This is a genomic window from Streptomyces sp. NPDC053367 (assembly GCF_044545925.1).
Classification (GTDB): domain Bacteria; phylum Actinomycetota; class Actinomycetes; order Streptomycetales; family Streptomycetaceae; genus Streptomyces.
Genome location: NZ_JBITYN010000003.1, coordinates 431,282 through 487,127, shown reverse-complemented (window position 1 = coordinate 487,127; position 55,846 = coordinate 431,282). Strand labels below are relative to the sequence as shown.

Below are 55,846 nucleotides of genomic sequence, written 5' to 3'. Positions count from 1 at the left end.
GAAGGGTCCGGCGCATCAGCATCAGGTGTCACGCGAGCGCCGTCACATCACGCAGCGTGATCAGTAGGGAGTGCCGGGTGGGTCAGCCGGAGATGCAGCCCGAGGGGCCGCCGCAGGACGGGCGCGGCGACGGTGCGGCGGCACTGCGGCCGGGCGATCTGACGGGGCGGGCGTTCCCGCACGGCGACTGGGCGGAGCCCGCCGAGCGGCTGGACGAGCTGTACCGGTGGGTGGAGGAGGGGGCGCTGCAGACGGCCGCCTGGTATCTCGCCGACCGGGTGTGGAAGCGGCGGGGGGCGCGGGCGCTGCGCACGGGTGCGGCGGCCGGCGTGGTCGGCGGTGCGGCCCTGCCCCTGCTCGACCTCACCGAGGTGATGGGCGGCGTGGCCCCCTGGGGCTATCTGGCCCTCCTGCTGTCCGTCGCCTGCGTGGCCGTCGACCGCTTCCTCGGCGTCACCTCCGGCTGGATAAGGGACGTCGCCACCGCCCAGGCCGTGCAGCGGCGCCTGCAGGTCCTCCAGTTCGACTGGGCCTCCGAGAGCGTCAGGGAGGTCCTGGGCCCGACGGAGGGCACGGCGGGTGAGGCCGCCGAGCGCTGCCTCGCCGTCCTGCGCCGCTTCTGCGAGGACGTCACCGACCTGGTCCGCGCCGAGACCGCCGACTGGATGGTCGAGTTCCGCACCGGCCCGGCCCCCCTCGGCCTCCAGTCCGCCGTCCCCACCGCCGTACGCCCCTCCGACCCCGGCACGGTCAACGGCCGCTTCCCCCTGCCCCCGGGCGGCACGACCCGCCCGAACATGCCCCGCCAGCGGCCACCGGAGCCGCGGTGAGCCTGGGCGGCGGTGGGACGCCGGGTCACTCCCGCGTGTAAGTCAGCTCCTCGCCGGTGGACGTGTTCACGCGGCGCAGGGTGCCGTCGGGCTCCAGGGTGACGCGGGTGGGGGCGCCGGGGGAGCAGGAGGTGGCCGGTTCGCCGGTGGTGACCGTGGAGGGGCCGATCTCCAGGGGGCCCTGCTCGCCGGGGTCTTCGGAGAGTTCGGCCTCGAACTCGCAGTGGTACGTGCCGCTTCCCGCCGGGCCGTCCGCGACGAGGGACAGGACCGTGTCGCCCACCTCGCCCTGTCTGATCGTCAGCACCCTGCTGTCGGTACCGTCGTCGCCGTCGATCGTCGCCGTCCAGGTGCCGACGTAGCCCTGCGGGACCACTCCGTCCTCGGCAGGGGACGGGCTCGGGTCGTCGCCGGTCGTGGTCGTGGTCGGGCCGGGCGTCGTGGGGGCGGCCGTGACCGGGGACTTCGTGCGGTCGTCGGCGCCCGCCTTGCCGTCGTCGCCGCTGCCGGCGTTCATCAGGGCGTACACCGACCCGCCCGCCGCGAGCGCGACGACCAGCGCCACGGCGACCAGGGCCGCGGTGGCCCGGCCGTTGCGGCGCGGGGGTTCCGGGAGGGGGGACCGCGGGCCGTAGAGGGTCGGGCCGAGGCTCGGGGCGCCGTAGGCCGGGGGCTGAGCGCCGTACGAGGGTGGGTGAGCTCCGTGGGGCGGGGTGTGGCCGCCGTGGATCTGGCCCTGGCCGCCGTAGGCCGGTGGCCCCTGCTGCGGGTAGCCGTACGCGTGGCCGCCGTGGCCGTACGACGGTGGCGTGCCGTACGCCGGATGGGGCGGGGGCAGCTCCGGCCGGGGCGCGGGGGGTGCGGCCACGGTCGGCAGGTGGTTCACCGGCGCGCCCGGCGGGGGATACCCCGCGGGAGCCGGTGCGGCGTCGGCGGCGGGCGCGTGTTCCGGTGAGGACCCGGTCTCCGTGCCCTCCGGGTCCTCCACCTCCAGCAACCCCACGGCGTGGCGGCCGAGTTGGGCGACCAGGGCGCCCGGCAGCCAGGGGTCGCGGGAGCGGCCGCCCATGACGGTGTCCTCCGCGCCGGTGCGCTCCAGGATGCCGTCGAGGGTGGGGCGGGCGCCGGGGTCCTTCCTGAGGCAGTCGCGGACGAGGTCGGCGATGCCCTCGGGGACCCCGCCGAGGTCGGGCTCCTCCTGGGCGATGCGGAACATCAGGGCGTGCACCCCGCTGTCGGCGTCGCCGAAGGGGAGGGTGCCGGTGGCGGCGTAGGCGAGGACCGAGCCCAGGCAGAAGACGTCGCAGGCGGGCGTGATGCGGTCGCCGCGGACCTGCTCGGGCGCCATGAAGCCGGGCGAGCCGATGAGCGCGCCGGTGCGGGTCAGGCCCCCGGCGTCGGCCGCGCCGGTCACCGTCTCCAGCGCCCGTGCGATGCCGAAGTCGATGACCCGCGGCCCGTCGATGGTCACGAGGACGTTGGAGGGCTTCAGGTCGCGGTGGACGATGCCCGCGGCGTGGATGTCCTTCAGGGCGTGCGCGAGGCCGGCCGCGAGGATGCGGACCGAGCGTTCCGGCAGCGCCCCGTGGTCATGGCCCACCACCTGCTGCAGGCTCGGCCCGGCGACGTACCCCGTCGCCACCCACGGCACGTCCGCCTCGGTGTCGGCGTCCAGCACGGGCGCGGTCCAGTGGCCGCCGACGCGCTGTGCGGCCCGTACCTCCTGGCGGAACCGCTCGCGGAACTCCTCCTGCGCGGCCAGTTCCCGCCGGACCAGCTTCACGGCGACCGTGCGCCCGCGGTCGGACCGGGCGAGATACACGTGTCCCATCCCGCCGGCACCCAGCCGCGCCAGCAGCCGGTACGCCCCGATACGCGGCGGATCCCCCGCCCCGAGCTTCTCCACCGCAGGCCCTCCCCCGGCACCCCGCCTGTGCGACAGCCCCACGATAGTGCGGCGTCGTGCGGGGCGAGCCGGCCCGCGTCTACGGTTCCGTAACAGCCGGTCCGGTCTGGTCGAGGATCTTCGACAGCCGCTCCAGCACCTCGACGGCCTGTGCGAGTTCCGCCTCCCCGAACGCCTCCGCGAGCCGCGCCGCGAACGCCGCGTGCCCCGGGTCGATCCGGCGTACGGCGGCCAGCCCCGCCTGCGTCGGCGCGAGCAGTTTGGCGCGGCGGTGGGCCGGGTTGGGCCGGTACTCGGCGAGCCCCCGCTCGACCAGCAGGTCGGCGATGCGCTGGACGCTCTGCCGCGTGATGCCCATGGCCCGCGCGATGCCGGACACGGGCAGCGGCTCGCGCAGCACCGCGCCGAGCACCTGCCACCAGGCGGCGGTGAGCCCTGCGGGCCGGGCCAGTTCCTCGGCGACCGCGAGGAACTGCCCGTTGAGCCGGAAGACACCCAGCGCGCTGCGGCTGAGCAGGTCCTGCTGCTCCCGGCTCACCGCGCGCCCGCCTGCTCGCCGGCCTTCTCCAGCACGGCGTACGCCTCCGGGTCGGAGTCGTGGAACAGCCGGTACCAGGCGTCCAGCACCTCACCCTCGTACACCCCGAGCAGTCCGAGGATCTCCCGGGCGAAGGCGACGGGCTCGGTGGGGCCGGCCGTGATCAGCCGCCCGTCGGTCACCGCGTCGGCCTCCACGTAGCGCGCGCCGCCCGCGTACCCGGTCGCCGCCAGGTAGAAGGACACCGCGCTGGTGTGGGAGCGGTCGTCGAGCAGACCCTCGCGGGCGAGGCCGGCGGTGGCGCCGCAGATCGCCGCGACGGGCACGCCGGCGTCGAGGAACTCGCGGGCCTTGCGGGCGAAGGGCGCCAGGTCGTCCGACGTGTCCCAGAGGTCGGCGCCCGGCAGGATCAGCAGGCTGCTGTCCTGCGGCCGAACGTCGTCCAGGGCGAGGTCGGGGGTGACGCGCAGTCCGCCGATGCTGCGGACGGGCCGCCCGGCCGCCGGGCCGACCGTGCGGATCTCGTGGCCGGCGCGGGCGAGGTGGGCGGTGGCGTGGCCCGTCTCCCAGTCGGCGTAGGTGTCGTAGACGGCGTGGTGCACGGGCTTGCGGACGGTGGTGCTCATGGGTCCTCCTCCGGGCCGTACCTCGGGCTTTCCCCATTCCCTTATGACAGAATGCTGTCACTTAGACAGCCTCCTGTCAATTGGCTCGATGCCTCCACGGCCTCGACAACGTGTCGTGGAAAGCCCCCGTCCACAGACAGGACGCCGATACCGATTCCGCATCGCGGACATCTACGCTCGCCCGCATGACCCCTCAGCCCCATCCCGAAGCCGGCGCCGCAGTGAAGGCCGCGGACCGCGCGCACGTCTTCCACTCCTGGTCGGCGCAGGAACTCATCGACCCGCTCGCCGTCGCCGGCGCGGAGGGCTCGTACTTCTGGGACTACGACGGCAAGCGGTACCTCGACTTCACCAGCGGGCTCGTCTACACGAACGTCGGCTACCAGCACCCCAAGGTCGTCGCCGCGATCCAGGAGCAGGCCGCGCGGATGACCACCTTCGCGCCGGCCTTCGCGATCGAGGCCCGTTCGGAGGCCGCGCGGCTGATCGCCGAGCGGACCCCCGGCGACCTGGACAAGATCTTCTTCACCAACGGCGGCGCCGACGCCGTCGAGCACGCGGTGCGCATGGCCCGGCTGCACACGGGCCGCCCGAAGGTGCTCTCGGCCTACCGCTCCTACCACGGCGGCACCCAGCAGGCCGTCAACATCACCGGCGACCCGCGCCGCTGGGCCAGCGACAGCGGCTCCCAGGGCGTCGTGCACTTCTGGGCGCCCTTCCTCTACCGCTCCCGCTTCTACGCCGAGAGCGAGGAGCAGGAGTGCGCGCGGGCCCTGGAGCACCTGGAGACGACGATCGCCTTCGAGGGGCCGCAGACCGTCGCCGCGATCATCCTGGAGACCGTCCCCGGCACGGCCGGGATCATGGTGCCGCCGCCCGGCTACCTCGCCGGCGTGCGCGAGATCTGCGACAAGTACGGCATCGTCTTCGTCCTGGACGAGGTCATGGCCGGCTTCGGCCGCACCGGCGAGTGGTTCGCCGCCGACCACTTCGGCGTCGTACCGGACCTGATGACCTTCGCCAAGGGCGTGAACTCCGGCTACGTCCCCCTCGGCGGCGTCGCCATCTCCGCGAAGATCGCCGACACCTTCGGCAAGCGCCCCTACCCGGGCGGCCTGACCTACTCCGGGCACCCGCTGGCCTGCGCTGCCGCCGTCGCGACGATCCAGGTCATGGCCGAGGAGGGCGTCGTCGAGAACGCCGCCACGCTCGGTACGACGGTCCTGGAGCCGGCGCTGCGCGAGCTGGCCGAGCGGCACCCGAGCGTGGGCGAGGTCCGCGGCCTCGGCATGTTCTGGGCGATCGAGCTGGTGCGGAGCAAGGAGACGCGCGAGCCGCTGGTGCCCTACAACGCGGCCGGTGCGGCGAACGCCCCGATGGCCGCGTTCGCCGCCGCCATGAAGGCCGGCGGGGTGTGGCCCTTCGTGAACATGAACCGCACCCATGTCGTGCCCCCGTGCAACGTCACCGAGGCCGAGCTGAAGGAGGGTCTGGCCGTGCTGGACACCGCGCTGAGCGTGGCCGACGAGCACACCGAGCAGGACTGAGTCTCTTCTCGCCCCCAACGCGTAAGGTGGCGTGCTCGTGGACGTACTTCTGTACGGACACCGTGAGCACGCCACCTTCTCGTGACGAGGACGAGGGAGACAGTCAGCACCATGCCCGGCAGCAGCGGCAGCACGGCCGTGACGCGCAGCACCCTGCGGCAGCAGATCGCGGACGCGCTTCGGGACGAGGTGCTGGCGGGGCGGCTGCAGCCGGGACAGGCCTTCACGGTCAAGGAGATCGCCGACCAGTACGGCGTCTCCGCGACCCCGGTGCGCGAGGCGCTGGTCGACCTCACCGCGCAGGGTCTGCTGGAGGCCGACCAGCACCGCGGCTTCAAGGTCCGGGAGTACTCGGTCGCCGACTTCCGCGGACTCGTCGAGGCCCGCACCCTCGTCACCGACGGCATGTTCCACGCCCTCGGCAAGGGCCACCAGAACTTCAGCGACCCCGACGACCCGCGCACCGCCGCCGCCCTCGCCGGGGTACGGCGCCGCGGCGAGGAGGCCCAGCGCGCCGCCACCGCCGGCGACCTCACCGTGCTGATCGGCTACGACCTGCGCTTCTGGCGGGAGTTGAGCTCCCTCTACGGCAACGTCTACCTCTCCGACTTCCTCCACCGGCTGCGCGTGCAGTCCTGGGTGTGCGCGGTGCAGCGGCTGCGGCTCCTGCCCGATCTGCGCGGCCGGCTGTGGGCGGGGCACACCGACCTCGTCGACGCGCTCGCCCGCCGCGACACCGACACCGCGCGCGCGATCGTCGCCGCGTACAACGACCACTCCCTCGGCCTGATCGGGAAACCGGCCGAGGAGTGAGAGCCGCCGGGCCTCCCGCGGACTGAGCCGCCCCACGCGGGGGAACCATCCGTGGACCGCACCGATTACGCTGCCCTGACCGCTGTCCTGCCGAGCGCCGACCCTTCCCTCCGAGGAGCCCTCCTTTGGCCTGTGACCTGTGGCTGGTACCTCTCGTCGACGTGTTGTGCCACACCCCCGACAACCCGTTCGCCGAGGAACTCGCGCAATACGACCGGGTGCTCGCCGAGGCGGGGCTCCCGCCGGTGCCGGTGTACCAGTACATGCCCGGGCTGTCCGGCGAGGTCGGCCCGGTCGCCGGCTTCGACTACGACGCGCTGCACTTCCTGCGCCGCGTCTACCTGCTGCAGATGTGCGGGCTGCCGGTGACGCCGGTGGACGAACTCGGCGGCGACTACGAGCAGTTGCTGGAGATGTTCGAGACGACGGCCCAGCAGTCGCACCTGGTGTGGCACTACGACCACGCCGGCGCGTACGTCCCCGTCGACTTCCCCCACCCGCTCTCCGACGACGAGATGCTGGCCGGCGGCGGCCCGTTGGGCTCCTCCCAGGCCCTGCTGCGCGAGCTGGAGCTGATCGCCCCGGCCATCGGCATCGACCCGGCCAACCCCCCGGCGGCCCCCCAACCACCGCCCTGGCCCACCGACCTGGAGGAGCCGGCCGCACCCGCGCCCTACGACGCGAGTCCCTTCGCCCGTGAGCGGCATGTGTGGCTGGGGCTGCACGCGGCGGCCACCCGGAGCCTGGCGCAGGGGTCGATGATCGTCTTCAGCTGACGGTCACTGCATCTGCGACAGGCCCTTCTGCAGCTCCTCCAGGTTCATGACCGGCGTGACCTCGACATAGGCGTTGAGGTCGGTGAAGAAGGCGTCGAGGGTCGGCGGGATCTGCGAGCTGTCCGCGAGATCGACGACCATCAGCATGGTCCGGTGCCCGTCCATCGGCCCGAAGTAGACCGCCTCCGGCTTGACGCGCTCCAGGGTCGACTTGATCATCTCCGGCATCTTCCCGCTCCGGATCGCCTCGTTGCCGCGTTCCGTGTCCACGTTCGCCTTGACGAGCAGACGCATCGCACTCACCTTCTCACGGCCGACGCACCTACCACCTCAGCGTAGGCCCGCCCTGCCGGGGGTGCCTCTCAGCCGATGAGACGGATGTCCGGGGGCCACAGCACCCCGTCGGCCAGCAGAAGAGCGGGGCCGAGGTGGACGGGACACACATGCAGGGGGCCGCGCCGGTGGCGGAGCACCTCGAAGCGGGCCGGCTCACCGCACTCGGTCGCGTCGACCTCTCCGCCGTACGGTCCCCTGCACCGCAGCCCGCGTTGGGTCATACTTCGATTCCAACGCCGAACGGGCGCCTCCGCTTGCTGGAGGCGCCCGTTTTTCCGGGGTTCCCGAATCCGGCCGGTCCGGTCTACAGGTCCGGTCTACAGGTCCGGTCTACAGGTCCGGTCTACAGGTCCGGTCTACAGGTCCGGTCTACAGGTCCGGTCTACAGGTCCGGTCTACAGGAACGAGTTGATCTCGATCGTCTCGTCCCGGCCCGGGCCCACGCCGATCGCGGAGATCGGGGCGCCGGACATCTCCTCCAGGGCCTTGACGTACGCCTGCGCGTTCTTCGGCAGGTCGGAGAACGACTTCGCCTTGCTGATGTCCTCCGACCAGCCCGGCAGCATCTCGTAGACCGGCTTCGCGTGGTGGAAGTCGGTCTGCGAGTACGGCAGTTCCTCGACCCGCTTGCCGTCGATCTCGTACGCCACGCAGACCGGGATCTGCTCCCAGCCGGTGAGGACGTCGAGCTTGGTGAGGAAGAAGTCGGTGAGGCCGTTGACGCGGGTGGCGTACCGGGCGATCACCGCGTCGAACCAGCCGCAGCGACGGTCACGGCCGGTGGTGACACCGCGCTCACCACCGATGCGGCGCAGCGCCTCGCCGTCCTCGTCGAACAGCTCCGTCGGGAACGGACCGGCGCCGACACGCGTCGTGTACGCCTTGAGGATGCCGATGACCCGGCTGATCTTCGTCGGGCCCACACCGGCGCCGGTGCAGGCGCCGCCGGCGGTCGGGTTGCTGGACGTGACGAAGGGGTACGTGCCGTGGTCGATGTCCAGCAGCGTGCCCTGGCCGCCCTCGAAGAGCACGACCTTGTCGTCCTCCAGGGCCTGGTTCAGGATCAGCACCGTGTCGGCGACGTACGGCTTGATCTGCTCGGCGTAGCCCAGCAGCTCCTCGACGACCTGGTCCACGGCGATGGCGCGCCGGTTGTACAGCTTGGTCAGCAGCTGGTTCTTGACGTCGAGCGCCGCCTCGACCTTCTGCTGCAGGATCGACTCGTCGTACAGGTCCTGGACCCGGATGCCCACGCGGTTGATCTTGTCCGCGTAGGTGGGTCCGATACCGCGCCCGGTCGTGCCGATCTTCCGCTTGCCGAGGAAGCGTTCCGTCACCTTGTCGACAGTGACGTTGTACGGCGTGATGATGTGCGCGTTACCGCTGATGAGGAGCTTGGACGTGTCGACACCGCGGTCGTTCAGCCCGCTCAGCTCGGAGAGCAGGACAGAGGGATCGACGACGACGCCGTTGCCGATGACCGGGGTGCACCCCGGGGACAGGATTCCGGAGGGGAGAAGGTGAAGGGCGTACTTCTGGTCGCCCACGACGACCGTGTGGCCGGCGTTGTTGCCGCCCTGATAGCGGACCACGTAGTCGACGGATCCGCCGAGCAGGTCGGTGGCCTTCCCTTTACCCTCGTCACCCCACTGAGCACCGAGCAGCACAAGTGCGGGCACGCGCGTACACCCCTTCCGGGCGGGGCATGTCCAAGGTCAGGGGCGTACGCCACACGGCTCGTGCGTGCACACCGGCGACCTTCGTCGGCCGCAACCCGTCGGACCGGATGCCCCGGAATAGACGAAGCCCCTGGCGCAATAGCGCAAGGGGCTCTTGCACAAAGATGCTACCCGAGGAAGCGAGGCATGGCCGAGGTGGCGACTTTCGCGACATCCGATCAGCTGCTCGTGGTGATCGATCCAGCCGCTCGGAGGATGGACGGAGAGGCCGTACGGATCGCGAAAGACGTGCTCAGCGCGGGTGCCGCGACCAAGGTGTGCCTGCCGGACGGCCCGGACGAATTCGCCCGCGCGCTGGCGCGCCGCGGGTCGCGCCGGCCGGTGGTGGTCGGGGACGACCGGGCGCTCGTGCGGGCCGTGTCGCTTCTGCACCGGCAGCGGGAGCTGGCCGAGTGCGCCCTGTCGGTGGTGCCGGTCGGGACGATGCTGGGCCTGGCCGGGTCCCTGGGAGTGCCCACGGGGGCCGTCGCCGCGGCGCGCGCGGCGCTGGACGGCGTGGAGCGGCGTCTGGACCTGCTCGTCGACGACAGCGACGGGGTGGTGGTCGGCGCGCTGCGGATCCCGCCCGTGCCGGCGATGGGCGTGCCCGCCGCGGTCGGGGAGGCCGGGCCCGAGAGCGCCGGGCGGGTGCCCTGGCTGCGGTCCGCCCGGTCCCTGGTCCGCACTCTGGGCGCCGCACGGCCGTCCCGGCTGTCGGAGGTCGTCGTCCCTCCCGGCGGGCCCTCACGGCTGCGCGTCGAGGTCGACGGGGTCACGCTGGTCGACCTCGACCAGCCCGTCCGCGAGCTCTCCGTCACCCCCTGCGCGGGCTCCGCCGAGGTGGAGGTCCGCCCGGTCTCCGTCGGCGCGGAGGCCGCACCCCTGCGGGCGGCCGGCCGGCACGTGACCGTCTCCGGCGCCGACTTCCGCTACCGGGCGGACTCGGTGGTCTCGGGACCGGTCCGCAGGCGGACGTGGACGGTGTGGGAGGGGGCACTGGGGTTGCGGCTGCCGGGCTGAGGCGGGCGGTTCCTGACCGGTGGGTTGCGGCTGGTGTGGGGTGGGGGCGGTTTCTGCCGGTGGGTGGGGGCGGTTTCTGCCGGTGGGTGGGGCCGGCTTCTCCCGGTGGGGGGGCGCGGCGGGTCGGGCCGGCTTTTCCCGGTGGATCGGGTTGGCTGCTGCCGGTGAAGGGTTGCCGCGGGTCGGGTCGGCTGCTGCCGGTGAAGGGCCGCCGCGGGTCGGGCCGGCTGCCCGCGGGTGGGCGTCGTGTGTGCTGAACGGTTGCGGGCGGTCGGCGGGCGAGCCCGCGGCTCACGCGATCTCGACGCTCAGTCCCTCCAGACCCCGGATGACGAAGTTCGGCTTGCGCCGCGGCTCCGCCGCCAGCCGCAGGGTCGGGGCGCGCTCCAGCAGGGCCCGCATGGACGCGGCCAGCTCGATACGGGCCAGCGGGGCGCCGATGCAGTAGTGGATGCCCGCGCTGAAGGAGATGTGCGGGTTGTCCCCGCGGGTGAGGTCGAGCCGCTCGGGGTCGCTGAAGACGGCCGGGTCGTGGTTGGCGGACCCGAAGAGCAGGGCCAGCTCGGCGCCGCGCGGCACGACGACGCCGTCGATCTCGATGTCGTCCAGCACCCAGCGCTCGAACAGCTGCAGCGGGGTGTCGTAGCGCATCAGCTCCTCGATCGCCGCGGGGACGAGGGAGTGGTCGCCGCGCAGGATTGCGAGCTGCCCGGGGTTGCGGAACAGCGCGTACCAGCCGTTGACCGTCGCGTTCACCGTCGCCTCGTGCCCGGCGTTCAGCAGCAGCACGCAGGTCGAGATCATCTCCTGCTCGGTGAGCCGGTCCCCCTCGTCGTGCGCCGCGATGAGCCCTGAGATCAGGTCGTCACCGGGCTCCTTGCGGCGTTGGGCGATCAGCTCGCGCAGGTAGTCGGAGAACTCCACGGAGGCCCGCACGGCCTTGTCGGCGGCCTCCTGCGACGGGTTCAGCTCGTACATCCCGCAGATGTCCGCCGACCAGGGCCGCAACGGCGCCCGGTCCGCCTCGGGCACGCCCAGCATCTCCGCGATCACCGCCACCGGCAGCGGCTCGGCGACGTCCGCGAGCAGATCGCCGCCGCCCCGCCGCACCAGCCGGTCCACCAGCTCACCGGCCAGCCGCTCCACGTACGGCCTGAGCCCCTCCACCGTGCGCGGCGTGAACGCCTTCGACACCAGCCGCCTGATCCGCGTGTGGTCCGGCGGCTCCAGATCCAGCATCCCGTGGTCGTTCAGCGTGTGGAACGGCTCGTGCTCCGGCGCCGGCGCCGGCCGCCCGAACTCCTCGTGCGTGAAGCGGTGCTGGTACGTCCGCCCCAAGCGCCTGTCCCGTAGCAACGCCGACACATCCGCGTGCCGCGGCACGAGCCACTGCCCCGTCGGCGCGTACTCCAGCACCCGCCCCCTCTCCCTCAGCTCGGCGTAAGCGGGGTACGGGTCCGCGAGAAACGCGGCGTCCCAGGGGTCGAAGGCGAGCTCAGTACGGGCTGACATGCTCGGACGCTAACGCGCGGGGGTCGGGTTCGCCAGGGGTGGGGCGCCGCGGCGGAGCCCGCCCCTCATCCCGGCGTCACCAGACGCGCCTCGTAGGCGAACACCGCCGCCTGGGTGCGGTCGCGCAGTCCCAGTTTCACCAGGATGCGGCTGACGTGGGTCTTGATCGTGGACTCGGCCACCACCAGCCGCTCGGCGATCTCGGCGTTCGACAGGCCCTGGGCGATGAGGACCAGGACCTCCGTCTCGCGCTCGGTCAGGTCCCCGTAGGGCGTCGTGTGGGCCGCGGTGCCCGGTGCCGGGGCCGGGCGGTGGGTTTCCGAGAGCTTGGAGAACTCGCTGATCAGGCGCTTGGTCACCGAGGGTGCCAGGAGGGCTTCGCCGGCCGCCACGACGCGGACCCCGTCGGCCAGTTGGCGTGCCGAGGCGTCCTTGAGGAGGAAGCCGGAGGCTCCCGCGCGCAGTGCCTGGTAGACGTACTCGTCCAGGTCGAAGGTCGTCAGCACCAGGACCTTCGCCGTGCTGTCCGCCGCGACGATCTCCCGGGTCGCCTCGATGCCGTTCAGTTCCGGCATGCGGATGTCCATGAGGACGACGTCCGGGGCGAGTTCGCGGACCTTCGTCACCGCCTCGCGGCCGTTGACCGCCTCGCCCACGACCTCGATGCCGGGCATCGCGTTCAGCAGGACGGAGAAGCCCTCGCGCACCATCATCTGGTCGTCGGCGATCAGGACGCGGATGGTCATGCCTGGTCCTCGCTCGCCGTGGCCACCGGCAGGAAGACCGCCACCTCGTAACCGCCGTCGTCCGTGGGGCCCGTCGTCATCTCGCCGCCCAGCATCGTCACCCGCTCCCGCATGCCGGTGATGCCGTGGCCGGCTCCCGGGGAGGGCTTCACCGAACCGGGCTCCGGCGGCGGGCCGTTGACTATCCGCAGGCCCAGGCCGCCGAGGACGTAGCCGATCTCGACGCGGGCGGCCGCGCCCGGCGCATGGCGCAGGACGTTGCTCAGGGCCTCCTGGACCATGCGGTACGCCGACAGCTCGACGCCCTGCGGCAGTTCGCGTATCGCTCCGGTGACGGCCTTGTCGACCTCCAGGCCCGCGTCGCGCACATTGCGCAGCAGGGCGTCCAGGTCGGCGAGGGTCGGCTGCGGGGCGTCCGGTGCCTCGTAGTCCTCGGCCCGGACCACGCCCAGGACGCGGCGCAGTTCGGTGAGGGCGGCGACCGCGTTCTCCCGGATGGTCGCGAAGGCGCGCTCCAGCTCCGGTGGCGGGTTCTCCACGCGGTAGGGGGCGGCTTCGGCCTGGATGGCGACGACCGACATGTGGTGGGCGACCACGTCGTGCAGCTCGCGGGCGATGGTGGTGCGCTCCTCCAGCAGGGTCCGCCGGGAGCGCTCCTGCTGGGTCACCGTCTGCTGGGCGGTGACCTCCTGGGCCGCCTCGCGCCGCACGTGCAGCACGGTCACCAGGAGCAGCGCGACCGCCGACAGGAACAGCATGGCCGCCGTGTCGGAGTCGTAGTAGTACTGCTGCCGGGCGACTTCGGCGGAGAAGCCGTACGCCGCGGTCAGCAGCCACATCCAGGTGGCGGTGCGCGGCCGGGTGCGTATCGCGACGATCGTCATCACGAACAGGTGCGCGGCGAAGCTGCCCGGCTGCCAGGGCCAGCCCTCCCCGCTCAGGCCGATCACCGCGATGAACGGGGTCGACGCCAGCGACAGCCAGAACGCGGCGACCGGCCGGACCAGGGTCAGCAGCACCGCCACCGCGGGGATCAGACTGCCCAGGACCGAGAAGGGCGAGCCGAGGTCCCGGCCCGTCGAGACCCCAGCGGTCAGGGCGATCCAGGCGAGCACACCCACCACCGCGTGCGGTGTCCACACCGCGTGACGGCGTACCCGCGGCGGGAGTTTCCGCAACTGCCGGCCGTCCTCGGCGAGGCGGGGCAGCGGGCGGTAGGCGAACGCGTCCTGGAGCAGGTCCTGCCGCATGCCGCGCAGGGCGTCCATCGCGGCCCGCGCCTCGGGGCTGCGCGGGGTGTAGGGCTCGTAGGGATTCTCCGGCGCGGTCCCCCGCGTCCCGTCGCCGCTGGTGTGGGTCGTCTCGGTCACATACGGAACGGTAGGGCTGGGCGGGTGTCGTCGTCGTCACCAGTGAGGGGGGTCCTTCGGTATCCCTCTCAGGTACTACGGGTGCCGGCCGCGGGTTCAGTAGCCGGTCGGCCGCACCAGCCCCGACTCGTAGGCGAACACCGCGGCCTGCGTGCGGTCCCGCAGGCCCAGCTTCACCAGGATGCGGCCCACGTGCGTCTTGACGGTCTGCTCGGCCACGACGAGCTTCTCCGCGATCTCGGCGTTCGACAGGCCTCGGGCGATCAGGGCCAGCACCTCCGTCTCCCGCTCGGTGAGGTCGCCGACCCGCTGCTTCAGCGGGGCGCGCGGGGCGCCGTCCAGCCGGGAGAACTCGGCGATCAGACGGCGGGTGATGCCGGGCGCGAGCAGGGCGTCGCCGGCCGCGACGACGCGGACCGCCTCGGCGAGCTGGTCCGCGGAGGCGTCCTTGAGCAGGAAGCCGGACGCGCCGGCGCGCAGCGCCTCGTAGACGTACTCGTCGAGGTCGAAGGTGGTCAGCACCAGCACTCTGGTGTCCGAGGTCGCGCCGGTGACGCGGCGGGTGGCCTCGATGCCGCCGAGCTCGGGCATGCGGATGTCCATGAGGACGACGTCCGGGGCGAGTTCGGCGACCTTGGCGACCGCGTCCAGGCCGTCGACCGCCTGGCCGACGACCTCGATGTCGGGCTGGGTGTTGAGCAGCACGGTGAAGCCCTGGCGGACCATCTGCTGGTCGTCGGCGATGAGGACGCGGATCGCACCGCTCTTCATGGGGTCTGGTCTCCTGTCGGTGGGTCGGCCGGGCGCTCGGGGAGGCCGGTGTCCGGCATGGGCAGGGCATGCTCGTCCCGGCTCCAGGCCGCGGCCTGCTCGGCGTCGCGCGGGAGGAACGCGGTCACGGCGAAGCCGCCCTGGTAGGTCCTGGAGGCGTTGATCTGGCCGCCCAGCATCGCCGCCCTCTCCCGCATGCCGAGCAGGCCGTGTCCGGCGCCCGGAGAAGGCGGGACGGGCCGCTCGGGAGGGGTGTTGACGATCCCGAGGTACAGGCCCTCGGGGAAGTGGGTGACGCCGACGCTCACCCTGGCGCCCGGCGCGTGCCGCAGGACGTTGCTCAGCGCCTCCTGCACGATCCGGTACGCCGACAGCTCCACGCCCGGCGGGTAGGGCCGGCCGGCCTCGCCCATGACCTCGGTGGTGACCGTCAGGCCCGCCGCGCGGGTGTTGTCGATCAGCGCGTCCAGCCGGTCCAGTGTGGGCTGCGGGGCGTCGGGGGCGGCGCCGCTCGTGAAGTCGCCGAGGCCGTCGGTGTCCCCGGGGTGCTCGGAGCGCAGGACGCCGAGGACGCGGCGCAGTTCGGTGAGCGCCTCCAGCGCGTTCTGCCGGATGCCGGCGAGGTTCTCCTTCAGCTCCTGCGGCGGATCCTGCACCAGGTGCGGGGCGACCTGGGCCTGGATGGAGATCACCGACATGTGGTGGGCGACCACGTCGTGCAGCTCGCGGGCGATGCGGCTGCGCTCCTCCAGCAGGGTGCGGCGGGCCCGCTCCTCGGCGGTGATCTCCGCCTGCTCCTCCAGCTGGTCGCGGGCCTCGCGGCGTCCGCGCAGGGCGCTGCCGAGCAGGACGACGGCACCGAACACGGCCACCGCCGTCACCCCGGTCCCGCCGTAGTTCGCGCCACCGACGAGACCCTGCACGACATACGTGGCCAGCGCGGTCACGCCGAGCGCTTCGACGGCCACCCGGGTCGGGAGCCGCAGGGCGAGCAGCAGCAGCACCAGGGCGTGGGCTATCAGGGCGGGCGCCGCCCACGGCCAGGCGACGTCCGGTTCGGCCTGACCGGAGATCAGCTGGGAGCGGGTCGACAGGGCGGTGACGACGGCGGCCGTCGTCGACAGCAGCCAGGCCGGCACCGGCCGCCACAGCGCCAGGATCAGGGCCGCGCCCTGCCCCAGCGCGAGCAGCAGCGCGTACTGGGCGTTCTCCCCGTAGGTGTCGTTCAGCAGGGACGCGTCGGTGCCGATCACGATCACCGCGACCAGGCAGACCAGTCCGTGCGGCAGCCAGCGCAGCCACAGCGACGGCGGCAGCGGTGCCGCGTCGAACGTCCACAGGTCCTCGCGCAGGGTCCGCAGCCCGGACCGGGCTCCGTGCGCGTCGGACCGCCGCGGCGGCCCTGCCGCGTCCCCCGTGCCCCTCATACCCCTCACCCTAGACATGCCGTACCTCCTCGACGACGGCCCCATGGCCGCCGTCCGACGGGCCGCCGCGCGGCCGGAACACCTTCACCGGGCGGGCCCGACCCCGGCGGCCGTCCTGCTCGCGGTGCCGGAACGCCGCCCAGCACACCGCGAGGACGCAGACGAACACCGGCAGCCAGGCCAGCCGGGCCGCGACCCAGTCCAGGCCGTCGGGGGCCGTGTGCAGGCCGGGCAGCGGCCCGACGGGGAGCACGGCCGCGGTCGTGGCCATCAGGGCCGTCTGATGCCACAGGAAGATCGTCATGGCGAAGAGGTTGGCGACCGCCACCACCGCCCACACCACCGGCCGTGCCGTCGCCCGGCGCAGCCGCCCCCGCATCAGCAGCGCCAGTCCGCACTGGGCCATGCCGAAGGTGACGGCGGCCAGCGTCGGAGGGTTGAGGTTGGAGACCGCGGCGCCCGGCACCCCGACCATCGACGCCGGACAGCCCGCCCATGCCACCAGCGCGGCCGTCACCGGCACACCGCCGGCCAGCAGCAGCCACCCGGCCCGGCGGCCCTCCAGCTCACCGCGCGTCCAGGCCGCGCCCAGCGTGTACGGCACCGCCCAGCCCGCGGCGAGGTTCACCCAGCCGAGCCATGCCGGGCCGCCCAGGCCGAAGCGCACCAGGTCGACGTGGACGACGACCGCCAGCGGCCACAGCGGATGCAGCCGGGCCAGCAGCGGCGTCGCCGCCGTCAGCCCGGCGAGGACCAGCAGGAACCACAGCGGCGACAACGCCAGCTTGACCAGCGTCCGTACGGTGCCCAGGTCCGTGCCGGACAGCAGCAGCGCCACCGTGACCACGGTCCACAGCCCCAGCACGGCCGCCACCGGCCGGAACAGCCGGGCCAGCCGCAGCGCCAGCCACCGCCGGTACGGGACCCCCTGCGCCCGCGCGGCGGCGAGTCCGCGGGTCGCCACATGCCCGCCGACGAGGAAGAACACGGCCAGCGTCTGAAAGGCCCAGGAGATCGGCGCCAGCCACGGCATGTCCCCGAGCGGGCTCGCGGTGCGCAGGCTGCCGCCGTCGGCGACCAGCGCGGTCACCAGCCAGTGCCCCAGCACCACACCGAGGATCGCGAGGGCGCGCAGGGCGTCGACCGCGCGGTCCCGGCCGGGCGGGGTGGCCGCGTCGAGACGGGCGGCCGAGCGGCGTATGCGGGCTCGCAGGGGGCCCGCAGTCCGGTCAGCCACGGCTCACCTCCGACGTGTCGCCGAGGACGATCCGCGCGAGGTTGGCCAGCGCGACCGAGCCCGGGGTGAAGTAGTCGCTGTGGCCACCGGCGCCGGCCGCGAAGACCCGGGCGCCGTAGGCCGGGGAGACCGGGTCGGTGCCGAAGCCGACGGTGGTGACGAGCAGGTCGGCCCGTATGTGCGGCACTTCGCCCACCCAGTCGTCGGAGCCGCGGGCCGCCCACACCCGGGCCCGGGTGTGCAGGTCCGCCGCGCTGTCCGCTCCGGTGCCCGGGCTGCCTAGGAGGACCAGGTCGTCGACGGATGCCCGTTCGGCCGCACGGGCGCAGACCACCGAGCCGTAGGAGTGGCAGAGCAGGGCCACGGCCGCACGGGACCCGGTGACGCCGTGCAGGGTGCGCAGGAACTCCCGGAGCCGGGCGGCCCCTTCCTCCGCGCGGTCCGTGGTCAGCACCGCCGCGCTGACCGTGCCCGGGGTGTCGTAGCCCAGCCAGGCGACGACCGCCGTGGTGGTCGTGGCCGGGGCCTGTGCGGTCAGGCGCCGGTGCAGGGCGAGGGCGCCCGCGCGGAAGCGGTCGTAGGTGTCGAGCGAGGTGTCGGAGCCGGGCACCAGCACGGCGACACGGTCGGCCCGCGCCAGATCGCCGAAAACCTCCACGGCCCGGCCCTCCCCGCGGCCGTCGAAGGACAGCAGACCCCGGGACGGGGCGGCCAGGGCCCGCTCCACGCGCGCTCTGTGCCGGTCGCCGTGCTCCTGCGCCATGCGGGACGCCCACGCGGCGTTGGCCCGGTGGGCGGCGTACACCCCCTCCAGCGTGGCGGCGGTGACGGGACCGGTCCTCGCCGGTGCGGGAGCGGGGATCCGCGGCCGGGCGGCGGCGGAGAGCGGCAGCACGAGAGCGGCCACGAGGAGGGTGGTGAGCAGGGCACGAAGCCGGAGCCGACGCCGGGCTGCCGGTTCCTCACCCGGCCGATGCGCTGCGCCGTCGCCGTCGCCGTCGCCGTCGCCCACGCTCACACCGACACCGACACCGACACCGACACCGACGATCGCTGGACGCCCGGCCTCCGACCGCACGGCCGCCGTCCGCCCGGCAACTGCCCACCCCGCCGCCGCCCGCCCGGCAACTACCCACCCGGCCGCCGCACGCCCGGCAACTGCCCACCCGGCCGCCGCACGCTCGGCTGCCGCCTGCCCGGCAACTGCCCGTCTCCGCCCGGTCCCCGCCCCGACGCGCCTTCTGCGCAGGCCCACGGCCGTCCTCCCCTCCAGCCGGCCCGCTCATCGGGCCGCTCTGGTGGGAAAGTTATGGATCGAGGTCTGTCGCTCGCGTCCCGCCGAAGAGCTCTTCTGCCGCGTAGCTCTCAGGTATTACGGGTATCACCGGGGGCCGCCCGGGCCGCCGTCCGCCTCCCGGACGGACCGGTACGCGTCCCCCTCACCAGGCCAGTTGCGCGATCTCCTCCGCCACCACCGCGCACGCGTCGGCCACCGGGTCGATCAGCGGGAAGTGCCCGACGTCCTCCAGCAGGGTCACGCCGACCACCTCGCCGGCCTTCGCGGCGGCGTCGGCGTAGGCGTCGGCGACGGCGTACGGGACGACGTCGTCGGTGCGGCCCTGGACCAGGGTGGTGGCGATGCCGGTGGGGAGCAGGAGCGCGGGGTCGGCGTACGGCAGGCGCTCGGTGAAGCCCGCGTCCCCTCCCAGGAGTTGGCGCGCGGCCCCGCCGCAGACGCCGAGCTTCTCGGCGACCGTGAAGTCGGCGATGGGCGCGAGGGCGACGACGCCGCGCAGGGGCGCGGGCCGGTCCAGGCGCCAGGGGGCGTCCACGGGCAGCACATGCCGGGCCGCGGCCCACAGCGCGAGGTGGCCGCCCGCGGAGTGACCCGTGACCACCGTGCGGCGCGGGTCGGTCTGGGGCAGCGCCTCGCGGGCGAGGCCGGGCAGGGCGTCCAGCGCGGCGGCGACGTCGTCGAAGGTGTCCGGCCAGCGGCCCGCGACGGGCCCGCCCTCGCCCGGCGCCTCCAGGGCCCCGCGCCGGTACTCCACGCTCGCCACGCCGAACCCCCGGTGGGCCAGGAAGCCCGCGAACGGGCTGATGTGCGCGCGGTCGTACGGCGCCCGCCACGCGCCGCCGTGCAGGACGACGACCAGCGGGGCGGGGCCGCCGGGTCCGGCCTGGACGCGCGGGGCGTAGAAGTCGATCAGCTGGTCGGGGTGGTCGCCGTACGCGGCGGTGACGTCGGGGTCGACGGGCGGGTGCGAGAACGCCGACTCCTCCTCGGCGGCTGCCCGTGCTGCTGCGGCGTCGTCCGGCATGCTCCAACCTCTCAGCGGCGAAACGGATGTGGCGGACCGGGTGAGATCGACCGGCAGAACTCCGGCCGTTGGCGGGGACGGTATCAGGCCCGTGACGTGCGCGGACACGGGGATGTTCACGCAGGGTGAGGATTAAACGGTTCTGCTGTTTCGTTACGCTGCCCTCAAGGGCTGAGCACTGGAGCAAGCCGTACGAGGAGGTCGCCCATGTCCGCCGAACCCGGCACCGTACGTCCCGGAGGGCGTACAGCGCGTGTGCGCGCGGCCGTTCTGCGCGCGGCCGGCGATGTGCTGGCCGAGCAGGGGTTCGCGCACCTCGATCTCGCGGACGTCGCGCGGCGGGCCGAGGTGGGCAAGACGACGGTCTACCGGCGCTGGGGCTCGGTGACCGGGCTGGTCGCCGACCTGCTCGCCGACATGGCCGAGCAGTCGCTGCCGCGCGAGGAGACCGGGTCCGTGCTCGGGGACCTGCGGGCGAACGCGGCCCTGGTCCGGCGGACGCTGGCCGATGCCCGGCAGGGGGCGTTGTTCCGGGCGGTGATCGCCGCGGCGACGTGTGACGCGCGTACGGCGGAGGCGCTCGCCCGGTTCTACGAGGTGCGGGTGGCTGAATGGGCGCCTTGTGTGGAACAGGGCGTGGTGCGTGGGGAGTTGCCTGCGGGTACGGATGCGGGGGATGTCGTGCGGGCGGTGTCGGCCCCGCTGTACTACCAGTTGCTGACGACCGGGGTCGCGCCGGATGCCGCTGCCGCCGAGCGGGCTGCGCGGGCTGCCTACGCGGCGGCGGTGGCGGGGGTGTTCGTCGGGGGGAGCCCTGGTGGCACGGGGGCCTGCGGCTGAGAGGTGTGCGGCGGTGGGGCGGCCGGGGTCTTCCCGCCGTACGCGACCGCGGGCCGTCGTGGCCAGGCGCGCAGTTCCCCGCGCCCCTGAAAGACCGCCCTCCCTACCAGGGTCTTCCCGCCCTACGCGACCGCGAGCCGTCCGTGGCCAGGCGCGCAGTTCCCCGCGCCCCTGAAAGACCGCCCTCCCTACCAGGGTCTTCCCGCCCTACGCGACCGCGAGCCGTCCGTGGCCAGGCGCGCAGTTCCCCGCGCCCCTTGGGGCACTGGCGCCCAGCCGTGTTCGGGGGCGGCCCTCCGAGCGGGGCGTTACCTCCATACGCGGCCGTGGGGTCAGGCCAGGAGTTCGGACAGTACGCGGGCCGCGTGTTCCGTTTCCGCGTAGGTCACGTACAGGGGGGTGAAGCCGAAGCGGAGGACGTCGGGGGCGCGGAAGTCGCCGATGACGCCTCGGTCGATCAGGTGGCGCATGACGTCGCCGGCGTCGTCGCAGCGCAGGGCGACCTGGCTGCCGCGTTCCGCGTGGGCGACAGGGGTGAGGGACTCCACACGGCCCTCGGGGACGTACTCGGCGACGCACTCCAGGAAGAAGTCGGTCAGGGCGAGGGACTTGGCGCGGACGGTGTCCACCGACACCCCCTCCCAGACCTCCAGGGCAGCCTCCAGGGCGAGCATGGAGAGGATGTCGGGCGTGCCGACACGGCCGCGGAGGGCCCCGTTCCCCGGCTCGTAGGAGGAGCGCATGCCGAAGGGCTCGGCGTGGGAGTTCCAGCCGGGCAGCGGGGAATCGAAGCGGTCCTGCAGATCACGTCGTACGTAGAGGTACGCCGGTGAACCGGGCCCGCCGTTCAGGTACTTGTACGTGCAGCCGACGGCGAGGTCGACGCCGTGCTCGTCCAGGCCGACAGGCAGGGCACCCGCGCTGTGGCACAGGTCCCAGACGGAGACGGCGCCCGCGTCGCGGACCGCGGCCGTGAGGGCCGGCAGGTCGTGCAGCCGGCCCGTGCGGTAGTCGACGTGGTTGAGGAGCACCGCGGCCGTGCGGCCGGTCAGCGCCGACGGCACCTCCGCCGGGGTCACCGGCCGCAGCGTACGGCCGGTCAGACGGGCGGCCGACTCGGCTATGTAGCCGTCGGTGGGGAAGGTGGTGGCGTCGACCAGCACCTCGTCGCGGTCCTCGCCCGCCATACGGATCGCCGCGACAAGCGCCTTGAAGACATTGACGCTCGTCGAGTCCCCGACCACGATCTGGCCCGCCGCCGCGCCGACCAGCGGGGCGATGCGGTCGCCGATCCGCTCGGGCGCGGTCCACCAGCCGCTCTCCTCCCACGACCGGATACGCAGCTCGCCCCACTGCCGCCGTACGACGTCCTCTACCCGGCCGGGGACGGCGGCGGGCAGGGCGCCCAGGGAGTTGCCGTCGAGGTAGACGACGTCGTCGAGGACGAACTCGCCGCGCTTGGCGGCGAGTTCGTCGACGGCGTCCAGCTTCTGCGCCTTGGCCCTCAGCTCAGACATGGGACCTCGCCGTCCACAGCTCGGGGAAGACGTTCTTGCGGGCCCGCTTCTCCAGCCAGGCGACACCGGCCGAGCCGCCGGTCCCCTGCTTGGCGCCCATCGCGCGGCGGGTGGCGACCAGGTGGTCGTTGCGCCAGCGCCAGACCAGCTCGGCGACGTCCGTCAGCGCCTCGCCGAGGCGGGCGGCCTCGTCGCCGGGGTCGCCGGAGTAGACGGCCGTCCAGGCGGCCTCGACCTCGTCGGAGGGCTCGTAGCGCTGGGTGATGTCACGCTTGAGCACCGCCTCCGGGATCGCGTGGCCGCGCCGCGCGAGGAAGTGCAGCACCTCGTCGTACAGGCTCGGCTCGTGCAGCGCCTTCTCCAGCTCGGCGTGCACACGGGGCGCGCCGCGGTGCGGGACGAGCATGGACGCCGACTTCTCGCCGAGCAGGAACTCCATCCGCCGGTACATCGCCGACTGGAAGCCGGAGCCCTCGCCGAGAGCGCTGCGGTACGAGTTGAACTGGGCCGGCGTGAGGTGCGCGAGGGGCTTCCAGGAGGCGTTGAGGGCCTCCAGCTCGCGCACGGAACGCTTCAGGGCGGCCAGCGCGGTGGGCACGTCGTCGCCGCGCAGGGCGTGGGCGGCGGTCTCCCACTCGTGCACGATGACGGTGAACCACAACTCCATCACCTGGGTCGTGACCAGGAAGACCATCTCTCCGGGATCGTCGGAGAGGGTGTGCTGGAGGTGGGTGAGCACGTCCGCCTTGACGTAGTCCTCGTACGGCGTCGTGCCCTGGAAATCGAGATGCGGAGTCTCGGGCTCGTGAGCCTCGTGGGACATCGCTGTCTCCTGTTGTGTACTCCGGGTAGCGGTCCGCCCCTGCCGTTACCGACACGGGGGCCCCGGTCCCCACCGGCATCCTCGGACGTCACCCCCGCAAAGTGCAAGGCCCGACCTGATCACACGGCCGGGCCCGCACCAGGGACAACCCCTAGCCCAGGGTCTGGGCCGCCGTCGGGGAGGAGTCCTTCAGGAACTGCGAGCAGCGCTCGTACTCCTCCTGCTCACCGATCGACTGCGCGGCCCGGGCGAGGCCGTGCAGGGCCCGCAGGAAGCCGCGGTTCGGCTCGTGCTCCCACGGGACCGGGCCGTGGCCCTTCCAGCCGTTGCGGCGCAGGGCGTCGAGGCCGCGGTGGTAGCCCGTGCGGGCGTAGGCGTACGACTCCACGACGCTGCCCCGCTCGAACGCCTCGTCGGCCAGGCGGGCCCAGGCCAGGGAGGACGTCGGGTACTTCGCGGCGACCTCCGCGGCGGGGGTGCCGCTCGCGAGGAGCTCGCGCGGCTCGGGGTCGTCGGGGAGGTGGGTCGGGGGCGGGCCCCCGAGGAGGTTCTCGTGAATCGTCATGACCTCCAGTCTGGTACATGCCACTGCGTTCGGCTTCAGCGGACGGGGGGTGGGGTGAGGGTGCCTGTTCTTGCCCTGAGGGGTGCGTGCCACGCCATCTCAAGCGGGGCTTTACCGCCGTGCGCGGGTGCGGGTCGTTCGTGGCTGGTCGCGCAGTTCCCCGCGCCCCTGAAAAGACCGCCATCCCGGCAGGGTTCGTTCCGCCGTGCGCGCGTGCGGGCCGTTCGTGGTCGGTCGCGCAGTTCCCCGCGCCCCTGAAAGACCGCCCACCCCGCCGGGCTCGTACCGCCGTGCGCGCGTGCGGGCCGTCCGTGGCTGGTCGCGCAGTTCCCCGCGCCCCTGGGGGGCTGCCGTCAGGTGCGTACAAGGGGAAGCGCCCCCCGGCCCCCGGGGCCCGGTTGGACCTCCCGGCCGACCGGATCGCCGGACCGAGGACGGACAACCCCCCGGCCCGGCCCCGGCCCACCCACCGAACCCGGTGCGCTACCGCAACCGACCACCCGACCCGCGCAGGCCGCCGCAGGCATCCCGGTGGCCACAGGGGGGGTCAGGGGAGGCGCTCGCCCTCCAGTGGGGGTGTGGTCACCGACGCGTGGGTGCGGCATTCGGGGCGGCGGCAGCCCGGGTCGGGGCGGCGTACCGTCGTGAAGGCGACGGCGGCGCCCACCACCAGCACCCCCGCGCACACGGGCATGGCCCGGCCGAACGCCGCGTCGAAGGCGGAGGCCGACCGGTACGCCTCGGCGCCCATCCCCGCGACGAGCGGCAGCGCCGCGACCGCCACCAGCCCCGCCGCCCGGGCAGCGGCGTTGTTGATCCCGCTGGCCAGCCCGGCCCGGGCGGTGTCGACGGAGGCCAGCACGGTCGCGGTCAGCGGAGCGACCAGCGTGACCATGCCGAGGCCGAGGACGAGCAGCGCGGGCAGCACGTCCCGCACATAGGACGCCCCCTCCCCCACCCGCGTCATCAGCAGCATCCCGGCCGCGCACAGCAGCGGCCCGACGGTGAGCGGCAGCCGCGGCCCCACCCGCTCCCCCAGCTCCCCGGCCCGCGCCGAGAACAGCAGCATCAGCACGGTCGTCGGCAGCAACGCCGTCCCCGCCGCGAGCGCGCTGTACCCGGAGACGACCTGCAGTTGAACCACCGACAGGAAGAAGAAGCCCCCGAACGCCGCGTACACGCACAGCGTGACCAGATTGACCGCGGTGAACTGCCGCGAGGCGAAGATGTCCGGCGGCAGCATCGGATCGGGCCGGCGCCGCTCGACCCGCACGAACGCGACGCCGAGGACCACGCCCAGCACGGCCGCGGCCCACACCACGGCCCCGCCCCCGCGGGCCTCGATCAGCGCGTACGTCACCAGCGCGAGTGCCGCCGCCCCCAGCACCGCGCCGAGGACGTCGAACCGGCCGTGCGTCCGCCCGTCCCCGGACTCGGGCACATGCCGCAGCGCCACCGGCACGCACAGCAGGGCCAGCGGCACGTTCAGCAGGAACACCCAGCGCCATCCGGGCCCGTCCACCAGCCAGCCGCCGAGGAAGGGCCCGACGGCGGCCCCGATGCCGCCGAACCCGGACCACAGGCCGACCGCCCGCCCCCGGTCGTCGGGGTGGAATGACGCCTGGATCAGGGCGAGTGAGCCGGGCGTGAGCAGCGCCCCGCCGACCCCCTGCAACGCGCGCGCGGCGATGAGCACGCCGGCGTTGGGGGCGAGTCCGCACAGCAGGGACGCCGCGGCGAACCACACCACGCCGACGACGAAGATCTTCCGCCGCCCGTAGTGATCGCCCAGCGAGCCGCCGAGCAGGATCAGACCGGCCAGCGTCAGCATGTACGCGTTGACGGTCCACTGGAGCCCGGCGAGCGAGGCGTCGAGGTCCCGCCCGATCGCCGGCAGGGCGACGTTGACGACGGTCGAGTCCAGCAGGGCCATGCTGGAGCCGAGCACGGTGGTCAGCAGGATCCATCGGCCCTGCGCGGAGGCCAGCCGGACGTCGGGCATGACCCCAGTAAACGCACACCGCCCGGCAAACGGCGAGCCCGGCAAACGGCGAGCCCGGCAAACGGCGAGCCCGGCGCCGAGGCGCCGGGCTCGCAGCGGAGAGACGAGGCTTACTTGATCTTCGTGCCCGTCGAGCGCAGGTTCGCGCAGGCCTCGACGACACGCGCCGCCATGGACGCCTCGGCGAGCTTGCCCCAGGTCCGCGGGTCGTAGGCCTTCTTGTTGCCGACCTCGCCGTCGATCTTCAGCACGCCGTCGTAGTTGGCGAACATGTGGCCGGCGACCGGGCGGGTGAAGGCGTACTGGGTGTCGGTGTCGATGTTCATCTTCACGACGCCGTTCTCCAGCGCGGTGGCGATCTCCTCGGCGGTGGAGCCGGAGCCGCCGTGGAAGACGAAGTCGAACGGGGACGACTTTCCGAACTTGGCCGCGACGCCGTCGTTCAGCTCCTTCAGCAGCTCGGGACGGAGCACGACGTTGCCGGGCTTGTACACGCCGTGGACGTTGCCGAAGGACGCGGCGAGCAGGTAGCGGCCCTTCTCGCCCAGGCCGAGGGCCTCGGCGGTGCGGATGGCGTCGTCGACGGTGGTGTACAGCTCGTCGTTGATCTCGTGGGTGACGCCGTCCTCCTCGCCGCCGGTCGGGGTGATCTCGACCTCGAGGATGATCCTGGCGGCGCGGGCGCGCTCCAGCAGCTCCTGGGCGATGGACAGGTTGTCGGCGAGGGTCTCCGCGGAGCCGTCCCACATGTGCGACTGGAACAGCGGGTTCTCGCCGCGGGCGACGCGCTCCTCGGAGATGGCGAGCAGCGGGCGGACGTAGCCGTCGAGCTTGTCCTTGGGGCAGTGGTCGGTGTGCAGGGCGACCGTCACGTCGTACTTCTTGGCGACGATGTGCGCGAACTCGGCCAGGGCGACGGCGCCGGTGACCATGTCCTTGTCGTGCTGGCCGCCCAGGAACTCCGCGCCACCCGTGGAGATCTGGATGATGCCGTCGCTCTCGGCCTCGGCGAAGCCGCGCAGTGCCGCATGCAGCGTCTGCGACGAGGTGACGTTGATGGCCGGGTAGGCGAACTTGCCTGCCTTCGCCCGGTCGAGCATCTCGTTGTAGACCTCGGGGGTTGCGATGGGCATCTGTCCGCTCCTTGTATGTGCGGGTGGGCGTTTGTGGTGCTACGGCCCTGACCTAGACCATGGGGGCGACGTCATCGTCGGCCCCATCTTTCCAGACTTGGCCGGAAGGTCCAGGCGTGGTCCAGCGGGCGGTCACTACCCGCGAGTAGGGACGGTCAGTCGAGGCCGAGTTCGTCCTTGGCGTACGCGAAGAGGTACGGCACACCCGCGCCGTCCTGGATCTTCTCCGCGGCGCCGGTGGCCCGGTCGACGATCGTCGCGACGGCCACGACCTCGGCGCCGGCCTCGCGCACGGCCTCCACGGCGGTCAGCGGCGAGCCGCCCGTGGTGGAGGTGTCCTCGACGACCAGCACACGGCGGCCCTTGATGTCCGGGCCCTCGACCCGGCGCTGCAGGCCGTGCGCCTTGGCGGCCTTGCGGACGACGAAGGCGTCCAGGCGCCTGCCGCGCGCGGCGGCGGCGTGCAGCATCGCTGCGGCGACCGGGTCGGCACCCATGGTGAGACCGCCGACCGCGTCGAAGTCCAGGTCCGCGGTGAGGTCGAGCAGCACCTGGCCGACCAGCGGGGCGGCCTCGCCGTCGAGGGTGATGCGGCGCAGGTCGACGTAGTAGTCGGCCTCCAGACCCGAGGAGAGGGTCACCTTGCCGTGCACCACGGCCTTGTCCTTGATCTGCTGCAGCAGCGCCGCGCGAACGTCCGTCATGCCTGACAGCTTAGAGCCGCCTCCAGCTCCAGGTCGTGGTGGCCTCCAGCGGGTCCAGCGGCGTGACCAGGCGCGGGGCGGTGTTCAGGCCGTTGGGCGGGCCGGTCTGCGGCTCCACGCACACGGCCGCCTCCTGCTCGTCGTAGACGACGACCCAGCGCTCGGGGCTGGTCACCTTCAGCTCCAGCAGGCCGGGCCAGGTGAGGGTGACGTCGACGCCGTCGGGCATGCCGAAGCAGTCGTCCCAGGGGCCGGGCCGGGGGTCGATCCGGCGGCCGGTGGGGAGGTGGTCCTCGCCGCGCTCCTCCTGCCAGGCGGGGTCGAATGCGAGGACGGCGGCGGTGCCGTTCAGGGTCCTGTTGAACCAGGGGTGCCAGCCGATCTGCGCCGGGAACGACGACTCGTACGTCTCGACGGCCATGGTGAGCGTGACGAAGTCGGGCGTGAGGGCGACGACGTGGGTGACGCGGCCGGTGTAGGGCCAGGGGTCGACGAGGTCGTAGGTGATGACGGCCTCGTCCTCGCCTGTCCGGGCGACGGACCAGGCGCCGTCCCGCGTGGTGCCGTGGATGGCGTGGGGCGGGGCGTTGAGGGGCAGCTGGTGTTCCACGGCACCGTCACGGAAGCGGCCGTCCCTGGTGCGGCCGCACCAGGGGACCATCGGGAAGCAGCCGAAGCGGTCGCCCTGCCTGAGGAGTTCGCCGCCGGCGACTTTGAGGCTGCTGAGGCGGCCCCCGTTGTCGGGGGTGATCGTCAGTTCCGCGTCGCCCGCGGTCAGCGTGATCTCTTCGTTACTCACGGGGTGACCATACTCGCGTGATCACCCGGGCGGGGGAAGGGTGGCTCATTGTGGTCGCCTGCGGGCCTTATGCGGCCGGTCGCGTGCGGGGCCGCATGCGGCTGGGTCGCCTGCGGGCCGTATACGGCTGGGTCGCCTGCGGGCCGTATGCGGCTGGGTCGCCTGCGGGCCGTATGCGGCCGGGTCGCCTGCGGGCCGTATGCGGCCGGGTCGCCTGCGGGCCGTATGCGGCCGTCGCCTGCGGGCCGTATGCGGCCGGGTCGCGTGCGGGCCATATGCGGCTGGGTCGCGTGCGGGCCGTGTGCGGCTGGTCGCGACCGCGCGGCGGACCCGCCCGCATGGAGGCGCCTGAACGGCCCTGCGTACCTAGAAGCGGCGGCGGTTGCGCAGGGCCCTGCCCGCGACGATCACCGACGCCACCACCAGCGCCGCCGCCGGCGCCGCCCAGCGCAGTGCGGTGCCCGCGGTGGCCGTCTGCGGCGCCGGAACGGGGGCGTACCGGCCCCGCGGCGGCGCGTGGTCGACCTCCTCGGCGCTGCGGCCGATCATCGTGCGGCGGGCGTGGGCGGCTTCGGCGAGGGGCTCGGAGGGTTCGTCGAGGTCGTCGGCGAGGGGGTCCAGGGACGGCGGCGGGACCTCCGTCTCGAAGACGGACGCCGACGCCTCCTCCCCGGCCTCGGGAACCTCCGCGCCGGTGTCGGAAACCTCCGCCTCGGGCGCCTCGGCCTCCTCCGCCTCGGCCTCCTCCCCCAGGTTCTCCGCGAACCGGGTCAGCAGCCGGGTGAGCGCGGTGCTCACCGTCTCCGGCGCCAGGTCGGCGGCGCGGCCGTCCACCGACCCCGTACCGCCGAAGACGAGTGCCGTGCCGTCCTCGGTCTCCCGCGGCGTGACGGTGAGGGCGAACTTGGCGGAGCCGCCGCCACGGACCTCGGTGGCCTCGCCCTCGACGGTGCAGGTGCCGTCCTCGCGGGCGGACACGGACGCCGTGCCCCGGTAGGTGATGGTCGTGCCGCCGATACGGAGCTTCAGGCGGCCGGCGACGGGGTCGGCCCCCGCCTCCTGCTGGAGCCCGGGGACCGCGCGGGCGACACGCGCGGGATCGGCCAGCGCAGCCCGCACCCGCTCGACGGAAACCGGGACCCGCACCTCATGCTCCATGTCGTCGGAGCCTACCCAGACCCGGCCGGAAAACACCCCCTCCGACGGCGCCGGGTCACTCGCGCGCCTCTCCCGGAGTGACCAGCCCGTCTCGTACGCCACCACCACCGCCTGCGCCCGGTGGTGAGGCCCAGCTTGGTCATCGTGCGGTTGAGGCGGGTCTTGACGGTGGCCTCGCTGATGAAGAGCCGGTCGGCGGCCTCGGCGTTGGTCAGGCCGCGCGCGACCAGGCGGAGCACCTCGGCCTCGGGGCCGGTCAACGCCTCCAGAGCGGGCGGGGGTTGGCCGCCGGAGCGGGTTCCGGCACGGCCGGTGCAGGCCTCCACCAGGCGCCGGGTGACGGCGGGCGCGAACAGGGCGTCGCCGCCGTGCACCGCGGTCACCGCGGCGAGCAGGCCGACGGCCTGGGCGACGACGGACGCCATGTTGGCGGAGGTGCTGAGCAGCCCGGCGTAGATCCAGATCGCGGCGAGCAGCGCCCCGCACGCGGCGGCGGTGCGCAGCGGGCGCAGGGAGGCGACGGTGTACACGGCGAGCAGCGGGGCGAGGCCGTTGACCATGTCGGGGCGGGGCGTCAACCACCGTACGTACCGCGGAAGTTGTAGGAGCCGCGCGGCTACCGCACGGGTTGGCGCCGGATTCCACCCGGTGCGGGATGAGCGGGGCGGTGCGGCGCCCGTGGCGTCGGTGGCACAACGGCGGCACGGGGGACGGATCGTGGGGAACGTCGTCTGCGCCACGGCAGCCACACCGGCGGGGGAATCCGGCGACCCGCCTGCTGCCCCTCGGGGCGGGAGGCGGGCCGCCCGCGCGTCCGGCTAGTACCGCGGGTGCACCAGCGTCGACACCGGCGCGTCCGCGATCCTGGTCCGCAGGGCGGCCCGCGCGCCCTCGGCGAGGTCGGTGTCGTCGAGGGTGCGGGGCACGCCGGTGACGTGCAGGGGCGGCGGGCCGTCCGTGGCGGCGAGGAGGAAGCCCCAGTCGTGCGGGGTGCGGGCCGCCTCGGCGGTGCGGTCGGGGCCGGCGGCGAAACCGGCGGCGCGGCCGTCGATGCGGTAGGGCGTGGTGGCGAGGCCCGCCGCGCGCAGGGTGGCGTCGACCGTCCAGAAGGCGCGGGGGCGCACGGTGACCGGGCCCGCGTGGACGACCAGCCGGCCCCCGGGGGCGAGGACGTGGCGGGCGAGGCCGTAGAACTCCTGCGAGTACAGCTTGGCGCTGGCGGTGATGCCCGGGTCCGGCAGGTCCGCGACGACGACGTCGTACGCCGCCGAGGGCGCTCCGCGCAGCCGGCTGAAGGCGTCGGCGATGCTGACGTGGACGCGCGGGTCGTCGTACACACGGCCGTTGAGGGCGGCGAGGGCCGGGTCGCTGCGGGCGAGGCGGACCACGCCCGCGTCGAGTTCGACGATGTCGACCCGGACGACGTCCCGATGGCGCAGCACCTCGCGGGCGGCGAGGCCGTCGCCGCCGCCGAGGACGAGCACGCGCGCGTGGGGGCCGTTCATCGCGGGGTGGACGAGCGCCTCGTGGTAACGGCGTTCGTCGCGTCCGCTGACCCGCAGCCGCCCGTCGAGGAACAGGTCGAGGGGGCGGCCGCCGGTGCCGCCGGTGAGGACGACCTCCTGCACGCCGGTCTGCAGCGCCACGCGCACGTCCTGCCCGTACACGGCCTCGCGGGCGGCCCGCTCGAAGTCGTCGACGAGTACGGCGCCGGCGGCGAGGACGCCGAGGACGGTGAGGTTGATGCCGACCAGCATCCAGCGGGCGCGGCGGGTGAGGTCGCCGCGGAACAGGCCGAGGACCAGGGCGCCGCCGACGACGACGTTGACCGCGCCGGTGAGCATGGCGCTGGTGAGCTGGCCGAGGAAGGGCAGCAGCAGGAAGGGGAAGGCGAGGCCGCCGACGAGGGCGCCCACGTAGTCGGCGGCGAACAGGTCGGCGACGGCGCCGCCCGCGTCCTGCCGGCGGATGCGCTGTATCAGCTCCATCAGCAGCGGCACCTCGGCGCCGATGAGCAGGCCGGTGGCGAGGGAGAAGGTGACCAGCAGGGCGCGCGGCCCGCCCGCCCACAGGCCGCCCCAGGCGCCGGTCCAGGCGAACACCGCGTACAGCGCCATCGCGCTGCATCCGCCGACGAGGGCGAGGATCGCCTCGACCGCGCCGAACCCGGCGGCCGCGCGCGGGCGCAGCCGTTTCGCGGCGAGGGAGCCGATGCCCATCGCGAAGACCATCACGGACAGCACGACGGAGGCCTGGGTGACCGAGTCGCCCATCAGGTACGAGGCGAACGCGACGAGTTCGAGCTCGTACACCAGCCCGCACGCCGCGCAGACGAACACGCACGCCAGGACCAGGAAGCGCCCGGTGTCCGGCCGGACGGGCAGCCGCGCGGGCCCGCGCCACGGCGGCGGGGCGCCGGGCGGGGCGGGGGCGTGCGGTTCGATCACGATGCGACGTTACGTCACCGGTCCAGCACGCTTCGTCACCCACAGGGGTGGAAGTCAGGGCCGGTCGGCCGCAGGACGTTTCAGCGCCGGGTGACCGTGAAGCGCTTGCGGAGCCCTTTCGCCGGGGTGCGCCCTCACGCGGCGGCGGCCGGGACGCGGACGCCGACCCGGGTGCGGGTGGCGACCAGCTGGCCGTCCTGGGGATAGGCGTGCCAGGTGCGCCAGTGGACCTGCCCCTCGTGCCGGTGGGCCAGCAGCGCGGTGAAGGCGTGCGGGCTGCCGGGGAAGACGCCCGCGAGGCCGTGGGGGTGGTCGGAGACCAGGGCGAGCAGCTCCTGGGCGCGGCCCGCGAAGGACCCGGGCGAGAGCACCTCCACCCGCGCGGCGAACTCGTACTCCCAGTCGCCCACCCGCTTGGCCACGCCCAGCGGGAGCGGGGTGCTGCTGCCGGGGATGCACGCCACGGTTTCCGAACAGTTGACCTGGTCCTCCTCCAGGAGCACCTGGTGCGAGGCGCCCAGGAGCCTCAACTGCAGCTTTGCCCGGGTCAGTTCGAGGTCGAGGGTGGCCAGTGCGGGGAGCGGCTCGCGCCCGAGGGCCCAGGCGAGGTCGGCCGCGCGCGTGTCGGTGTAGGAGGTCTTCAGGGTCGTGAGCATGGATCGGCTCCGCTAGCACGCAAAAGAAGGCGGTGTGGGTCCGGTGCATCCCGGTCGGCACCGGGTGTTCGGCCCGGTCAGCCCAGTCGCCGGACGGTTCCGAGGGACGGTCCGAGGGGCTGCTTAGGTGATTTAGAGCGAATCATGAACTGTGGCGCCCCCACAGCGTTTTTACCCAACTTCGTAGGGTTTCCATCCCTCAGAGGGCTTCACTGGTCAACTGTTCAATCTGGGCGTACGCCTGAACGACGACGGCGTACGCCGGAGCGCCCCGGCAGACGCGGGCGCCCGCCGGGTCGGACCCGGCGGGCGCCGCACACGGATGCGTTCCCCCGTTCGGAGCTCGGCTGCCCCGTGTCAGCTGCCTCCGCCGCATCCGCCGCCACCACCGCACGACGACGAACCGCCGCCGCAGGAGGAGCTGCTCCCGCAGGACGAGCCGCCCCCGCACGAGCTGCCGCCGCTGTCCCCGCCGACCCACCAGCCGCTGCTCCCGCTGCCGCTGCCGCCGCGGTGACGGCTGTACGTGGTCGTGTACCGCCCCCGGTTGCGGCGGCGGTTGCGCCCGGTCTCGCTGACGGAGGCGAGCACCGCCACCAGCACGACGACCGCGACCGCCACCAGGATGAAGCCGATGAACATGGCGTCACCCTCCTTCCGATTCCCCCGAAGCGGCCCCCCGTGGGCGCCTCGTCCCTTGCGTGAGACGGGGATTCCCACGGCGTTCCACGGCCAAAGCAGAGTTGAGGAACTCCAGAGCTTCGGCGGAGGATGGCCCGCATGACCTCCACCGCGCGCCCCTTCCTCAACCGTCGGCTCGCCGAGTTCGGAACGACGATCTTCGCCGAGATGTCGGCCCTGGCCCAGCGCACCGGGTCGATCAACCTCGGGCAGGGCTTCCCCGACACGGACGGGCCCGAGGAGGTCAGGGAGGCGGCCGTACGGGCGCTGCGCGACGGGCGCGGCAACCAGTACCCGCCGGGCCCGGGCGTGCCCGAGCTGCGCACCGCGATCGCGGAGCACCAGCGGCGGTGGTACGGGCTGACGTACGACCCCGACACCGAGGTGCTGGTCACGGCCGGCGCGACCGAGGCGATCGCCGCTGCCCTGCTGGCGCTGGTCGAACCCGGTGACGAGGTCGTGGCGCTGGAGCCGTACTACGACTCCTACGCGGCCTGCATCGCGATGGCCGGCGGCACGCGCGTACCGGTCACGCTGCGCCCGCACGAGGGGGCCTTCCGGCTCGACCTCGACGAGCTGCGCGCCGCGGTCACCGACCGCACCCGGCTGCTGCTGGTCAACACCCCGCACAACCCGACCGGCACGGTCCTCACCCGCGAGGAGCTGACGGCGATCGCCGAGCTGGCGGTGGAGCGCGACCTGCTGGTGGTGACGGACGAGGTGTACGAGCACCTGGTGTTCGACGAGGCCGGACATGTGCCGCTCGCGACGCTGCCGGGGATGCGGGAGCGGACGGTGACCATCTCGTCGAGCGGCAAGACGTTCTCGTTCACCGGCTGGAAGGTGGGCTGGGTGACCGCGGCCCCGGCCCTGGTCAGCGCCGTCCGCTCGGCGAAGCAGTACCTGACGTACGTCTCCTCCGGGCCCTTCCAGTACGCCGTCGCCGAGGCCCTCGCCCTGCCCGACGGCTACTTCTCGGCCTTCCGCGAGGACATGCGCGCCAAACGGGACCTGCTGGCCGCGGGGCTGGCGGAGGCCGGCTTCGACGTCTACCGCACCGCGGGCACGTACTTCGTCACCACCGACATCAGGCCCCTCGGTTTCGAGGACGGCTTCGCGTTCTGCCGCTCGCTGCCGGAGCGCGCGGGCGTCGTCGCCATCCCGAACGCGGTCTTCTACGACCACCGCGAGGCGGGCGCGCCCTTCGTACGGTTCGCCTTCTGCAAGCAGCGGCCGGTCCTTGAGGAGGCGGCCCGGCGGCTGAGGAAGCTCGCGGGCTGAGACGCGAGAGCCCGGCCCTGACGCGGGGGTGATCCGCGCCCGGGCCGGGCTCTCGTGCGCGTACGGCCAGTCCGCCGGAGCGGGGGGTTACTCCCCCGCCTCGCCGTCCTCCGGCTTCTCCGCGTCGTTGACCTCGCCCTCCAGGCCGAGCTGCTCGACCAGCCAGCGGTCGAACTCGATGGCCGCGCGCACCCAGCTCACCGTCGAGGACACGAAGTGCTCCAGGCTCACGCCCGTGCCGATGAGCATCTGCGCCTCGCCGATCAGCCGGACGGTGCCGTCGTCGTGCGTGTGCGTGTACACCTTCGGCCACAGGGTGCGCCGGTTCCAGTCGTCGATCGACTCCAGGAGCTGCGGCTTCTCGTCGATCTGGTGCGGCCGGTCGTAGAACGTCCGCACCGAGAAGACCTGCTGCTCCCCCTCGCCGCGGAACATGAAGTACGTACGGAACTGCTCCCACGGCGCCGCGAGGTCTCCCTCCTCGTCGACGACGTACTTCAGCTCCATCTGGTCGAGGAGCTGCTTCACAAGGTCCTGATCCGGGACGACGGGGCCCGCCGGTCCTTGGGACTGCGGCTGGGGCTGGCCCCCGAAGTTCGGAATCGAGGACGGGTCGATGGTCACCGTGAATTTCCCTTCGTACGGATTCCGTCATCCTCCCCCATGCGGGGAGGGGGGTGGCAAGCCCTGGCAAGCCGTGTCAGCCGTCGGCGGACATGATCCCCGCGGCGATCCCCGCGCGGCTCTCGCGCGGGGACCGGGTACCCGTCCTCACAGGGTCTTGCCCGTCGCCGGCCCGACCAGCAGGCCGTCGCCGAAGGTGTCGACGCGGACCGTGTCGCCGTCCTTGATCTCGCCCGCGAGGATCTCCTTGGCGAGGCGGTCGCCGATGGCGGTCTGCACCAGGCGGCGCAGCGGGCGGGCACCGTACGCCGGGTCGTTGCCCTCGTCGGCGAGCCAGGCCAGCGCCTCGGGCGTGACCTCCAGGGTGAGCCGGCGCTCGGCCAGCCGGCGGGCGAGCCGGTCGATCTGGAGCCGGGCGATGCTGCCCAGCTCCTCCTTCGACAGGGCGGAGAAGACCACCAGGTCGTCCAGACGGTTGAGGAACTCCGGCTTGAACGACGCCCTGACCACCTCCAGCACCTGCTCCCTCTTCTGCTCCTCGGTGCTCAGCGGGTCCATCAGGAACTGGCTGCCGAGGTTGGAGGTCAGGATCAGGATGGTGTTGCGGAAGTCGACCGTGCGGCCCTGTCCGTCGGTGAGCCGGCCGTCGTCGAGGACCTGGAGCAGGATGTCGAAGACCTCCGGGTGGGCCTTCTCCACCTCGTCCAGCAGGACCACGCTGTAGGGCCGGCGGCGGACGGCCTCGGTGAGCTGGCCGCCCTCCTCGTAGCCGACGTAACCGGGAGGCGCGCCGACCAGGCGGGCCACGCTGTGCTTCTCGCCGTATTCCGACATGTCGATGCGGACCATGGCCCGCTCGTCGTCGAAGAGGAAGTCCGCGAGCGCCTTGGCCAGCTCGGTCTTGCCGACACCGGTCGGGCCGAGGAAGAGGAAGGAGCCGGTGGGCCGGTCCGGGTCGGCGATGCCGGCACGGGAGCGGCGTACGGCGTCGGAGACGGCCCGCACGGCCTCCGTCTGGCCGATCAGCCGCCTGCCGAGCTCGTCCTCCATCCGCAGCAGCTTCTGCGTCTCGCCCTCCAGCAGCCGGCCCGCCGGGATGCCGGTCCAGGAGGCGACGACGTCGGCGATGTCGTCCGAGCCGACCTCCTCCTTGACCATGGTGTCCCGGGCGGCCTCCTCCTCGGCCTCGGAGGCGGCCTCCAGGTCGCGCTCGAGCGCGGGGATCTCGCCGTACAGCAGCTTGGAGGCGGTGTCGAAGTCGCCGTCGCGCTGGGCGCGTTCGGCCTGGCCGCGCAGGTCGTCGAGCTTCTCCTTCAGCTCACCGACCCGGTTGAGGGACTTCTTCTCCTTCTCCCAGCGGGCGGTCAGACCGCGCAGCTCCTCCTCCTTGTCGGCGAGGTCGCGGCGCAGCTTCTCCAGGCGCTCGCGGGAGGCCGCGTCGGTCTCCTTGCTCAGCGCCAGCTCCTCCATCTTCAGCCGGTCGACGGCACGCTGGAGCTCGTCGATCTCGACGGGCGAGGAGTCGATCTCCATCCGCAGCCGGGAGGCCGCCTCGTCGACGAGGTCGATGGCCTTGTCGGGCAGGAAGCGGGAGGTGATGTACCGGTCGGAGAGGGTGGCCGCGGCGACGAGGGCGGCGTCCGCGATCTGCACCTTGTGGTGGGCCTCGTAGCGGCCCTTGAGCCCGCGCAGGATCGCGATGGTGTCCTCGACGCTGGGCTCGGCGACCAGCACCTGCTGGAAGCGCCGCTCCAGGGCGGGGTCCTTCTCGATCCGCTCCCGGTACTCGTCGAGGGTGGTCGCACCGACCATGCGCAGCTCACCGCGGGCGAGCATGGGCTTGAGCATGTTGCCGGCGTCCATGGCGGAGTCCCCGCCGGCGCCGGCCCCGACGACGGTGTGCAGCTCGTCGATGAAGGTGATGATCTGCCCGTCCGAGTCCTTGATCTCGGCCAGGACGGTCTTCAGCCGCTCCTCGAACTCACCGCGGTACTTGGCACCCGCCACCATCGCGCCGAGGTCCAGCGCGACGAGCCGCTTGTCCTTGAGCGACTCGGGCACGTCGCCCTTCACGATCCGCTGGGCGAGCCCCTCCACGACGGCGGTCTTGCCGACGCCGGGCTCGCCGATGAGGACCGGGTTGTTCTTGGTGCGCCGGGACAGCACCTGCACCACCCGCCGGATCTCGGTGTCCCGCCCGATGACCGGGTCGAGCTTGCCCTCGCGGGCGGCGGCGGTGAAGTCGGTGCCGAACTTCTCCAGCGCCTTGTAGGAGCCCTCGGGGTCGGCGGTCGTCACCCGCCGGCCGCCGCGGGCCTTCTGGAAGGCGTCCAGCAGCTTCTTCGCGGTCGCGCCCTGCTGGCTGAGCACGTCGGCGGCCTGGCCGCCCTTGGCGGCGATGCCGATGAGCAGGTGCTCGGTGGAGAGGTACTCGTCGCCGAGGTCCTTGGCGCGGGCCTGCGCGTCGGCGATCACCGCGAGCAGCTCGCGGTTGGGCTGCGGCGGCGCGACGGTGGACCCGGTCACACTGGGCAGCGCGGCGACCACCTTGTCGGCACCCGCGCGTACGGCGGCCAGGTCGGCGTCGACGGCCACGAGCAGGTCGACGATGTTCTCGTTGTCCTGTCCCTGGAGCAGAGCCAGGAGCAGGTGGGCAGGGGTGAGGTCCGGATTCCCCTCGGTCACGGCGCGGTTGCTGGCCGCGTTGATCGCGTCCCGGCTCCGGTTGGTCAGCTCGGCGTCCACGTTCGCGTTCTCCTCCTTGCATCAGCCGTCGGTGCCACGTCTCCCACTACTGACTCAGGCAACGTACACAAAGTTGAGTCTATTCCACTCAAGGCGGGCCCGGGAGGCGTACGGCGGTTAGGTTCGCGGCATGACGACGACCGAGCAGACCCCCGGAGGCACGTCCGCGCCGGACCCGGGTACCCCCGACCCGGCCTATCTGGCGTTCTGGCGGGAACGGCACCTGTGCACCCTGACGACCCTGCGCCCGGACGGCTCCCCGCACGTGGTGCCGGTCGGCGTCACGTACGACCCTCGGGCGCGGCTGGCCAGGGTGATCACCAACGCGTCGAGCGCGAAGGTCCGGCATGTGCGGGCGGCGGGGCCGGAGGGCGCCCGGGTGGCGGTGTGCCAGGTCGACGGCCGCCGCTGGGCGACCCTGGAGGGCCGCGCCTTCGTCCGCACCGACCCGGAACGCGTCGCCGAGGCGGTCCGCCGCTACGCCGAGCGCTACGAGCGCACACCCTCGCCGAACCCGTCCCGCGTGGTGATCGAGATCCAGCTGACACGGATGCTGGGGAAGGGCTGACCGGGGGCGCATTCCGGCCATGCCGGGGTCGGGCGGGGGCCGTGCCATGTCGTGAGATGTCCCGTAAAAATGCAGCGGCGTCACCGTGTTCAGGTCACGGTGACGCCGCTGCGGGGGGAAGCACCTGAGGCGATCTGTTACGACGGGGGAATCGCGTCAGGCACTGCGGGGGGTGGCCGAGATGGTCCGTGGGCCGGGGGAGGCCTCGGTGTCCGCCAGCCGGTGGTCTCGCTGGTCGAGGTTCACAAAGATCATTCCGTACCGGATGGCACACCGCACGGGCTGCGGCGCCCCGCGCGGCCGGCGCAGGCATCGGTACGCTCGGACGTCGCCGTCCTCGTCACGGGTGACGACGACGGGTTCGCCGAAGACGGTCACCATCAGGGAGTCACCGTTGTGGGGGAGGGCGGTGACCAGGTCGATGAAGTGCCAGCCGGAGCGGTAGGCCGTGGCCATTTCGCGGCGGAAGGAGCGGTCGTCAGGAGGAGTAGTCATGTCAGTCCCAGACGCTGTCGTCCATACCGGTGGGTGTCTCGGCGCCCACAGCCAATACCTGTATGACCGCCGAGGACTGAGCACTGCCCGGCTGTGCATCACTCACCGTGCCGGAGAGGCCACTCAGAGTTCCGAAGGCCGCGACGACGGAAAAGGTGGTGACAAGCACCGAGCGAAGCATCTTCTTACGCATAGTCGGCTTCGTCCTCACTTGAAGGTCCCCTCTTCCCCCGTCGGATAAGACGATGGCTCATTCAGGCACGTCATGGCCACACAATCGGTGCATCATGTTCCTGCATGTTCAGGACCCTGGGGGGTGGAAATTTGGGATCGAATGGGACTAAAGAGACACATCCCCATGCGGTGACCGAGATGTGCGAGGTGGGGAGTCGTCTTTATGCCAATGCCCTGCGTACGGGGCGTATTGCCCGCACAGAGGTGAAGCCCGCCCCCTGTCTGATGGAGTTCGCCCTCCTCCACCCGGATCCTGACGACGCGAACTGGCTGCTGCCTGTGCCGCCCACGATCGCACTGACCCAGCGACTCACCCCCATTGAGCGGGAGATCACCGAGCGCCGGCGGATGTCGGTCGAGCTGGCCGACGCATTCGAGCCGTTCATGGCCCTGGGTACACAGCAGATCACGAGCGCCCACTCCATCACTGTTCTGGAGGGCCTCGACCGGATCAACGCGGCACTCGACCTGGCCACGGCCCAGTGCCAGACCGAGATGCTCACGGTCCAGCCGAGCCGCCGCCGGGCGGAGAACCGGCTCATCGAGGGACTCGAACGTGACAGGCTGCTCGTCGAACGAGGCGTGCGCATTCGCACCCTGTATCAGCACACCGCCCGATACAGCCCCGAACGGCTCGCCTACGTCGATCAGTTCGCGAACGGCAAAGCCGAGTACCGCACCATCGACGAACTGGTCGAACGCCTCATCATCTGCGACGAGGCCGTGGCCTTCATCCCGATCCGCGAAGACAGGCAGGTGGCCCTGGAACTACGCCACCCGGGCCTGGTCCGCTACCTCATCCAGGTGTTCGAGTTCATGTGGGGCAGAGCGGTCCCGCTGCGCGCCGGCACGCCGTACGAGACCGACCCCGACGGCATCACCGACATCCAGTACTCCATCGCCAAGCTTCTGGTGGAGGGGCACGTCGACGAGGCCATCGCCCGGCGCCTCGGCATGAACGTGCGGACCTGCCGCGCGCACATCGCGAAGCTCGCCACCGCCCTCGGCAGTGGGAGCCGCGCGCAACTCGGCTTCCTCATAGCGCAGTCGGGCATTCTGGAACGGGATCACTGAATGCCTGCCGAGGGCCACACACACGCGGAGGACGAACTGTGTGAGCCGGGGCGGGAGCTCTACGCCCGCGCCCTGCGGGAGAGGTCCGTGAGCGGCGTGGAGTTCGACACTGCCCCCTGCCTGCTGGAACTCGGACTTCCACAAGCGACCGTCGCCGACCCCGACCGGTTCGAGCCGCTCTCGTCTGCCTTCGCCCTGCACCGTCTGCTGCGCGCCTCGGAAGACCGCGTCGCCGAGGAGTGGCGGCATCTCGCCACCACCTTCGACCGCCTCTGGCGCCTCGCCACCCCCATGTACCCCGAAGCCGTCCAGCGGCCCACCCTCAACGGCGTCACCCCCCGCCGGCGCGCCATCGCGGCCCTGCTGATCGAGGGCCACACCGATGCCGTCATAGCGGAGCGCCTCGGCATGAACGTCCGCACCACCCGCGTCCACATCGCCAAGCTCGCCGCCACCCTCGGCAGCGAGAGCCGGGCCCAACTCGGCTACCTCATGGGCGAGTCGGGGATCCTCAAGCAGGAGGGGGGAGCGCAGACGTGAGCCGCGCGCCGCACCCCCACCACGACGCCGACGAACTGTGCCCGGCCGGAGTGCAGTTGTACGAGCGGGCCCTGCGCGAGGGCCTGCTGAGTGCTCAGGACGCCGAAGCCGCACCCTGTCTGCTGGACCACGGCCTGGTGCACCCGGTCGTCACGGACCCGAACCGCCTGGAACCCGTCGCCCCGGCCCTCGCCCTGCACGGCCTGCTGCGTTCCACCGCGCAGGCCGTCGCCGAGCAGCGCCACCGCGAAGGGCGGTTGATCGAGGTGTTCGAGCCCCTCATGCGGCTCGGGGAGCACTCGGACACGGCGCCGTCGGAAATCGAGTTCTTCCGCGGACTGCCCCTCATCAACCAGGCCATCACCACGGCCATGGACGAGGCGACCACCGAGCTTCTTTGCGTGCAGCCACACGTCAGCCACTACACGCCCCGCTACTCCCAGACCTCCCTGCGCCGGGACCAGGACTTCCTGGACCGAGGTGGCCGTATACGGACGCTCTACCAGCACACAGGACGCCACCGCTCGATCATCGCCGCCCGTTACGAACTGCTGCGTGGCGACACCCAGGCCCGTACGCTCGACGAGATCACCGACCGGCTCATCATCGCCGACCGCTCGGTCGCCTTCCTCCCCGCCAACCCCGAGCGCACCGTGGCCATGAAGGTCCGCATCCCCGCCCTGGTCACCTACCTCGCCACCATCTTCGACCGCCTCTGGCGCCTGGCCACCCCCATGTACCCCGAAGCGGTCCAGCGGCCCACGCTGAACGGTGTCACCCCGCGCCAGAGGGCGATCGCCGCGCTGCTGGTCGAGGGGCACACGGACGCGGTCGTCGCGGAGCGGCTGGGGATGAACATCCGCACCGCCCGTATCCACATCGCCAAACTCGCCGCCACCCTCGGCAGCGACAGCCGGGCCCAGCTCGGGTATCTGATCGCGCGCTCGGGCATTCTCGACCAGGAGGGAGCACACACGTGACCCCCGCGCCCCATCCGGACCACGGTGTCGACGAGTTGTGTCCCCCCGGCACACAGCTCTACGAGCAGGCCCTGCGCGAAGGGCACCTGCACCGGGCGAGAGCCGAGGCGGCGGCGCCGTGTCTGATCGACCACGGGCTGCTGCACCCGGCCGTGACCGACCCGGACCGGCTGGAACCGGTCGCGCCGGCCCTCGCGCTGCACCGCCTGCTCCGCTCCACCGCGCAGGCGATCGCCGAGCAGCGCCACCGCGAGGCGCGGCTGGCCGAGGTCTTCGAGCCCCTGATGCGGCTCGACGGGAGGCGGACCGCGCCGGCGGAGATCCCCGCCGTAACCGTGCTCAGCGGGACCGAGCGGATCAACCGGGCCATCACGGAGGCGATGACCGAGGCGACGACCGAGGTGCTGTGCGTGCAGCCGAACAGCAACTACAGCAGCTCGCGCGGGGAGCGGGCGCAGGCCGTCGCGCTGGCGCGCGACCAGGAGCTGCTGGACCGGGGCCTGCGGATCCGGACCCTGTACCAGCACACCCAGCGGCACATGCCCCTCGTCGCGGCCCGGTACGAGCAGCTGCGCGGGGACGCCGAGGCGCGGACGCTGGACGAGATCACCGACCGGCTCATCGTCGTCGACCGGAGCGTCGCCTTCATCCCCGGGGACAAGGACGGGAGCCTCGCCCTGGAGGTGCGCGTCCCGGCCCTGGTGGACTATCTCGCCACCGCCTTCGACCGGCTGTGGCGGCTGGCCACGCCGATGTTTCCGCAGGCCGTGCAGCAGCCCACCCTCGACGGGATCACCCCGCGCCAGCGGGCCATCGCCGCGCTGCTGATCGAGGGGCACACGGACGCGGTCATCGCGGACCGGCTCGGCATGAACATCCGTACCGCGCGCGTCCACATCGCCAAGCTCGCCGCCACCCTCGGCAGCGACAGCCGCGCCCAGCTCGGCTACCTCATCGCACGCTCGGGGATCCTTGATCGGGAAGGCTGAGCCCGGCCGGTGCCGCGTCGGGCGCCGGGGCGTCCAGGCCGACCTGGGCGATCCGGACGCCCAGTTGGGTACGGCTGGCGGCGCCCAGGGTCTCCGAGAGCCGGGCGATATGGGCCCGGCAGGTGCGCACGCTGATGCCGAGCCGCTCGGCGATCACCGCGTCCTGGTGGCCCTCGGCGAGCAGCGCGGCGATGGACTGCTCGCGGTGTGAGATGCCCTCGATCCGGGGCTCCGGGATCGCCATGGTCAGCGGGATCGCCGACCGCCACAGCCGCTCGAAGACGGTCGCCAGGTACTCGACGAGGCCGGGGTGGCGCAGTTCCAGGGCCACCGTGCGGTCGGCGTTGGCGGGGATGAAGGCGACCGTCCGGTCGAAGAGGATGAGCCGCTCGATGACCTCGTCGAGGGTGCGTGCCTCGACCGCGTCGCCCATCAACTCCAGATAGTGCAGCAGGCCCTGTCCGTGCCGGGCGACGTGGTTGTACAGGTCCCGCATCCGCACCCCGCGCGAGCGCAGTGCCAGCGCCCGGTGCAGGCCCTCGGTCAGCTCGTGCTCGCGCCGGATGCCGCCGGGCTGCACCGTGAGCACCTCGGACGTGCAGGCGTCGGTGGCCTCGTCGAGGGCCGCCTGGATGCGGACGGGTCCGTCCAGCACCCGGATCGCGGTGCCCTCACCGCCCGGCGCGGACTGTGTGCCGCCGCCCAGGCCCGCGTACCGCTCGACGGCGGCCACGGCCGCGCCCACCCGCCGCCGGCTGGCGCTGACCTCGTCGTAGACCCCGCGCAGCAGCCGGGTCATGACCTCCTGGGGCGCGGTGGGCAGCAGCCAGGCGTCGTCGTCGGGGTCGGGGTGCAGCAGGGCCAGGTCGAGGAGGCACGGCGCCTGTGCGGCGTCCGCGCGGGTCACCCGACCGCGACGTACGGCCCGGGAGTACACCCGGTCGCCGATCTCGCACAGCCGGTCGGCACCGTGAGGGTGCTGCTCCGTCCCGTGCCCGGCCATCGCCCATCCCACCCCCGACTCCCGCCTCTCGCAGCGCAACTATGCGCGGCCCGGACCGGCTCCCGCAACACGCCTCCCCCCGACCAGGGGGAAGAAAAGGGCAGTTGTGTCCGGTTCGTCCCGGCCCCCGCATCGTCCGCGTGCAACAAGCTGAAGGTAGCGACGGTTTGTACGCGCTGTGCAAGCTGGGCGACACGCAGGTGTCAGCGCCGGGCACGAACCGGCGCACGCAGGGCGCACGCGCCCTGCGCCGCGCGCGATGACACACCACCACGCACCACCCGGCACCACCGCGCACGGCGCCCCCACGCCCCCACGCCCCCCAGACCGCACAACCGCCAGGCGCACACCGCCACTCGCACCGGAGAGGAAGACAGACCGTGATACGTGTGGGCATCCTCGGACACAGATCGCTGGAACGCTCGGCGGTACGCCAGGTCCTGGAGGACGACGGCAGCCTCTGGGTCGTCGGCGAGGGGCGGCCCGAGCAGGCACCGTACGTGGTGCGCGGGAGCCGCCCGGACGTCCTCGTCGCCAGCCACGAGGGCCCCGAGGACGCGCTGAGGGCCCTGCGCGCGCAGCCGGGCGCGGGGCCGGCCCGGATCGTGCTGGTGGGCCACTTATCGGAGCAGGCCACCCGCCTGCTGTTACGCCACGACGCGCGCGGTGTGCTGCTGCGCGCCGACACCGTCCGCCATCTGCCCTGGGCGGTACGGGCCGCGGCGGCCGGCAGTGTCGCCCTCGCCCCGGGCCCGGCCGCATTCCTGGTCGACGCCGTCGTACGGCCGGGGCGGTTCGCCGAGGAGACGGCGGCCGCGCGGACGCTGCTGAAGGCGCTCAGCCGCCGTGAGCGGGAGATCCTCGAACTGCTCGCCGAAGGCGAGTCCAACGCGGCGGTGGCCGCCCGGCTGGGCATCAGCGGGCACACCGTGAAGGACCACATCCGCGCGGTCTACGCCAAGCTGGGCGTACGCAACCGGATCCAGGCCGCCCGCGTCCTGTGGCAGGGCCAGGCGCGGACGCAGGGCCGGGCCCGCCCGCCGGATCCGCGCACCCGCGCGCAGGAGCACCCCGACGGCCGGGAGTACGCGACCGCCACCCGGCCGTGACGCGCCACCCGGCCGTGACGCGCCACCCGGCCGTGACGGGCCGCCCCGCCGTGACGGGCCGCCCCGCCTACTTCAGGCCGATCGCGCTGCACTCGTCCTTGAACTGGGCCGTGCAGATGTCGGACACCTTGTAGATGCCGTCGGCGACGACCGTCTCGGCGATGTTCTCCCGCGTCAGCGCGACCACGGAGACCAGCTGCGCCGGGATGTCCTCGTCGGTCGGGCTGTCGACCTTGTCGCGGGTGAGGGCGTCGAACTGGATGTCGCGGCCCTGCACCCGGGCGACGGCCATCTCGGCGGCGGCCTCGGCCTCCGCCGGGTAGGACTTGTAGACGCTCATGTACTGGTCGCCGGCGACGACCCGCTGCACGGCCTCGAGTTCGGCGTCCTGGCCGGTGATGGGGGGCAGGTCGGTGACGCCCGCCGCCTCCAGCGCCTTGATGATGCCGCCGGCCATGGCGTCGTTGGCCGAGTAGACGGCGACGATGTTGTCCGCGCCGACCGCGTTGATCGCCTCGGTCATGTTGGCCTGGGCGTTCTTCGGGTCCCAGTTCTCGGTGTCGTAGCTCTTGGCGATCGTCAGCTTGCCGCTGAGCTCCGCCATGGCGCCGTCCTTGAACTGCTTGGCGTTGGGGTCCGTCGGCGAGCCGTTCATCATGACGATCTTGTCGGAGGAGTCGGCCTTGGAGCCGAGGGCCTCCAGGAGGCTGCGGCCCTGCACCTCGCCGACCAGCTCGTTGTCGAAGGAGATGTACGCGTCGATCGGGCCCTCGGCCAGCCGGTCGTAGGCGATGACCGGGATGCCCGCGTCCTTGGCGCGCTGCACGGCGCCCGCGATCGCCTTGGAGTCGACGGCGTCCAGCAGGATCACGTCGACCCCGTCGGCGATCATCTTCTCGAGCTGGCTCTCCTGCTTGTCCGCGTCCTGCTCGGCGTTGGCGTAGGCCACCTTGCCCTGATTGCGGGTGAGAGAGGCGACCTTGTCCCGGATGATGGGGTAATCGAACTTCTCGTACCGCGAGTTCTTCTTCTCCGGCAGCAGCAGACCCACCGTGATGTCGTTGCCCTTCGTCGGGCTCGCGTCACTGCTGTTCCCCGTGGCTCCGAGCACGCCGCAGCCGGCGAGGGAGAGGGTCAGCGTGGACGCGACCACGGATATGGCGATACGACGCATTCGGGGGCTCACTTCAGTGCGTTGCGGACATGGGCGCGACATCACGCCCAGGTGACTGAAAAGCCAACGCGGCACGCCCCGCCAGCGTCAAGGCTTATCACTTAACGAGATGACAACATCACATTCCGTTCAGTAAGTGAAGACACAGCGAAACACCCGCACAAGGGGCCACAACTCCCCCGCACAACCAATCCCTTTCTCCACGAGTCGTGATCACGAGAGCTGCTCTGAGAGAGGACCCCTGCATCCCATGCACCGACCCAGAAGCACCACAGCGAGCACCACAGCCGCCGCCGCGACCGCGGTGGTGCTCGCCACCACCGGCGGCCTCCTGGCCGTCGTCGCCGCGCCCGCTTCCGCCGCCGCGCCCGCCTGTGCCGCCCCGGAGTTCACCCGGGAGGTCTTCGCGAACACCACGTTCTCCGGCACCCCCGTGCGCACGGACTGCGACGGCGACGTCGACGAGGACTGGGGCCGCGGCGCCCCGGCCGGCCTGCGGTCCAACCACTTCGGCGTCCGCTGGACCCTGACCCGCGACTTCGGCTCCGGCGGCCCCTTCACCCTCGCCGTCTCCGGCCAGGACGGCATACGCGTCCACCTCGACGGCGAGCGCCGCATCGACCTGTGGAAGGACATCCGCTCCACGGTCTCCGGCACGGTCGAGCTGAACATCCCGAGCGGCGAGCACACCCTGCGCGTCGACTACGCCAACTGGACCGGCGCCGCGAACGTCAAGTTCGCCTACGCGCCGGCCTCCCCGGCCGCCGACCGGGTCGTGCCGCTCGCACCCACCGGGCTCGTCGCGTCGTACGACGAGACGTCGGGCCGCGCGGGGCTCTCCTGGGCGCCGAACCGCGAGATGGACCTCGCCGGCTACCGCGTCTACCGGCGCGACCCCGGCGCCGCCGAGCCCGCCCTGGCCAGCGGCCCCGCCCTGCTGACCGGGACGTCCTTCGCCGAGGGACTCCCGGCCACCGGAGCCTCCTACGCCTACGAGGTGCGGGCCGTGGACCGGGCCGGCAACGAGTCCGCGGGCAGCGCCGCCGCGGCCGTCACCACCGCCGACCGGACCGCCCCGCACCTGACGGCACCGACCGCCGCCCACGACAACTGGACGGGCGTCGACCTGGAGTGGGGCGGCGACCCGGACGCCGTGTCGTACGACGTGGAGCGCGCCTCCTCCCCCACCGGCGACTTCACCCGGCTGGCGACCGTCGACGCGCCCGCCCACCGTGACGCGACGGCGCCCTACGGCGAGACCTCGTACTACCGCGTCACCGCCCGCGACGCGGCCGGGAACACGGCCACCTCCCCGGTGCTGGAGTTCAGCCGCCCGCTCGCGGTGCCGCACCTGGACGGCGTACGCGACGCCCGCACCGGCCTCGAGGTCTCCTGGACCTCGCCCGTGCACGGCCCCGCCGAGTTCCGCGTCTACCGCTGGGAAGGCTCCGGCACGCCCGAGCCGGTCGTCTGCGCGCCCGCCGCGACCGGCGGCCCGGACGACCCGGACCCGCGGTACGCCTGCGTCGACACCACCGCCGAGATCGGCCGGACGTACTCCTACCGGGTGCACACCGTCGACGCCCAGGGCCGTGAGTCCGAGCCCTCGCAGACGGGCGGCGCCACCCGCGCCGACGCCACCCCGCCGCCCGCCGTCACCGGCCTGACCCACACGAACACCGAGTACGGCACGGTCCTGCGCTGGGACGCCAACCCGGCCGCCGACCTCGCCGCGTACGACGTCTACCGGGTCCTGCAGGAGTACCCCGGCATGCCCGGCACCGGCACGCCCGAGCGGATCGGCACCGTCGCCGCCGGCACCACCGAGTACGCCGACGTCCAGGTCGTCGACGACCAGACCTGGACGTACTACGTCGACGCGGTGGACACCGACGGCAACTCCCTCGCGCGTCAGGAGACTTGGGACCAGGTGACCCATGAGGAGGTCAACGAGTACTACCTCTCCCCGAGCTGGAACCCGGGGTACACCTACGACTGGACCCTGGAGGTCTCGGCCAACTCCGTGGGCCAGGCCGAGCTGTCGTGGTCCTGCTCCGACAACTGCGCGGCCACCGGCTTCAACGTCCGCCGCTGGGACCGCGCCACGGAGGACTGGGTCCTGCTGACCCAGCAGCCCCTGCCCGCGGGCACCTCGACGTGGACCGACCCCGGCACCCCGCGCGGCACCACGAGCCACTACGTCGTCTCGGCCGTGGCAGCGGACGGTTCGGAAACCTACGCCCGCTGGCGGTCGGTGGCGACTCCCCCCGCCTGACCAGCGGAATCGGTGCTTCCGACGCTGTTGCGAAGCAGTGACGAGGTACCGATGGATCAAGGATGAACGAAGCGCGAAGATAGGTGCACCGCAGGCCGCCGGGGGGACTCGGACCAACCGGGAGCCGGTCGCCGGCGGGGCACCTCTCTTCGTCTTCGCCTCACTCGTCGATTCCTTGTTGATTCCTGGGGGACTCCACCATGTCCGCTCGTCTCGCCGCCGCCACCCTCGTCGCGGCCGTCGCCGGTTCCGCCTTCCTCCCGGCGACCGCGAACGCCACCGAGAGCACGAGCACCCACCCGCTGACCATGACGCTCGGCGCGCCCGTCCCCGACAACACGGTCAAGCGCGGCGGCGACACCCGGACGATGACCCTCACGGTCACCAACTCCTCCGACAAGGCACAGGACTTCCAGGCCTGGCTGCCGGGCCGGGCCGAGGGCCCCAGCCCGATGCCGGCCGGCTCGATCGTCTTCGACGTCACCGCCCTCGACGCCCCGGCCACCAAGTCCCGGGTGGGCCGTCAGGACGGCGCCTGGCAGGGCCTGTTCCACCCGGCCTCCGGTGACGCGTCCTCCGCCTTCTCCGTCCCGGCCCACGAGGAGTTCACCTGGAAGGTGACCTTCGGCCTCGGCGCCACCTACCCGACCAACGACGGCGACTTCACCCTCAAGGCCAGCCCGCTGAGCGGCGGCGTCACCGCCGACCCGGCCCGCAACACCGTGGTCTTCAAGACGGAGCCGGCGATCGAGCCGGGCACGTTCGAGGTCCGGCTCGACCCGACGGCCGGTGTCCGGCTGCACCCGGGCGGGCGCGCCGAGATGTCGCTGACCACCCGCACCACCGGTCCGGGCGAGTTCCCCGACGACATCGACCGGGGCCTGGTGATCGACGCCCTGCCGGGCATGGACTTCGGCCTGGAGGCCGAGATCGACGGCAAGACCGTCGAGATGCCGGAGTCCAGCCCCAACCACTTCGACCTGCCCCCGCTCGGGAAGGGCTTCAACCACGCCGGGGAGACGAACTCCCTGAAGCTGTTCCTGTCGCTGGAGGACGGCTCCGAGGTGGAGAAGGAGACCTGGGTGCGGCTGCACGCGCTGCACTTCCTGGAGGGTGACCTGTTCGTCGACTCCCAGGCCGACGCCAAGATCCTGCCGGCCCAGACCTCCACCGGCTCACCGTCCGCGACGCCGTCCGCGACGCCGTCCGCCAGCCCGTCCACGCAGCCGTCGTCGGCGCCGTCCGCCACGGCCGACAGCACGGCGACCCCGTCCACCGCCGCGTCCAGCACGACCGCGGCCGGCACGTCCACCACGGGCGGTTCGGGCACCACCGCCACCGGCTCGCTGGCCTCCACCGGCTCCGGCGCCGGCCTGTGGGCCACCGTCGCGGGCGTCCTGCTCGCCGTCGGCTTCGGTGCCGCCGCGCTGGGCGGGCGCCGCCGCCGCGCCACCGCCGTCTGACCCGTACGGCATCCGACGACGGCAAGGGGCCCGGAGGTTCTCCTCGAACCTCCGGGCCCCTTGCGCGTGTACGGGCGTCAGTCCCCGGACTGCTGCCGCTTCGGCCGCCACACCACCAGCGCGCTGGTCTGCTGCACCTCCTGGTACGGCACCAGATCGCGCCGGTACGAGGCGTGCACCGCGGCCTCCCGCTGGCGCATGGCCGCCGCCGCCCCGTCGAGGGCGTCCTGCAGCTCGGCGACCCGGGACTGGAGGGCGGCGACCTGGTTCTCCAGCTCGATGATCCGCTTGATGCCGGCCAGGTTGATGCCCTCGTCCTGCGACAGCTGCTGCACCTGGCGGAGCAGCTCGATGTCACGGGCCGAGTAGCGGCGGCCCCGCCCGGCCGTGCGGTCCGGGGAGACCAGGCCGAGGCGGTCGTACTGGCGCAGTGTCTGCGGGTGCAGGCCAGACAGCTGAGCCGCCACCGAGATGACGTAGACCGGGGTCTCGTCGGTCAACTCATAGGGTGAGAAACCCCCGCGGGGGCGGGGACGACGGCCGTCCATCCGACTCAGGCTCCCTTCGCGGCCTCGAACAGCTCCGCCCGCGGGTCGTCCTCGCCCGCGGTCGCCTCGCGATACGCCTCAAGCGCGTCACGAGCCTTCTCCGACAACTGTGCCGGGACAGCCACCTCGACGGTGATCAGCAGGTCGCCGCGGGTGCCGTCCTTGCGGACCGCGCCCTTGCCGCGGGCCCGCATGGTGCGGCCGTTGGGCGTGCCCGGCGGCAGCTTCAGCGTGACGGCCGGGCCGCCCAGGGTGGGCACCCGGACCTCGCCGCCGAGAGCCGCCTCGGGGTACGTCACCGGCACGGTCACCGTCAGATTGTCGCCCTTGCGGCCGAAGACGGGGTGCTCGCCGACATGCACGACGACATAGAGGTCGCCTGTCGGTCCGCCGCGCTCCCCGGGCGCGCCCTTGCCGCGCAGCCGGATCCGCTGGCCGTCGGAGACTCCGGCGGGGATGCGGACCTGCATGGTGCGCGAGGACTTGGCCCGGCCGCTGCCCTTGCAGACGTCGCAGGGGTTCTCCGCGATCAGGCCGCGGCCCTTGCAGTCGGGGCAGGGATCGGTGAGGGCGAAGCCTCCGCCGGAGCCCCGCGCGACCTGGCCGGTGCCGACGCAGGTCGGGCACACGCGCGGCGTGCCGTTCTTGTCGCCGGTGCCGGAGCATGCCTTGCAGGGGGCCTGGGAGGACATCCGCAGCGGGACGGTCGCGCCCTCGATGGCCTCGGTGAAGCTCAGCGTGACCTCGGACTCGACGTCCTGGCCGCGCTTGGGCTGGGTGCGGGTGCCGGCGGCACCGCCCCGGTTGAACAGTCCCCCGAGGACGTCGCCGAAGCCGCCGCCGAACCCGCCGCCCGCGCCCTGGGCGCCGCCTCCGAAGAGGTCGCCCAGGTCGAAGTTGAACGAGCCGGCGCCCGCGCCGCCCGGACCGGGGCGGAAGCCGCCGTTGCCGAACAGCGCGCGGGCGTCGTCGTACTCCTTGCGCTTCTTGGGGTCGCCGAGGACGTCGTTCGCCTCGGAGATCTCCTTGAACCGCTCCTCGGCCTTGGCGTTGCCCTTGTTGGCGTCCGGGTGGAACTCGCGGGCGAGCTTCCGGTACGCCTTCTTGATCTCGGCCTCGGTGGCGTCCTTGGGGACGCCGAGGACCTTGTAGTAGTCCTTCTCGATGAAGTCCTTGGTGCTCATCCCCGACGTCCCTCCTCTCTCATCGCTTCGAGCTCAGCCCTCGTCCGGGGCACCGCTCTCCTTGTCGTCGCCCTCGGACGACTCCTCCGCCTTGACCGTCTGAGCGCCCGGCTGCGGCTCGGCGACCGCCACCCGCGCGGGGCGGATGGTGCGCTCCCCGATGCGATACCCCGGCTGGAGGATCGCGACGCAGGTCGTCTCCGTGACGTCCGGCGCGTAGGAGTGCATCAGGGCCTCGTGGATCGTCGGGTCGAAGGGCTCGCCCTCCTTGCCGAACTGCTGCAGGCCCATCTTCGCGGCGACGGTCTCCAGCGACTCCGCGACGGACTTGAAGCCGCCGACGAGCTCGCCGTGCTCCCGCGCGCGGCCGATGTCGTCGAGCACCGGCAGGAGCTCGGTCAGGAGGTTCGCGATGGCGATCTCCTTGACCGCGATCCGGTCGCGCTCGACCCGGCGGCGGTAGTTCTGGTACTCGGCCTGGAGCCGCTGGAGGTCCGCGGTGCGCTCGCCGAGCGCGGTGCGGACCTGGTCCAGCTGGGCGACCAGACCGGCGTCTGCGCTTGCGTCCCCGGCCGGGGCCGCCCCCTCCTCCGGAGAGGGGGAGGCGGCCTTCGGCTCGGCGTCGTCAGGGGTGGCGCCGGAGGGGACGTCGGGCTTCTCCTCGAAACCCGGGGTCTCCTCCGTCACGCGGCACCGTCCTTGCGCTCGTCGTCGACGATCTCGGCGTCGACGACATCGTCGTCGGCCTTGGGCTGCTCGGCACCGGCGCCGCCGGCGGCCTGCGCGCCCTGCGCGTCGGCGTACAGGGCCTGGCCCAGCTTCTGGGAGACGGCCGCGACCTTCTCCGTGGCGGAGCGGATCTCGGTGGTGTCCTCGCCCTTGAGCTTCTCCTTCAGCTCGGCGACGGCCTCCTCGACCTCGGTCTTGACCTCGCCCGGGACCTTGTCCTCGTTGTCCTTGAGGAACTTCTCGGTCTGGTAGACGAGCTGCTCGCCCTGGTTGCGGGTCTCGGCGGCCTCGCGGCGCTTGTGGTCCTCCTCCGCGTAGCGCTCGGCCTCCTCGCGCATGCGGTCGACCTCGTCCTTCGGCAGCGAGGAGCCGCCGGTGACGGTCATCTTCTGCTCCTTGCCCGTGCCCAGGTCCTTCGCGGTCACGTGCATGATGCCGTTGGCGTCGATGTCGAAGGAGACCTCGATCTGCGGGACGCCGCGCGGCGCCGGGGGCAGACCGGTCAGCTCGAACATACCGAGCTTCTTGTTGTACGCCGCGATCTCGCGCTCGCCCTGGTAGACCTGGATCTGCACGGACGGCTGGTTGTCCTCGGCCGTCGTGAAGATCTCGGACCGCTTGGTCGGGATCGTGGTGTTGCGCTCGATGAGCTTGGTCATGATGCCGCCCTTGGTCTCGATACCGAGGGACAGCGGGGTCACGTCGAGAAGCAGGACGTCCTTGACCTCACCCTTGAGGACACCGGCCTGGAGCGAGGCGCCGATGGCGACGACCTCGTCCGGGTTCACACCCTTGTTGGCCTCCTTGCCGCCGGTCAGCTCCTTGACGAGCTCGGCGACGGCGGGCATACGGGTGGAGCCACCGACCAGGACGACGTGGTCGATCTCGCCGAGGGCGATACCGGCGTCCTTGATGACGTTGTGGAACGGCGTCTTGCAGCGCTCCAGCAGGTCCGCGGTCAGCTGCTGGAACTGGGCGCGGGTGAGCTTCTCGTCGAGGTGCAGGGGGCCCTCGGCGGAGGCGGTGATGTAGGGCAGGTTGATCGAGGTCTCGGTGGAGGAGGACAGCTCGATCTTGGCCTTCTCGGCGGCCTCGCGGAGGCGCTGCAGGGCCATCTTGTCCTTGGACAGGTCCACGCCGTGGCCGGACTGGAACTGCTTGACCAGGTAGTCGACGACGCGCTGGTCCCAGTCGTCACCACCGAGGTGGTTGTCGCCGTTGGTGGCCTTCACCTCGACGACGCCGTCGCCGATCTCCAGCAGGGACACGTCGAAGGTGCCGCCGCCGAGGTCGAAGACGAGGATCGTCTGGTCGTCCTTGTCGAGGCCGTACGCCAGCGCGGCGGCGGTCGGCTCGTTGACGATGCGCAGGACGTTCAGGCCCGCGATCTCGCCGGCCTCCTTGGTCGCCTGGCGCTCGGAGTCGTTGAAGTAGGCCGGGACGGTGATGACCGCGTCGGTCACCTTCTCGCCCAGGTAGGCCTCGGCGTCCCGCTTCAGCTTCTGCAGGATGAACGCGGAGATCTGCTGCGGGTTGAAGGGCTTCCCGTCAAGCTCGATCTTCCAGTCGGTGCCCATGTGGCGCTTCACCGAACGGATGGTCCGGTCCACGTTGGTCACCGCCTGACGCTTGGCGACCTCGCCGACCAGCACCTCGCCGTTCTTGGCGAAGGCGACGACGGACGGCGTGGTCCTGGCGCCCTCGGCGTTGGTGATGACGGTGGGCTCGCCGCCCTCCAGAACGCTGACGACGGAGTTAGTCGTGCCCAGGTCGATGCCGACCGCACGTGCCATGGTTGATTCCTCCAGCTGACTTGAGTGGAACGGACTCAAGTGTGCATGACCCGCCCCGCCGGGTCAACAGACCTGAGCCGGATAGGCTCAACTCTTATCCGTTCCTTACGCGCAACTGGCCCGTGACCTGCGGCGATGCCCTTCGCTGTGACGCGGAAGACGTCAGCAGAAGCAGCGCGAGTACGACGCCCAGGACCCCGCCGGCCACCCACCACAGGGCCGTCGCCCCCAGCGACCCGGCGTGCACGAGGGCCCCGACGAGCACGCTCGCGACGGCCGAGAGGCCCAGCACGACGTTCACCCCGCGCGGGGCCAGCCCGAGCCTGCGCAGCCGGTGCGCGAGGTGGTCGGGTCCGCCGCGCAGCAGGGGCCGGCCCGCGGTCCGGCGCGCCGCCACCACGAGCAGGACGTCCGCGACGGCCGGGGCGCCGAGGGCGAGCAGCACCCCCGCGGAGACGGCCGGCTCGTGCCCCGCGCGCGCGAGGACGGCCGCGCCCGCGAGCAGGAACCCGGCGAACAGCGACCCGCAGGCCCCGAGGGCGATCCGCGCGGGCCGCCGGCCCTGCATCAGAAAGCCGCCCAGCGCGGCGGCGAGCACGCTCATCAGCACCGCGAGCCCGTCGAGCACCTCCACGGCCGCGCACACCCCCACCCCGAGAGCGGTGATCACCCCGACCGTGCCGGCCAGCCCGTCGGCGTGGTCCAGCGCCCGGAAGCCGACCGTGCCGAGCACGACCCACAGCACCCCGAGCACCCCGCCGACCGCTCCGGTGAGCTCGTACGGCATGACGCACGCGGCCGCCACCGCCGTACCGGCGACGAGGAAGCGGGTGCGCAGCCGCCAGACGTCGGCGGCGAGGCCGAGCGCCGCCACCACCGCCCCGGCCACCAGCAGCCGCCTCGTGTCGGTGTCCGGGTCGGCGAATCCCGTGAGCTCCCCGGTCCAGGCGACCGCGACGACCGCGACGGTGACGGCCGCGCCGCCGAGCAGCGGCACGGGCCGGGCACGTCTGCGTCGGTCGACCAGGCCGGATCTGAGCGCGGGGACACGCAACAGGGCCGCCAGAAGGGCGGCGAGCAGCAGAGCGGCGGTGGCCGCGGCGATCCCGAAGAACACGGCACTGAGGGGCACGGCACCAAGTTAAGGCGAATGTCATGATTTGGTACGAATGGCGCATCGGGTGGGCGTGCCGCCGCCCGCCTCACTGAGGGATGCCTCAGCGACGCAGATCACCGACCGTCTGACTACAGTGCGACAAGGGATTCCGGGTAGTCTCAGAGGACTGCATAAGTTACCGCTTAGTAATCTCGCTCAGTCGTCTCTTCGAACTGACCGAATCTCACCGAAGAACCCTCGCAGGCCCGAGGAGCCCCGAAATGCAACTCGCCGCGATCATCGTGTCGATGGTCCTGATGGCGGTCGGCGTCGCCCTGTTCGGCCGTGCCGTCCTTCAGATCTTCCGCTTCGTGATGCTCGGCCAGCCGCTCCCGGCCGGTGCGAGGACCAACGACCCCGTGCTGCGCACGATCACCCTGGTCAAGGAATTCCTGGGGCACACCAGGATGAATCGCTGGGGCATCGTCGGCATCGCGCACTGGTTCGTGGCGATCGGTTTCTACACGCTGCTGCTGACCATCGTGAACGCCGTCGGCCAGCTCTTCCAGGCCGACTGGATCCTGCCGGTCATCGGCGACTGGGCGCCGTACAACGTCTTCGTCGAGTTCATCGGCACCATGACGGTCGTCGGCATCCTGGTGCTGATCGCGATCCGCCAGCTGTCCCGGCCGGACCGCCCGGGCCGCAAGTCCCGGTTCGCGGGCTCCAACACGGGCCAGGCGTACTTCGTCGAGACGATCATCCTCATCGTCGGCGTCTGCATCTTCATGCTGCACGCCCTAGAGGGCGCCCAGCACCACGTCGACGGCTACGAGGCCTCGTTCTTCATCTCCTACCCGGTCGTCTCGGCGCTCGAGGGCCTGGACCTGTCCACCCTGCAGAACCTGACCTACCTGTTCGCCGGCGTGAAGATCGCGGCGTCCTTCATCTGGATGATCACGGTCTCGCTGAAGACCGACATGGGTATCGCCTGGCACCGCTTCCTGGGCTTCCCGAACATCTGGTTCAAGCGCAACGCCAACGGTGAGACCTCGCTGGGCGCCCTGCTGCCGATGACCTCCGGCGGCAAGCCGATCGACTTCGCCGACCCGGGCGACGACGA

The 55,846-nt window shown here is 72.5% G+C and carries 52 protein-coding genes and 1 pseudogene (1 of these 53 only partly in view); 16 read left to right on the top strand and 37 right to left on the bottom strand.

The window, feature by feature from the left end; all coding sequences use genetic code 11:
* Positions 1-77 precede the first annotated feature (77 nt).
* The gene (locus ACIGXJ_RS11875; RefSeq protein ID WP_399643384.1) at positions 78-830 is read left to right on the top strand and encodes an SLATT domain-containing protein; all 753 of its coding nucleotides are present in this window, start codon (positions 78-80) and stop codon (positions 828-830) included.
* A gap of 25 nt (positions 831-855) precedes the next feature.
* On the opposite strand, the gene ACIGXJ_RS11870 is transcribed toward ACIGXJ_RS11875, so the two are convergent.
* The 3 genes from ACIGXJ_RS11870 to ACIGXJ_RS11860 all read right to left on the bottom strand — a co-directional run bounded on the left by ACIGXJ_RS11870 (position 856) and on the right by ACIGXJ_RS11860 (position 3,900).
* Positions 856-2,736, bottom strand: coding sequence for a serine/threonine-protein kinase (locus tag ACIGXJ_RS11870; RefSeq protein ID WP_399643382.1), 1,881 nt, complete (start codon positions 2,734-2,736; stop codon positions 856-858).
* Positions 2,737-2,815: 79 nt separating this feature from the next.
* Entirely contained in the window at positions 2,816-3,274 is a 459-nt protein-coding gene (locus ACIGXJ_RS11865; RefSeq protein ID WP_399643380.1) for a MarR family winged helix-turn-helix transcriptional regulator, read from the bottom strand.
* Complete coding sequence (locus tag ACIGXJ_RS11860; protein ID WP_399643378.1) at positions 3,271-3,900, bottom strand: type 1 glutamine amidotransferase family protein; 630 nt, start codon at positions 3,898-3,900, stop codon at positions 3,271-3,273. The genes ACIGXJ_RS11865 and ACIGXJ_RS11860 overlap by 4 nt, the downstream gene beginning before the upstream one ends.
* A 185-nt stretch (positions 3,901-4,085) precedes the next feature.
* On the opposite strand from ACIGXJ_RS11860, the gene ACIGXJ_RS11855 reads away from it, so the two are divergent.
* From ACIGXJ_RS11855 to ACIGXJ_RS11845, 3 genes are all read left to right on the top strand, one after another.
* A complete protein-coding gene (locus ACIGXJ_RS11855) occupies positions 4,086-5,447 on the top strand; it encodes an aspartate aminotransferase family protein (protein ID WP_399643376.1) in 1,362 nt (453 codons plus the stop codon).
* Between the two features lie 111 nt (positions 5,448-5,558).
* Complete coding sequence (locus ACIGXJ_RS11850; protein ID WP_399643374.1) at positions 5,559-6,260, top strand: GntR family transcriptional regulator; 702 nt, start codon at positions 5,559-5,561, stop codon at positions 6,258-6,260.
* Between the two features lie 125 nt (positions 6,261-6,385).
* Complete coding sequence (locus tag ACIGXJ_RS11845) at positions 6,386-7,036, top strand: hypothetical protein (protein WP_399643372.1); 651 nt, start codon at positions 6,386-6,388, stop codon at positions 7,034-7,036.
* 3 nt (positions 7,037-7,039) lie between these two features.
* Here ACIGXJ_RS11845 and ACIGXJ_RS11840 read toward each other — a convergent pair whose 3' ends face one another.
* From ACIGXJ_RS11840 to ACIGXJ_RS11830, 3 genes are all read right to left on the bottom strand, one after another.
* Entirely contained in the window at positions 7,040-7,330 is a 291-nt protein-coding gene (locus tag ACIGXJ_RS11840) for a hypothetical protein (protein WP_399643370.1), read from the bottom strand.
* 68 nt (positions 7,331-7,398) lie between these two features.
* Complete coding sequence (locus tag ACIGXJ_RS11835; protein WP_399643368.1) at positions 7,399-7,593, bottom strand: hypothetical protein; 195 nt, start codon at positions 7,591-7,593, stop codon at positions 7,399-7,401.
* 174 nt (positions 7,594-7,767) lie between these two features.
* Positions 7,768-9,051, bottom strand: a complete 1,284-nt coding sequence (locus ACIGXJ_RS11830; RefSeq protein ID WP_399643366.1) for an adenylosuccinate synthase — start codon at positions 9,049-9,051, stop codon at positions 7,768-7,770.
* A gap of 186 nt (positions 9,052-9,237) precedes the next feature.
* Between ACIGXJ_RS11830 and ACIGXJ_RS11825 the strand changes: the two genes are divergently transcribed.
* A complete protein-coding gene (locus ACIGXJ_RS11825; RefSeq protein ID WP_399643364.1) occupies positions 9,238-10,110 on the top strand; it encodes a diacylglycerol kinase family protein in 873 nt (290 codons plus the stop codon).
* Positions 10,111-10,401: 291 nt separating this feature from the next.
* Here the strand turns inward: ACIGXJ_RS11825 and ACIGXJ_RS11820 are convergent, their stop codons facing one another.
* The 8 genes from ACIGXJ_RS11820 to ACIGXJ_RS11785 form a co-directional block, all read right to left on the bottom strand.
* A complete protein-coding gene (locus tag ACIGXJ_RS11820; protein ID WP_399643362.1) occupies positions 10,402-11,622 on the bottom strand; it encodes a cytochrome P450 in 1,221 nt (406 codons plus the stop codon).
* Positions 11,623-11,687: 65 nt separating this feature from the next.
* Positions 11,688-12,368 (bottom strand): response regulator, encoded by a 681-nt coding sequence (locus ACIGXJ_RS11815; protein ID WP_399643360.1) that lies wholly within the window; start codon positions 12,366-12,368, stop codon positions 11,688-11,690.
* Positions 12,365-13,738, bottom strand: coding sequence for a sensor histidine kinase (locus ACIGXJ_RS11810; protein ID WP_399643358.1), 1,374 nt, complete (start codon positions 13,736-13,738; stop codon positions 12,365-12,367). The genes ACIGXJ_RS11815 and ACIGXJ_RS11810 overlap by 4 nt, the downstream gene beginning before the upstream one ends.
* Positions 13,739-13,834: 96 nt before the next feature.
* Positions 13,835-14,509, bottom strand: a complete 675-nt coding sequence (locus tag ACIGXJ_RS11805) for a response regulator (RefSeq protein WP_399643356.1) — start codon at positions 14,507-14,509, stop codon at positions 13,835-13,837.
* Positions 14,506-15,936 (bottom strand): sensor histidine kinase, encoded by a 1,431-nt coding sequence (locus ACIGXJ_RS11800; RefSeq protein ID WP_399643354.1) that lies wholly within the window; start codon positions 15,934-15,936, stop codon positions 14,506-14,508. The genes ACIGXJ_RS11805 and ACIGXJ_RS11800 overlap by 4 nt, the downstream gene beginning before the upstream one ends.
* Before the next feature lie 10 nt (positions 15,937-15,946).
* Positions 15,947-17,173, bottom strand: coding sequence for an acyltransferase (locus ACIGXJ_RS11795; protein ID WP_399643352.1), 1,227 nt, complete (start codon positions 17,171-17,173; stop codon positions 15,947-15,949).
* A complete protein-coding gene (locus ACIGXJ_RS11790) occupies positions 17,166-18,080 on the bottom strand; it encodes an alpha/beta hydrolase (RefSeq protein ID WP_399643350.1) in 915 nt (304 codons plus the stop codon). Before ACIGXJ_RS11790 ends, ACIGXJ_RS11795 begins: the two co-directional genes overlap by 8 nt.
* 532 nt (positions 18,081-18,612) lie before the next feature.
* A complete protein-coding gene (locus tag ACIGXJ_RS11785; protein ID WP_399643348.1) occupies positions 18,613-19,494 on the bottom strand; it encodes an alpha/beta hydrolase in 882 nt (293 codons plus the stop codon).
* 207 nt (positions 19,495-19,701) lie between these two features.
* Between ACIGXJ_RS11785 and ACIGXJ_RS11780 the strand changes: the two genes are divergently transcribed.
* Positions 19,702-20,334, top strand: coding sequence for a TetR/AcrR family transcriptional regulator (locus ACIGXJ_RS11780; protein WP_399643346.1), 633 nt, complete (start codon positions 19,702-19,704; stop codon positions 20,332-20,334).
* A gap of 332 nt (positions 20,335-20,666) precedes the next feature.
* On the opposite strand, the gene kynU is transcribed toward ACIGXJ_RS11780, so the two are convergent.
* The 12 genes and pseudogenes from kynU to ACIGXJ_RS11720 all read right to left on the bottom strand — a co-directional run bounded on the left by kynU (position 20,667) and on the right by ACIGXJ_RS11720 (position 32,780).
* Positions 20,667-21,851, bottom strand: a complete 1,185-nt coding sequence (gene kynU, locus ACIGXJ_RS11775; RefSeq protein WP_399643344.1) for a kynureninase — start codon at positions 21,849-21,851, stop codon at positions 20,667-20,669.
* Complete coding sequence (locus tag ACIGXJ_RS11770; protein WP_399643342.1) at positions 21,844-22,674, bottom strand: tryptophan 2,3-dioxygenase family protein; 831 nt, start codon at positions 22,672-22,674, stop codon at positions 21,844-21,846. Before ACIGXJ_RS11770 ends, kynU begins: the two co-directional genes overlap by 8 nt.
* A gap of 151 nt (positions 22,675-22,825) precedes the next feature.
* The gene (locus ACIGXJ_RS11765) at positions 22,826-23,239 is read right to left on the bottom strand and encodes a DUF3151 domain-containing protein (RefSeq protein WP_399643340.1); all 414 of its coding nucleotides are present in this window, start codon (positions 23,237-23,239) and stop codon (positions 22,826-22,828) included.
* A 547-nt stretch (positions 23,240-23,786) separates the two neighbouring features.
* Positions 23,787-25,241: an MFS transporter gene (locus ACIGXJ_RS11760; protein ID WP_399643338.1), complete on the bottom strand. Its 1,455-nt coding sequence runs from the start codon at positions 25,239-25,241 to the stop codon at positions 23,787-23,789.
* 110 nt (positions 25,242-25,351) lie between these two features.
* Positions 25,352-26,374: a class II fructose-bisphosphate aldolase gene (fbaA, locus tag ACIGXJ_RS11755; RefSeq protein WP_399643336.1), complete on the bottom strand. Its 1,023-nt coding sequence runs from the start codon at positions 26,372-26,374 to the stop codon at positions 25,352-25,354.
* Between the two features lie 155 nt (positions 26,375-26,529).
* Positions 26,530-27,078, bottom strand: a complete 549-nt coding sequence (pyrE, locus tag ACIGXJ_RS11750) for an orotate phosphoribosyltransferase (RefSeq protein ID WP_399643334.1) — start codon at positions 27,076-27,078, stop codon at positions 26,530-26,532.
* 10 nt (positions 27,079-27,088) lie between these two features.
* Positions 27,089-27,877 (bottom strand): aldose 1-epimerase, encoded by a 789-nt coding sequence (locus ACIGXJ_RS11745; RefSeq protein ID WP_399643332.1) that lies wholly within the window; start codon positions 27,875-27,877, stop codon positions 27,089-27,091.
* Positions 27,878-28,243: 366 nt separating this feature from the next.
* A complete protein-coding gene (locus ACIGXJ_RS11740; RefSeq protein WP_399643330.1) occupies positions 28,244-29,035 on the bottom strand; it encodes an SRPBCC domain-containing protein in 792 nt (263 codons plus the stop codon).
* A gap of 55 nt (positions 29,036-29,090) precedes the next feature.
* Positions 29,091-29,433, bottom strand: a pseudogene (locus ACIGXJ_RS11735) (response regulator transcription factor); the annotation flags it as partial.
* A gap of 420 nt (positions 29,434-29,853) precedes the next feature.
* Positions 29,854-31,482, bottom strand: coding sequence for a polyamine aminopropyltransferase (locus tag ACIGXJ_RS11730; protein ID WP_399643328.1), 1,629 nt, complete (start codon positions 31,480-31,482; stop codon positions 29,854-29,856).
* A 134-nt stretch (positions 31,483-31,616) separates the two neighbouring features.
* Entirely contained in the window at positions 31,617-32,138 is a 522-nt protein-coding gene (locus tag ACIGXJ_RS11725; protein ID WP_399643325.1) for a DUF2617 family protein, read from the bottom strand.
* A gap of 357 nt (positions 32,139-32,495) precedes the next feature.
* A complete protein-coding gene (locus ACIGXJ_RS11720) occupies positions 32,496-32,780 on the bottom strand; it encodes a hypothetical protein (protein ID WP_399643323.1) in 285 nt (94 codons plus the stop codon).
* A 129-nt stretch (positions 32,781-32,909) separates the two neighbouring features.
* Here ACIGXJ_RS11720 and ACIGXJ_RS11715 point away from each other — a divergent pair, with 129 nt between their 5' ends.
* Positions 32,910-34,100, top strand: a complete 1,191-nt coding sequence (locus ACIGXJ_RS11715) for a pyridoxal phosphate-dependent aminotransferase (RefSeq protein WP_399643321.1) — start codon at positions 32,910-32,912, stop codon at positions 34,098-34,100.
* A gap of 87 nt (positions 34,101-34,187) precedes the next feature.
* Here the strand turns inward: ACIGXJ_RS11715 and ACIGXJ_RS11710 are convergent, their stop codons facing one another.
* Both ACIGXJ_RS11710 and clpB read right to left on the bottom strand, forming a co-directional pair.
* Complete coding sequence (locus ACIGXJ_RS11710; RefSeq protein WP_399643319.1) at positions 34,188-34,724, bottom strand: YbjN domain-containing protein; 537 nt, start codon at positions 34,722-34,724, stop codon at positions 34,188-34,190.
* 147 nt (positions 34,725-34,871) lie between these two features.
* On the bottom strand, positions 34,872-37,469 hold the full coding sequence (gene clpB, locus ACIGXJ_RS11705) for an ATP-dependent chaperone ClpB (RefSeq protein ID WP_399643318.1): 2,598 nt from the start codon (positions 37,467-37,469) through the stop codon (positions 34,872-34,874).
* A 130-nt stretch (positions 37,470-37,599) separates the two neighbouring features.
* Between clpB and ACIGXJ_RS11700 the strand changes: the two genes are divergently transcribed.
* Positions 37,600-38,037: a pyridoxamine 5'-phosphate oxidase family protein gene (locus tag ACIGXJ_RS11700; RefSeq protein ID WP_399643316.1), complete on the top strand. Its 438-nt coding sequence runs from the start codon at positions 37,600-37,602 to the stop codon at positions 38,035-38,037.
* 156 nt (positions 38,038-38,193) lie between these two features.
* Here the strand turns inward: ACIGXJ_RS11700 and ACIGXJ_RS11695 are convergent, their stop codons facing one another.
* Both ACIGXJ_RS11695 and ACIGXJ_RS11690 read right to left on the bottom strand, forming a co-directional pair.
* Entirely contained in the window at positions 38,194-38,532 is a 339-nt protein-coding gene (locus ACIGXJ_RS11695) for a hypothetical protein (protein WP_399643313.1), read from the bottom strand.
* Position 38,533: 1 nt separating this feature from the next.
* On the bottom strand, positions 38,534-38,725 hold the full coding sequence (locus tag ACIGXJ_RS11690; RefSeq protein WP_399643311.1) for a hypothetical protein: 192 nt from the start codon (positions 38,723-38,725) through the stop codon (positions 38,534-38,536).
* A 104-nt stretch (positions 38,726-38,829) separates the two neighbouring features.
* On the opposite strand from ACIGXJ_RS11690, the gene ACIGXJ_RS11685 reads away from it, so the two are divergent.
* The 4 genes from ACIGXJ_RS11685 to ACIGXJ_RS11670 are packed head-to-tail and all read left to right on the top strand — an operon-like array spanning position 38,830 to position 42,349.
* Positions 38,830-39,840: a helix-turn-helix transcriptional regulator gene (locus tag ACIGXJ_RS11685; RefSeq protein WP_399643309.1), complete on the top strand. Its 1,011-nt coding sequence runs from the start codon at positions 38,830-38,832 to the stop codon at positions 39,838-39,840.
* Complete coding sequence (locus ACIGXJ_RS11680; protein WP_399643307.1) at positions 39,841-40,380, top strand: hypothetical protein; 540 nt, start codon at positions 39,841-39,843, stop codon at positions 40,378-40,380. It abuts the gene before it with no gap.
* Positions 40,377-41,360, top strand: coding sequence for a helix-turn-helix transcriptional regulator (locus tag ACIGXJ_RS11675; RefSeq protein WP_399643305.1), 984 nt, complete (start codon positions 40,377-40,379; stop codon positions 41,358-41,360). Before ACIGXJ_RS11680 ends, ACIGXJ_RS11675 begins: the two co-directional genes overlap by 4 nt.
* Positions 41,357-42,349, top strand: coding sequence for a LuxR C-terminal-related transcriptional regulator (locus tag ACIGXJ_RS11670; RefSeq protein WP_399643303.1), 993 nt, complete (start codon positions 41,357-41,359; stop codon positions 42,347-42,349). Before ACIGXJ_RS11675 ends, ACIGXJ_RS11670 begins: the two co-directional genes overlap by 4 nt.
* Here ACIGXJ_RS11670 and ACIGXJ_RS11665 read toward each other — a convergent pair.
* Positions 42,312-43,352 carry a LuxR C-terminal-related transcriptional regulator gene (locus ACIGXJ_RS11665; protein WP_399643702.1) on the bottom strand — a complete coding sequence of 347 codons (1,041 nt, stop codon included), beginning with the start codon at positions 43,350-43,352 and terminating at the stop codon, positions 42,312-42,314. The two genes, ACIGXJ_RS11670 and ACIGXJ_RS11665, sit on opposite strands and share 38 nt — an antisense overlap.
* A 389-nt stretch (positions 43,353-43,741) precedes the next feature.
* Between ACIGXJ_RS11665 and ACIGXJ_RS11660 the strand changes: the two genes are divergently transcribed.
* Positions 43,742-44,461 carry a LuxR C-terminal-related transcriptional regulator gene (locus tag ACIGXJ_RS11660; protein WP_399643301.1) on the top strand — a complete coding sequence of 240 codons (720 nt, stop codon included), beginning with the start codon at positions 43,742-43,744 and terminating at the stop codon, positions 44,459-44,461.
* 67 nt (positions 44,462-44,528) lie between these two features.
* Here the strand turns inward: ACIGXJ_RS11660 and ACIGXJ_RS11655 are convergent, their stop codons facing one another.
* Complete coding sequence (locus ACIGXJ_RS11655) at positions 44,529-45,635, bottom strand: sugar ABC transporter substrate-binding protein (protein ID WP_399643299.1); 1,107 nt, start codon at positions 45,633-45,635, stop codon at positions 44,529-44,531.
* 250 nt (positions 45,636-45,885) lie between these two features.
* On the opposite strand from ACIGXJ_RS11655, the gene ACIGXJ_RS11650 reads away from it, so the two are divergent.
* A complete protein-coding gene (locus ACIGXJ_RS11650; RefSeq protein WP_399643297.1) occupies positions 45,886-47,910 on the top strand; it encodes a PA14 domain-containing protein in 2,025 nt (674 codons plus the stop codon).
* Positions 47,911-48,110: 200 nt separating this feature from the next.
* Positions 48,111-49,373 (top strand): hypothetical protein, encoded by a 1,263-nt coding sequence (locus ACIGXJ_RS11645; RefSeq protein WP_399643294.1) that lies wholly within the window; start codon positions 48,111-48,113, stop codon positions 49,371-49,373.
* Between the two features lie 77 nt (positions 49,374-49,450).
* On the opposite strand, the gene ACIGXJ_RS11640 is transcribed toward ACIGXJ_RS11645, so the two are convergent.
* The 5 genes from ACIGXJ_RS11640 to ACIGXJ_RS11620 form a co-directional block, all read right to left on the bottom strand.
* Positions 49,451-49,921 (bottom strand): heat shock protein transcriptional repressor HspR, encoded by a 471-nt coding sequence (locus ACIGXJ_RS11640; protein ID WP_399643292.1) that lies wholly within the window; start codon positions 49,919-49,921, stop codon positions 49,451-49,453.
* 5 nt (positions 49,922-49,926) lie between these two features.
* Positions 49,927-51,105: a molecular chaperone DnaJ gene (gene dnaJ / locus ACIGXJ_RS11635; protein ID WP_399643290.1), complete on the bottom strand. Its 1,179-nt coding sequence runs from the start codon at positions 51,103-51,105 to the stop codon at positions 49,927-49,929.
* A gap of 33 nt (positions 51,106-51,138) precedes the next feature.
* Positions 51,139-51,792: a nucleotide exchange factor GrpE gene (gene grpE, locus ACIGXJ_RS11630; RefSeq protein ID WP_399643288.1), complete on the bottom strand. Its 654-nt coding sequence runs from the start codon at positions 51,790-51,792 to the stop codon at positions 51,139-51,141.
* Positions 51,789-53,627, bottom strand: coding sequence for a molecular chaperone DnaK (dnaK, locus tag ACIGXJ_RS11625; protein WP_399643286.1), 1,839 nt, complete (start codon positions 53,625-53,627; stop codon positions 51,789-51,791). The genes grpE and dnaK overlap by 4 nt, the downstream gene beginning before the upstream one ends.
* Positions 53,628-53,721: 94 nt before the next feature.
* On the bottom strand, positions 53,722-54,744 hold the full coding sequence (locus ACIGXJ_RS11620) for an MraY family glycosyltransferase (protein WP_399643700.1): 1,023 nt from the start codon (positions 54,742-54,744) through the stop codon (positions 53,722-53,724).
* 260 nt (positions 54,745-55,004) lie between these two features.
* On the opposite strand from ACIGXJ_RS11620, the gene ACIGXJ_RS11615 reads away from it, so the two are divergent.
* Positions 55,005-55,846 carry the 5' end (the start) of a heterodisulfide reductase-related iron-sulfur binding cluster gene (locus ACIGXJ_RS11615; RefSeq protein ID WP_399643284.1) on the top strand. It continues 1,441 nt past the right edge of the window, so the window shows 842 of its 2,283 coding nt (coding positions 1-842); the start codon lies at positions 55,005-55,007; its stop codon lies off the right edge, out of view.

What these genes read in the sequence shown, in the direction of transcription:
- ACIGXJ_RS11785 (WP_399643348.1), bottom strand. Translation starts at nt 19,494, where the DNA reads ATGCCGGACGACGCCGCAGCAGCACGGGCAGCCGCCGAGGAGGAGTCG.
- ACIGXJ_RS11665 (WP_399643702.1), bottom strand. Translation starts at nt 43,352, where the DNA reads ATGGCCGGGCACGGGACGGAGCAGCACCCTCACGGTGCCGACCGGCTG.
- ACIGXJ_RS11695 (WP_399643313.1), bottom strand. Translation starts at nt 38,532, where the DNA reads ATGACTACTCCTCCTGACGACCGCTCCTTCCGCCGCGAAATGGCCACG.
- ACIGXJ_RS11655 (WP_399643299.1), bottom strand. Translation starts at nt 45,635, where the DNA reads ATGCGTCGTATCGCCATATCCGTGGTCGCGTCCACGCTGACCCTCTCC.
- ACIGXJ_RS11690 (WP_399643311.1), bottom strand. Translation starts at nt 38,725, where the DNA reads ATGCGTAAGAAGATGCTTCGCTCGGTGCTTGTCACCACCTTTTCCGTC.
- ACIGXJ_RS11725 (WP_399643325.1), bottom strand. Translation starts at nt 32,138, where the DNA reads ATGCTCACGACCCTGAAGACCTCCTACACCGACACGCGCGCGGCCGAC.
- ACIGXJ_RS11645 (WP_399643294.1), top strand. Translation starts at nt 48,111, where the DNA reads ATGTCCGCTCGTCTCGCCGCCGCCACCCTCGTCGCGGCCGTCGCCGGT.
- ACIGXJ_RS11650 (WP_399643297.1), top strand. Translation starts at nt 45,886, where the DNA reads ATGCACCGACCCAGAAGCACCACAGCGAGCACCACAGCCGCCGCCGCG.
- ACIGXJ_RS11815 (WP_399643360.1), bottom strand. Translation starts at nt 12,368, where the DNA reads ATGACCATCCGCGTCCTGATCGCCGACGACCAGATGATGGTGCGCGAG.
- ACIGXJ_RS11855 (WP_399643376.1), top strand. Translation starts at nt 4,086, where the DNA reads ATGACCCCTCAGCCCCATCCCGAAGCCGGCGCCGCAGTGAAGGCCGCG.
- ACIGXJ_RS11680 (WP_399643307.1), top strand. Translation starts at nt 39,841, where the DNA reads ATGCCTGCCGAGGGCCACACACACGCGGAGGACGAACTGTGTGAGCCG.
- ACIGXJ_RS11700 (WP_399643316.1), top strand. Translation starts at nt 37,600, where the DNA reads ATGACGACGACCGAGCAGACCCCCGGAGGCACGTCCGCGCCGGACCCG.
- ACIGXJ_RS11765 (WP_399643340.1), bottom strand. Translation starts at nt 23,239, where the DNA reads ATGACGATTCACGAGAACCTCCTCGGGGGCCCGCCCCCGACCCACCTC.
- ACIGXJ_RS11720 (WP_399643323.1), bottom strand. Translation starts at nt 32,780, where the DNA reads ATGTTCATCGGCTTCATCCTGGTGGCGGTCGCGGTCGTCGTGCTGGTG.
- ACIGXJ_RS11760 (WP_399643338.1), bottom strand. Translation starts at nt 25,241, where the DNA reads ATGCCCGACGTCCGGCTGGCCTCCGCGCAGGGCCGATGGATCCTGCTG.
- ACIGXJ_RS11825 (WP_399643364.1), top strand. Translation starts at nt 9,238, where the DNA reads ATGGCCGAGGTGGCGACTTTCGCGACATCCGATCAGCTGCTCGTGGTG.
- ACIGXJ_RS11780 (WP_399643346.1), top strand. Translation starts at nt 19,702, where the DNA reads ATGTCCGCCGAACCCGGCACCGTACGTCCCGGAGGGCGTACAGCGCGT.
- ACIGXJ_RS11835 (WP_399643368.1), bottom strand. Translation starts at nt 7,593, where the DNA reads ATGACCCAACGCGGGCTGCGGTGCAGGGGACCGTACGGCGGAGAGGTC.
- ACIGXJ_RS11805 (WP_399643356.1), bottom strand. Translation starts at nt 14,509, where the DNA reads ATGAAGAGCGGTGCGATCCGCGTCCTCATCGCCGACGACCAGCAGATG.
- ACIGXJ_RS11715 (WP_399643321.1), top strand. Translation starts at nt 32,910, where the DNA reads ATGGCCCGCATGACCTCCACCGCGCGCCCCTTCCTCAACCGTCGGCTC.
- kynU (WP_399643344.1), bottom strand. Translation starts at nt 21,851, where the DNA reads ATGTCTGAGCTGAGGGCCAAGGCGCAGAAGCTGGACGCCGTCGACGAA.
- ACIGXJ_RS11860 (WP_399643378.1), bottom strand. Translation starts at nt 3,900, where the DNA reads ATGAGCACCACCGTCCGCAAGCCCGTGCACCACGCCGTCTACGACACC.
- pyrE (WP_399643334.1), bottom strand. Translation starts at nt 27,078, where the DNA reads ATGACGGACGTTCGCGCGGCGCTGCTGCAGCAGATCAAGGACAAGGCC.
- dnaJ (WP_399643290.1), bottom strand. Translation starts at nt 51,105, where the DNA reads ATGAGCACCAAGGACTTCATCGAGAAGGACTACTACAAGGTCCTCGGC.
- ACIGXJ_RS11640 (WP_399643292.1), bottom strand. Translation starts at nt 49,921, where the DNA reads ATGGACGGCCGTCGTCCCCGCCCCCGCGGGGGTTTCTCACCCTATGAG.
- dnaK (WP_399643286.1), bottom strand. Translation starts at nt 53,627, where the DNA reads ATGGCACGTGCGGTCGGCATCGACCTGGGCACGACTAACTCCGTCGTC.
- ACIGXJ_RS11740 (WP_399643330.1), bottom strand. Translation starts at nt 29,035, where the DNA reads ATGGAGCATGAGGTGCGGGTCCCGGTTTCCGTCGAGCGGGTGCGGGCT.
- ACIGXJ_RS11685 (WP_399643309.1), top strand. Translation starts at nt 38,830, where the DNA reads ATGTTCAGGACCCTGGGGGGTGGAAATTTGGGATCGAATGGGACTAAA.
- fbaA (WP_399643336.1), bottom strand. Translation starts at nt 26,374, where the DNA reads ATGCCCATCGCAACCCCCGAGGTCTACAACGAGATGCTCGACCGGGCG.
- ACIGXJ_RS11820 (WP_399643362.1), bottom strand. Translation starts at nt 11,622, where the DNA reads ATGTCAGCCCGTACTGAGCTCGCCTTCGACCCCTGGGACGCCGCGTTT.
- ACIGXJ_RS11770 (WP_399643342.1), bottom strand. Translation starts at nt 22,674, where the DNA reads ATGTCCCACGAGGCTCACGAGCCCGAGACTCCGCATCTCGATTTCCAG.
- ACIGXJ_RS11840 (WP_399643370.1), bottom strand. Translation starts at nt 7,330, where the DNA reads ATGCGTCTGCTCGTCAAGGCGAACGTGGACACGGAACGCGGCAACGAG.
- ACIGXJ_RS11850 (WP_399643374.1), top strand. Translation starts at nt 5,559, where the DNA reads ATGCCCGGCAGCAGCGGCAGCACGGCCGTGACGCGCAGCACCCTGCGG.
- ACIGXJ_RS11800 (WP_399643354.1), bottom strand. Translation starts at nt 15,936, where the DNA reads ATGAGGGGCACGGGGGACGCGGCAGGGCCGCCGCGGCGGTCCGACGCG.